This window comes from Streptomyces sp. NPDC046335, assembly GCF_055587985.1.
In genome coordinates this window covers 287,010-344,680 of the sequence record NZ_JBVJFF010000011.1, presented here as the reverse complement: position 1 = coordinate 344,680, position 57,671 = coordinate 287,010, and the positions used below count along the sequence as shown (strand labels likewise).

The 57,671-nt window shown below is 71.9% G+C and carries 43 protein-coding genes (2 of these 43 cut by a window edge); 23 read left to right on the top strand and 20 right to left on the bottom strand.

The genetic code is table 11. The features are described 5' to 3' along the window. Nucleotides 1-246, top strand: the 3' portion of a protein-coding gene (locus ACZ6JY_RS27575) for a dihydrofolate reductase family protein (protein ID WP_469199919.1). Its footprint begins 348 nt before the window's first position; 246 of the gene's 594 nt are visible here — the last part of the coding sequence; its start codon lies off the left edge, out of view; it ends in the stop codon at nt 244-246. Nucleotides 247-281: 35 nt separating this feature from the next. Here the strand turns inward: ACZ6JY_RS27575 and ACZ6JY_RS27570 are convergent, their stop codons facing one another. Next, on the bottom strand, nt 282-1,079 hold the full coding sequence (locus ACZ6JY_RS27570; protein ID WP_469199917.1) for an alpha/beta fold hydrolase: 798 nt from the start codon (nt 1,077-1,079) through the stop codon (nt 282-284). Nucleotides 1,080-1,197: 118 nt separating this feature from the next. On the opposite strand from ACZ6JY_RS27570, the gene ACZ6JY_RS27565 reads away from it, so the two are divergent. From ACZ6JY_RS27565 to ACZ6JY_RS27550, 4 genes are all read left to right on the top strand, one after another. Then, a complete protein-coding gene (locus ACZ6JY_RS27565; protein WP_469199915.1) occupies nt 1,198-2,151 on the top strand; it encodes a MerR family transcriptional regulator in 954 nt (317 codons plus the stop codon). A 45-nt stretch (nt 2,152-2,196) separates the two neighbouring features. Beyond that, nucleotides 2,197-2,589 carry a MerR family transcriptional regulator gene (locus ACZ6JY_RS27560; RefSeq protein WP_447040093.1) on the top strand — a complete coding sequence of 131 codons (393 nt, stop codon included), beginning with the start codon at nt 2,197-2,199 and terminating at the stop codon, nt 2,587-2,589. Nucleotides 2,590-2,652: 63 nt separating this feature from the next. Then, nucleotides 2,653-2,985 carry a thioredoxin family protein gene (locus ACZ6JY_RS27555; protein WP_469199913.1) on the top strand — a complete coding sequence of 111 codons (333 nt, stop codon included), beginning with the start codon at nt 2,653-2,655 and terminating at the stop codon, nt 2,983-2,985. Nucleotides 2,986-3,177: 192 nt separating this feature from the next. Continuing rightward, entirely contained in the window at nt 3,178-5,415 is a 2,238-nt protein-coding gene (locus tag ACZ6JY_RS27550; protein WP_469199911.1) for a HelD family protein, read from the top strand. Between the two features lie 15 nt (nt 5,416-5,430). Here ACZ6JY_RS27550 and glgB read toward each other — a convergent pair whose 3' ends face one another. The 6 genes from glgB to ACZ6JY_RS27520 form a co-directional block, all read right to left on the bottom strand. Further along, nucleotides 5,431-8,052, bottom strand: a complete 2,622-nt coding sequence (gene glgB, locus ACZ6JY_RS27545; protein ID WP_469199909.1) for a 1,4-alpha-glucan branching enzyme — start codon at nt 8,050-8,052, stop codon at nt 5,431-5,433. Between the two features lie 26 nt (nt 8,053-8,078). Then, nucleotides 8,079-9,524 carry a maltokinase N-terminal cap-like domain-containing protein gene (locus ACZ6JY_RS27540; protein WP_469199907.1) on the bottom strand — a complete coding sequence of 482 codons (1,446 nt, stop codon included), beginning with the start codon at nt 9,522-9,524 and terminating at the stop codon, nt 8,079-8,081. A 115-nt stretch (nt 9,525-9,639) separates the two neighbouring features. Then, nucleotides 9,640-11,358 carry a maltose alpha-D-glucosyltransferase gene (treS, locus tag ACZ6JY_RS27535; RefSeq protein WP_469199905.1) on the bottom strand — a complete coding sequence of 573 codons (1,719 nt, stop codon included), beginning with the start codon at nt 11,356-11,358 and terminating at the stop codon, nt 9,640-9,642. Next, the gene (locus tag ACZ6JY_RS27530) at nt 11,355-13,376 is read right to left on the bottom strand and encodes an alpha-1,4-glucan--maltose-1-phosphate maltosyltransferase (RefSeq protein ID WP_469199902.1); all 2,022 of its coding nucleotides are present in this window, start codon (nt 13,374-13,376) and stop codon (nt 11,355-11,357) included. The genes treS and ACZ6JY_RS27530 overlap by 4 nt, the downstream gene beginning before the upstream one ends. A 418-nt stretch (nt 13,377-13,794) precedes the next feature. Further along, nucleotides 13,795-16,110: a protein kinase domain-containing protein gene (locus tag ACZ6JY_RS27525; protein ID WP_469199900.1), complete on the bottom strand. Its 2,316-nt coding sequence runs from the start codon at nt 16,108-16,110 to the stop codon at nt 13,795-13,797. Nucleotides 16,111-16,188: 78 nt separating this feature from the next. Beyond that, entirely contained in the window at nt 16,189-18,705 is a 2,517-nt protein-coding gene (locus ACZ6JY_RS27520; protein ID WP_469199898.1) for a protein kinase domain-containing protein, read from the bottom strand. Nucleotides 18,706-18,956: 251 nt separating this feature from the next. Between ACZ6JY_RS27520 and glgP the strand changes: the two genes are divergently transcribed. Further along, nucleotides 18,957-21,605, top strand: a complete 2,649-nt coding sequence (gene glgP / locus ACZ6JY_RS27515; RefSeq protein ID WP_469199896.1) for an alpha-glucan family phosphorylase — start codon at nt 18,957-18,959, stop codon at nt 21,603-21,605. Between the two features lie 54 nt (nt 21,606-21,659). Here the strand turns inward: glgP and ACZ6JY_RS27510 are convergent, their stop codons facing one another. The 3 genes from ACZ6JY_RS27510 to ACZ6JY_RS27500 form a co-directional block, all read right to left on the bottom strand. Then, nucleotides 21,660-23,291 (bottom strand): M4 family metallopeptidase, encoded by a 1,632-nt coding sequence (locus ACZ6JY_RS27510; protein ID WP_469199895.1) that lies wholly within the window; start codon nt 23,289-23,291, stop codon nt 21,660-21,662. Nucleotides 23,292-23,615: 324 nt separating this feature from the next. Next, nucleotides 23,616-25,694, bottom strand: a complete 2,079-nt coding sequence (locus ACZ6JY_RS27505; RefSeq protein WP_469199893.1) for a M4 family metallopeptidase — start codon at nt 25,692-25,694, stop codon at nt 23,616-23,618. Between the two features lie 475 nt (nt 25,695-26,169). Further along, nucleotides 26,170-26,907, bottom strand: coding sequence for a helix-turn-helix domain-containing protein (locus ACZ6JY_RS27500; RefSeq protein ID WP_469199891.1), 738 nt, complete (start codon nt 26,905-26,907; stop codon nt 26,170-26,172). Between the two features lie 261 nt (nt 26,908-27,168). Here ACZ6JY_RS27500 and ACZ6JY_RS27495 point away from each other — a divergent pair, with 261 nt between their 5' ends. The 3 genes from ACZ6JY_RS27495 (at nt 27,169) to ACZ6JY_RS27485 (ending at nt 29,666) form a co-directional block, all read left to right on the top strand. After that, the gene (locus ACZ6JY_RS27495) at nt 27,169-27,840 is read left to right on the top strand and encodes a DUF4097 family beta strand repeat-containing protein (protein ID WP_469199889.1); all 672 of its coding nucleotides are present in this window, start codon (nt 27,169-27,171) and stop codon (nt 27,838-27,840) included. A 63-nt stretch (nt 27,841-27,903) separates the two neighbouring features. After that, nucleotides 27,904-28,893 carry an ATP-binding cassette domain-containing protein gene (locus ACZ6JY_RS27490; RefSeq protein WP_469199887.1) on the top strand — a complete coding sequence of 330 codons (990 nt, stop codon included), beginning with the start codon at nt 27,904-27,906 and terminating at the stop codon, nt 28,891-28,893. Next, nucleotides 28,890-29,666 carry an ABC transporter permease gene (locus ACZ6JY_RS27485; protein WP_469199885.1) on the top strand — a complete coding sequence of 259 codons (777 nt, stop codon included), beginning with the start codon at nt 28,890-28,892 and terminating at the stop codon, nt 29,664-29,666. The genes ACZ6JY_RS27490 and ACZ6JY_RS27485 overlap by 4 nt, the downstream gene beginning before the upstream one ends. Nucleotides 29,667-29,779: 113 nt before the next feature. Here the strand turns inward: ACZ6JY_RS27485 and ACZ6JY_RS27480 are convergent, their stop codons facing one another. Both ACZ6JY_RS27480 and ACZ6JY_RS27475 read right to left on the bottom strand, forming a co-directional pair. Continuing rightward, nucleotides 29,780-31,657, bottom strand: a complete 1,878-nt coding sequence (locus tag ACZ6JY_RS27480) for an ABC transporter ATP-binding protein (protein ID WP_469199883.1) — start codon at nt 31,655-31,657, stop codon at nt 29,780-29,782. Next, nucleotides 31,654-33,459 (bottom strand): ABC transporter ATP-binding protein, encoded by a 1,806-nt coding sequence (locus ACZ6JY_RS27475; protein ID WP_469199881.1) that lies wholly within the window; start codon nt 33,457-33,459, stop codon nt 31,654-31,656. Before ACZ6JY_RS27475 ends, ACZ6JY_RS27480 begins: the two co-directional genes overlap by 4 nt. A gap of 220 nt (nt 33,460-33,679) precedes the next feature. Here ACZ6JY_RS27475 and ACZ6JY_RS27470 point away from each other — a divergent pair, with 220 nt between their 5' ends. Genes ACZ6JY_RS27470 through ACZ6JY_RS27455 form a run of 4 tightly spaced genes read left to right on the top strand, consistent with a single transcriptional unit; the run spans nt 33,680 to nt 37,305 of the window. Further along, nucleotides 33,680-34,582, top strand: a complete 903-nt coding sequence (locus tag ACZ6JY_RS27470; RefSeq protein ID WP_469199879.1) for an ABC transporter ATP-binding protein — start codon at nt 33,680-33,682, stop codon at nt 34,580-34,582. After that, complete coding sequence (locus tag ACZ6JY_RS27465) at nt 34,579-35,373, top strand: ABC transporter permease (RefSeq protein ID WP_469199877.1); 795 nt, start codon at nt 34,579-34,581, stop codon at nt 35,371-35,373. Before ACZ6JY_RS27470 ends, ACZ6JY_RS27465 begins: the two co-directional genes overlap by 4 nt. Nucleotides 35,374-35,414: 41 nt before the next feature. Beyond that, nucleotides 35,415-36,683 carry a sensor histidine kinase gene (locus ACZ6JY_RS27460; RefSeq protein ID WP_469199875.1) on the top strand — a complete coding sequence of 423 codons (1,269 nt, stop codon included), beginning with the start codon at nt 35,415-35,417 and terminating at the stop codon, nt 36,681-36,683. Further along, entirely contained in the window at nt 36,673-37,305 is a 633-nt protein-coding gene (locus ACZ6JY_RS27455; RefSeq protein WP_469199873.1) for a response regulator, read from the top strand. The genes ACZ6JY_RS27460 and ACZ6JY_RS27455 overlap by 11 nt, the downstream gene beginning before the upstream one ends. A 3-nt stretch (nt 37,306-37,308) precedes the next feature. On the opposite strand, the gene ACZ6JY_RS27450 is transcribed toward ACZ6JY_RS27455, so the two are convergent. The 3 genes from ACZ6JY_RS27450 to glgX all read right to left on the bottom strand — a co-directional run bounded on the left by ACZ6JY_RS27450 (nt 37,309) and on the right by glgX (nt 42,134). After that, the gene (locus tag ACZ6JY_RS27450) at nt 37,309-38,679 is read right to left on the bottom strand and encodes a carbohydrate-binding protein (RefSeq protein ID WP_469200126.1); all 1,371 of its coding nucleotides are present in this window, start codon (nt 38,677-38,679) and stop codon (nt 37,309-37,311) included. A gap of 136 nt (nt 38,680-38,815) precedes the next feature. Further along, nucleotides 38,816-39,769, bottom strand: coding sequence for a LysR family transcriptional regulator (locus tag ACZ6JY_RS27445; RefSeq protein WP_469199871.1), 954 nt, complete (start codon nt 39,767-39,769; stop codon nt 38,816-38,818). Between the two features lie 76 nt (nt 39,770-39,845). Beyond that, nucleotides 39,846-42,134, bottom strand: a complete 2,289-nt coding sequence (gene glgX / locus ACZ6JY_RS27440) for a glycogen debranching protein GlgX (protein WP_469199869.1) — start codon at nt 42,132-42,134, stop codon at nt 39,846-39,848. Nucleotides 42,135-42,326: 192 nt separating this feature from the next. Between glgX and ACZ6JY_RS27435 the strand changes: the two genes are divergently transcribed. From ACZ6JY_RS27435 to ACZ6JY_RS27405, 7 genes are all read left to right on the top strand, one after another. Then, a complete protein-coding gene (locus tag ACZ6JY_RS27435; protein WP_469199867.1) occupies nt 42,327-43,499 on the top strand; it encodes a L,D-transpeptidase in 1,173 nt (390 codons plus the stop codon). A gap of 219 nt (nt 43,500-43,718) precedes the next feature. Then, a complete protein-coding gene (locus ACZ6JY_RS27430; RefSeq protein ID WP_469199865.1) occupies nt 43,719-44,957 on the top strand; it encodes a L,D-transpeptidase in 1,239 nt (412 codons plus the stop codon). A gap of 87 nt (nt 44,958-45,044) precedes the next feature. Further along, nucleotides 45,045-45,812: an enoyl-CoA hydratase/isomerase family protein gene (locus tag ACZ6JY_RS27425; protein ID WP_469199863.1), complete on the top strand. Its 768-nt coding sequence runs from the start codon at nt 45,045-45,047 to the stop codon at nt 45,810-45,812. A 285-nt stretch (nt 45,813-46,097) separates the two neighbouring features. Further along, entirely contained in the window at nt 46,098-46,601 is a 504-nt protein-coding gene (locus ACZ6JY_RS27420) for an ATP-binding protein (RefSeq protein ID WP_469199861.1), read from the top strand. Between the two features lie 479 nt (nt 46,602-47,080). Further along, a complete protein-coding gene (locus tag ACZ6JY_RS27415; RefSeq protein WP_469200124.1) occupies nt 47,081-47,887 on the top strand; it encodes a polysaccharide deacetylase family protein in 807 nt (268 codons plus the stop codon). Further along, nucleotides 47,887-49,173 (top strand): YncE family protein, encoded by a 1,287-nt coding sequence (locus tag ACZ6JY_RS27410; protein ID WP_469199859.1) that lies wholly within the window; start codon nt 47,887-47,889, stop codon nt 49,171-49,173. Before ACZ6JY_RS27415 ends, ACZ6JY_RS27410 begins: the two co-directional genes overlap by 1 nt. Before the next feature lie 142 nt (nt 49,174-49,315). Continuing rightward, nucleotides 49,316-49,867: a glycoside hydrolase family 25 protein gene (locus ACZ6JY_RS27405; RefSeq protein ID WP_469199857.1), complete on the top strand. Its 552-nt coding sequence runs from the start codon at nt 49,316-49,318 to the stop codon at nt 49,865-49,867. Between the two features lie 18 nt (nt 49,868-49,885). Here ACZ6JY_RS27405 and ACZ6JY_RS27400 read toward each other — a convergent pair whose 3' ends face one another. Genes ACZ6JY_RS27400 through ACZ6JY_RS27390 form a run of 3 tightly spaced genes read right to left on the bottom strand, consistent with a single transcriptional unit; the run spans nt 49,886 to nt 52,100 of the window. Then, complete coding sequence (locus tag ACZ6JY_RS27400) at nt 49,886-50,545, bottom strand: NADPH-dependent F420 reductase (protein WP_469199855.1); 660 nt, start codon at nt 50,543-50,545, stop codon at nt 49,886-49,888. Between the two features lie 50 nt (nt 50,546-50,595). Further along, nucleotides 50,596-51,054 carry an ABA4-like family protein gene (locus ACZ6JY_RS27395; protein WP_469199853.1) on the bottom strand — a complete coding sequence of 153 codons (459 nt, stop codon included), beginning with the start codon at nt 51,052-51,054 and terminating at the stop codon, nt 50,596-50,598. Beyond that, entirely contained in the window at nt 51,051-52,100 is a 1,050-nt protein-coding gene (locus tag ACZ6JY_RS27390) for a hypothetical protein (protein ID WP_469199851.1), read from the bottom strand. The genes ACZ6JY_RS27395 and ACZ6JY_RS27390 overlap by 4 nt, the downstream gene beginning before the upstream one ends. Before the next feature lie 158 nt (nt 52,101-52,258). On the opposite strand from ACZ6JY_RS27390, the gene ACZ6JY_RS27385 reads away from it, so the two are divergent. Continuing rightward, nucleotides 52,259-52,915, top strand: coding sequence for a MerR family transcriptional regulator (locus tag ACZ6JY_RS27385; protein ID WP_469199849.1), 657 nt, complete (start codon nt 52,259-52,261; stop codon nt 52,913-52,915). Between the two features lie 23 nt (nt 52,916-52,938). Here ACZ6JY_RS27385 and ACZ6JY_RS27380 read toward each other — a convergent pair whose 3' ends face one another. After that, nucleotides 52,939-53,907, bottom strand: a complete 969-nt coding sequence (locus tag ACZ6JY_RS27380) for a GlxA family transcriptional regulator (RefSeq protein ID WP_469200122.1) — start codon at nt 53,905-53,907, stop codon at nt 52,939-52,941. Between the two features lie 159 nt (nt 53,908-54,066). Here ACZ6JY_RS27380 and ACZ6JY_RS27375 point away from each other — a divergent pair, with 159 nt between their 5' ends. After that, nucleotides 54,067-54,951, top strand: a complete 885-nt coding sequence (locus ACZ6JY_RS27375) for an NAD(P)-dependent oxidoreductase (RefSeq protein ID WP_469199847.1) — start codon at nt 54,067-54,069, stop codon at nt 54,949-54,951. A gap of 55 nt (nt 54,952-55,006) precedes the next feature. Here the strand turns inward: ACZ6JY_RS27375 and ACZ6JY_RS27370 are convergent, their stop codons facing one another. Continuing rightward, a complete protein-coding gene (locus ACZ6JY_RS27370) occupies nt 55,007-55,699 on the bottom strand; it encodes a FadR/GntR family transcriptional regulator (protein WP_469199845.1) in 693 nt (230 codons plus the stop codon). A 363-nt stretch (nt 55,700-56,062) separates the two neighbouring features. On the opposite strand from ACZ6JY_RS27370, the gene leuA reads away from it, so the two are divergent. Beyond that, on the top strand, nt 56,063-57,671 hold the 5' portion of the coding sequence (gene leuA, locus ACZ6JY_RS27365) for a 2-isopropylmalate synthase (protein ID WP_469200120.1). Its footprint extends 107 nt past the window's final position; the window shows 1,609 of its 1,716 coding nt (coding positions 1-1,609); its start codon is at nt 56,063-56,065; its stop codon lies beyond the right edge, outside the window.

Below are 57,671 nucleotides of genomic sequence, written 5' to 3'. Positions count from 1 at the left end.
GAGAAGGTGCGGGAGCTCAAGCGCGAGGACGGCAAGGACATCTGGCTCTGCGGCGGCGGCGAACTGGCCGGGGTGCTGCGGGACGAGATCGACCGTCTCGTCGTCAAGATCGCACCGCTGACGCTGGGTTCGGGCACGCCCCTGTTCGCGCAGAAGACGCCCTTCGAGCCGGTGCACTACGAGCGTACGGACGCCGTGCTCCTCGACAGCGGCACGATGTTCGTCACCTACGACAAGCAGAGCTGACGCCGGGCAGCACTGACGGCGGGCAGAGCTGACGCTCAGGCAGTGCTGAGGCGGCGGCCCTCTCCCGCCGCCGCGCTCAGCAGTACGCCGGACAGTTCATCGGGCACCGACAGCATCGGCCAGTGCCCGGTGGCCAGTTCGAAGAAGGTCGCCCTCGGGTCCGTGAGGTGCTGGACCATCGGCAGGCCCGACGCCACCATCGCTTCGAGCGCGGCGATGTCCGCCGTACCGCCGGTGGTGCAGAAGACGCCCGTCGTCGGCAACGCGGCGACCCGCTCCGAGATGCGCAGCTTCTGCGTGGACGGGCCGAGCGGCATCGGCGAGGACAGGCGTGCCAGCCGGTCGAGTGCTTCGGGGGAGACGCCCGCGAGGTTCCCGTGCTCCAGCCACTCCGCCCGGGTCGGCGCGGGGAGGCGCCAGCCGTCCTCGGCCCGGTCCGGCATCCCGAGCGTCCGCTCGCGGGCCGGCGAGGGCGGCATCAGCTCGCGCACCTGGTCGAGCATGGAGTAACCGTCCTGCGGCAGCGGCGAGTCCAGGTGGACGAGCCGGGCGACGCGGTCGGGCCGCCGGTCGGCGGCGCCCGCGGACGGATAGATGCCGTAGCAGTAGCCGACGAGGACGACCTCGTCCGCCTCGACGTGGTCGATCGCCTGGACGACGTCCTCGATGTGCGTCTCCAGGTCGACCCGGGGCCCCGCCAGATGGCGTCGGTCGCCCAGGCCCGTCAGCGTCACCGCGTGCGCCTCGGCCCCCGCCCCGCGCAGCCGCGCGGCCACGTCCCGCCAGAGCCAGCCCCCCGTGTAACCGCCCGACACCAGCACGAACGCCGTCATGGTTCCTCCTCGTACGTCCCGGGCCCCTCGTCGGGCGCCCTGAGTCCGCGCGGTCCGGCCGGTCGGCCCGCCGCGCTCGCCCGTACGCTAGGAACTCCCCCTGAGGGAGGTTCAAGGCATGGGGCCAGAGGTGGACACGGACGCGGGGCCGGACGGGCTCTGGAGCATCGGGCAGCTCGCCGAGAAGGCGGGCGTCACCGTGAAGACCGTACGTTTCTACTCCGACCGCGGACTGCTGCCCGAGGCCGCCCGCAGTGGCGGCGGCCACCGCCGCTACGGACCCGGCGCGCTCGACCGGCTGCGGCTCATCCGGTCCCTGCGCGCGCTGGACCTGCCGGTGCCGGACGTGGGGCGGGTCCTCGACGGGGAGGACGCGCTGGAGGACATCGTCGAGGGGCAGTTGCGCGAAGTCGGCTCGCGCCTCACCGCGCTGCGCTGGCGCGAGGCCGCGCTCCGGCTGCTGCACGACAGCGCCCCGGAGGAGCGCGCCGAGCGGCTGCGCCTGGTCGGGGCCCTGGGCACGCCGCCGAGCACGGCCGCGCTCGCCCGGTTCTGGCGGCGCTGGCTGCCCGTGCGGATGCCGGCCCGCGTGGTCTCCGCCGTCGTCGAACAGGCGGTCCCGCAACTTCCGGACGACCCGAGCCCGGCGCAGGTGCTGGCCTTCGCCCGGCTCCACGAGTTCGTCGCGGGCCCCTGCCCCGGCCTGGGGCTCCCCGAGCCCGGCCGCGACCAGCCCGAGGCGCACCTGCCGGGCAAGGGATACCGGCCCGCCATGCTCTACGAAGCCCTGCCCGAGGCCTTCGATCTTGCGGCGGCGCAGCTCAGGGCGGGGCGGGCGCCGCACGGGGGCGAGGCGCTCGACTGCTTCGTCGCCGCCCACGCCGCAGCCCTCAACGCCCGCGACAGCGCCGGTTTCCGCCGCGGGCTGCGACGCACGCTCGCCGCCGAGCCCCGCCTCGACCGCTACTGGCAGCTCACCGCCGAGGTCACGCGCCCGCAGGCCGGGCCGCCCGAGCCGACACCGGGCGCGGCCGACGACTGGCTGCGGGCGGCCCTCGAAGCCGCGGCGTAGCGGACTCCTGGCCTTGACGCCCACGTCAAGGAATACCGTCGGGGCATGCGAATCGGCGAGCTCGCGGCGCGCGCGGGGACGACCACGCGGACGCTGCGCTACTACGAGTCCCGCGGGCTGCTGCCCGCCCGGCGCACCGGCAACGGCTACCGCACGTACGACGAGGACGACGTGCGGCTCCTGGAACAGATCAGGACCCTCCAGGACTTCGGGTTCGACCTGGAGGAGACGCGGCCCTTCGTGGAGTGTCTGCGCTCCGGTCACCCGGAGGGCGACTCGTGTCCCGCGTCGCTCGCCGTGTACCGCCGCAAGCTCACCGAACTGGACGCGCTGATCGGCGAGTTGTCGGCGGTACGCGCCCAGGTCGGCGCGCAGCTCGCGCGCGCCGAGGCGGAGGCCCCCGGCGGCCCCGAGCCGCGGTGCGAACTGACCGGGTGACCTGACCGGATGACCTGACCGGACGACCACGGAAGCGACGAACGGCATGAGGAGTGTGGCTCAGTGAAGGCAGCAGGCGTGGCCGAGGTGACGGACGCGGACTTCGAGGGAGAGGTGCTGCGGGAGAAGGGACGGCCGGTGCTCGTGGAGTTCACGGCGGACTGGTGCGGGCCCTGCCGGCAGTTGGCGCCGGTCCTGAGCGAGCTGGCCAGGGACGAGGCCGAGCGCCTGAAGATCGTGCAGTTGGACGTGGACCGCAGCCCGGAGACGGCGATCGCGTACCGGGTGCTCTCGGCGCCGACCATGATCGTGTTCAGGGACGGGGAGCCCGTGAAGCAGATGGTGGGCGCGCGGGCGAAGCGCAAGCTGCTCGCGGACCTGGCCGACGTGCTCTGACAGCGGCCCACGTGCTCTGACGCGGCCGACGCACCCGGAGAATCGGAGAACACGAGAAATCGCCCCGGACGAATTGACGTCCGGGGCGATTCTCTGCGTATAGTGGATTCTTTCGCGAAGCTCTGTCCATTTGCGGCATGACGGCTTCAGCGGGAATATCTATAAGAGCACTGTAACGGGCAAGGGGCTGAATTGTCAAGCGAGGAATTGCGGGAAGAGCAGCAATTCGTCTCCGGGCTGTACGCGCGCCTGGACGCGCTGCGCGAGGAGGCCGAGGCCGCGGTGCAGACGTCGTTGGCGCAGGTCGGGACCGGTCTCCAGGCGCGCCTTGAGCGTGATGTCTCGGTGGCGGAGCAGTCCGGGCTGCTCGCCGCCTTCAACGCCGGGGAGAACGGGCTCTGCTTCGGCAGACTCGAATTCCGCGACGGCCGCGACCATCACATCGGACGCATCGGAATCCGCGCTTCGGACACCGAGCGCACCCCGCTGGTGATCGACTGGCGCGCCGATGTCGCGCGCCCCTTCTATCTCGCGACGGGGCATACGCCGATGGGCCTGCGCAGACGCAGGCACATCACCACCGAGGGCCGTGAGGTCACCGCCCTGCACGACGAGATCCTGGATCTCGGCGACGACCGGCGCACCGGCCACGAGGGCGCCGACGCGGACGAGGTGCTGCTCGCCGCGCTCGACTCGGCGCGCACCGGCCGCATGCACGACATCGTGCAGACCATCCAGGCCGAGCAGGACCGGATCATCCGCGCCCCGCACAGCGGTGTCATGGTCGTCGAGGGCGGCCCCGGCACCGGCAAGACCGTCGTGGCGCTGCACCGCGCCGCGTTCCTGCTCTACGCGCACCGCGAGCTGCTCGCCAAGCGGGCGGTCCTGATCGTCGGGCCGAACCCCGCCTTCCTCGGCTACATCAGCGAGGTCCTGCCCGCCCTCGGCGAGACCGGAGTGCTCCTCTCCACGGTCGGCGAGCTGTTCCCCGGCATCACGGCGACCGGCACCGAGAGCGCCGCGGCGGCCGAGGTGAAGGGCCGCGCGGAGATGGCGGACGTCCTCGCCGCGGCGGTCCGCGACCGGCAGCGCACCCCCGAGCCGGGCGAGGCGATGGTCATCGAGCACGACGACGGCGACCTCATCCTGGACTGGACGATCGCCGACGCGGCGCGCGAGGCGGCCCGCGAGGCCGACGTCCCGCACAACCTGGGCCGCCCCTACTTCGCCTTCCGTGTCATCGACGCGCTGACCGCACAGCTCGCCGACCGCATCGGCGCCGACCCCTACGGCGGCCCCAACTTCCTCGGCCCCGACGACATCGCCCAGCTCGGCAAGGGCGTCGCGGAGAGCGCCGAGGTCCGCGCGGCGATCGAGGAGCTGTGGCCGACGCTGACCCCGCAGGGCTTCGTCACCGACTTCCTCGAGGAGCCGACGGGCCTTGGCGAGGCGGACGCGGCGGCCATCCGGCGCCCGCGCGGCTCGGCCTGGACCCCGGCCGACGTCCCGCTGCTCGACGAGGCCGCCGAGCTGCTCGGGTACGACGACAGTGCCGAGCGGGCGCTCGCCGAGGCCGAGCGGGCGGAGCAGATCGCCTACGCGCAGGGCGTCCTCGACGTGTCGCGGGCCTCCCGGACGTACGAGTTCGAGGACAAGGACGAGGACGACGCCGAGATCCTGCTCGCGCACAACATCATCGACGCCGAGCGGATGGCCGAGCGGCAGGAGGAGGCCGACCACCGCAGCGCCGCCGAGCGGGCGGCGGCCGACCGCACCTGGGCGTTCGGCCACATCATCGTCGACGAGGCGCAGGAGCTCTCCGCCATGGCGTGGCGACTGCTCATGCGGCGCAGCCCGACCCGGTCGATGACGCTGGTCGGCGACCCGGCGCAGACCGCGGAGGCGGGCGGCTGCGGCTCCTGGGAGAAGATCCTCGCGCCGTACGTCGAGGACCGCTGGGAGTACACCCGGCTCGGCGTCAACTACCGCACGCCCGTGGAGATCATGGACGTGGCGGCGGAGGTGCCGCGCGCGGAACAGCCCGGCTTCCGGCCGCCGAGCTCGGTGCGGTCCACGGGTGTGCGCCCCTGGGCCCGCCGCGCGGACGACCTCGCCGCGGCCGTGGCCGACGCGGTGGCCGCCGAGGCCGGGGACGAGGGCCGCCTCGCGGTGATCGCCCCCCGCGAGCTCCACGCGGAGCTCGCCGCACAGCTCCCCGGAGTGACGGCCGGGGAGGCCTTGGACCTGACGCGGCCGGTCGTACTGATCGATCCGCGTCAGGCGAAGGGCCTGGAGTTCGACACGGTCCTGGTCGTCGAGCCCGCGCGCTACGGCACCAGCGACCTGTACGTGGCCCTGACCCGGGCCACGCAGCGCCTCGGCGTGCTGTACGCCGAGGAGCTGCCGGCCGCGCTCAAGCGGCTCGCGTAGCCCGGGCCCGGTGGCTCAGACCGGCCTGAGCCACACCGTGGCCAGGGGCGGCAGGGTCAGCCGCAGGGACGCGGGACGGCCGTGCGACGCCACCGGCTCCGGCTTCAGCGGGTCGGGGTTGGTGACGTCGCCGCCGCCGTAGCGGGCCTCGTCGGTGTTCAGGATCTCCTGCCAGGCCCCGAACCCGTCGGGCACCCCGAGGCGGTAGGCGTGCCGCACCACCGGGGAGAAGTGGGAGACGGCGAGCAGCGGGCGGTCGTCCTTGTCGTAGCGGAGGAAGGCGAAGACGTTGTCCTCGGCGGCGTCACCGTCCACCCAGGCGAAGCCGCCGGGGTCGGTGTCGCGCTGCCACAGGGCACCCTCACGCCGGTAGACCGTATTCAGGTCGCGTACGAGATCCCGTACGCCCCGGTGGTCGGGCTCGGCACCGTACGCCGGGTCGAGCAGCCACCAGTCGGGGCCGTGCCCCTCCGACCACTCGGCGCCCTGGGCGAACTCCTGGCCCATGAAGAGGAGCTGCTTGCCGGGGTGGGCCCACATGTAGCCGAGGTAGGCGCGGTGGTTGGCGCGCCGCTGCCACCAGTCGCCCGGCATCTTGGAGACCAGCGACCGCTTGCCGTGCACGACTTCGTCGTGGGAGATCGGCAGGACGTAGTTCTCGCTGTAGGCGTACACCATCGAGAACGTCATCTCGTTGTGGTGGTACTTGCGGTGCACCGGCTCCTTCGTCACATAGTCGAGGGAGTCGTGCATCCACCCCATGTTCCACTTCAGGCCGAAGCCGAGGCCACCGAAGCCACCCGGGCCCTGGTGGTGGGTGGCCCGTGTCACGCCGTCCCAGGCGGTGGACTCCTCGGCGATCGTGACGACGCCGGGGGAACGGCGGTAGACGGTGGCGTTCATCTCCTGGAGGAAGGCGACGGCGTCGAGGTTCTCCCGGCCGCCGTGCTCGTTCGGCGTCCACTCGCCGTGCTCGCGGGAGTAGTCGAGGTACAGCATCGAGGCGACCGCGTCGACGCGCAGGCCGTCGATGTGGAACTCCTCGCACCAGTAACTGGCGTTCGCCACCAGGAAGTTGCGGACCTCGGTGCGGCCGTAGTCGAACTCCAGGGTGCCCCAGTCCGGATGCGCCGCACGGGCCGGGTCCGCGTGCTCGTACAGCGGCCGCCCGTCGAACTCGGCGAGCGCCCAGTCGTCGCGCGGGAAGTGCGCGGGCACCCAGTCCATCAGGACGCCGATCCCGGCGCGGTGCAGCGCGTCCACGAGGAACTTGAAGTCGTCGGGGGTGCCCAGGCGGGACGTCGGCGCGTAGAAGCCGGTGACCTGGTAGCCCCAGGAGCCGCCGAAGGGGTGCTCGGCGACGGGCATCAGCTCGACGTGCGTGAACCCCAGGTCGGACACGTAGGCGGGAAGCTGCTCGGCGAGCTGCCGGTAGGTGAGGCCGGGCCGCCAGGAGCCGAGGTGCACCTCATAGACGGAGAACGGCGCCTCGTGCACCGGCCGGTCCGCGCGGCGCGCGAGCCAGTCCTGGTCGTGCCACTCGTGGTGCGACTCGTGCACGACCGAGGAGTTCGCGGGCGGCGTCTCCGTGCGGCGGGCCAGCGGGTCGGCGCGCAGCGTCTTCGAGCCGTCCGGCCGGGTGATCTCGAACTTGTACAGCTCGCCCTCGCCGACGGACGGCGCGAACAGCTCCCAGATACCGCTCCCGCCGAGCGAACGCATCGGGAAACCCGTGCCGTCCCAGAAGTTGAAGCCGCCCACGACCCGCACCCCGCGGGCGTTCGGTGCCCACACGGTGAAGCGGGTGCCGGTCACGCCCTGGTGGACCATCGGGCGCGCCCCGAGCGCCTCCCACAGCCGCTCGTGCCGCCCCTCGCCGACCAGATGCAGGTCGAACTCGCCGAGCGAGGGCAGGAAGCGGTACGCGTCGTGGGTGACGAACTCCGCGTCGTCGTACGTGATGTGGAGCCGGTAGCCGTCGGGCGCGGCCGGCAGCGGAACGACCGCGGAGAAGAAACCCTCCCCGTCGTCGCGCAGCTCGGCCCTGAGGTCGTCGGCGACCACCGAGACGGCCTTGGCGTAGGGCCGCAGCGCCCGGAAGGCGATGCCGCCGGTGACGGGGTGCGCGCCGAGCACGCCGTGCGGATCGTGGTGGGTGCCGTCGAGCAGGCGTACGCGGTCGTCCCCGGGGACGGGTGACGCGGCGAGGGGCGCGGGTCCCGCAGGGGGAACGGACTCGGCCCTGGCCGCGGGCACGGTACGCGGCCGGGCCGCGGGCACACCCTCCTTGCGGGCGGCGGGCACCGGCTTCAGGAGCCGCTCGGCCGCGGCCTTCTTCACGGGCTTGGCGGCCTTCGGGGGCTTCGGCGGCTTGGCGCTCCGCACGGCCTTGGCGGGCACCGCCTTCTTGGCGGCGGCCTTGACGGCTTTGGTGGTCTTGGCGGCCGCGGAGGGCTTCGCGGCCTTCGCGGGCCGGGCCGGCTTCGCGGTCTCGTCGGCCACCGTCTCCTCGGCCGCCTCGGGGCGCGCACCGCCCGGCGTCGGTGCGCCCTCGTGGGCCTGCGGTTCTTCGGTGTGCTCGGGGCCTGACGGCCGCTCGGCGGCTTCGTCGGACGGTTTGCGGGGGCGGCGGGTCACTGGAGGAGCCTCCTGTGGAGGAGTGGTCAAAGGGCGTCGTCGGCGGAGCCGGTCCCGGCGAGGCGGCGGGCCGCGGCCAGCGGGACCTGGAGCCAGCCGGGGCGGTGGCGGGCCTCGTAGAGGACTTCGTAGACCGCCTTGTCGGTCTCGTGGGCCCTAAGGAGTACGGGGTCGGTGCGGGGGTCGCGGCCCGAGACGTCGGCGTAGCCCGCGCAGAACGCGGCCCGGCACTCCGTGGCCCACGCGGGGGCCCACGGCTCGGTGGAGCATGCCGCGTAGTCGAAGGAGCGCAGCATCCCGGCGACGTCACGGACCGTCGGCTGCGGAAGCCGGCGCTCGGCGAGCGGGCGCGCGGGCTCGCCCTCGAAGTCGATGAGCGACCAGCCGCCATCGGGGGAGCGCAGGCACTGTCCCAGGTGCAGATCGCCGTGGACGCGCTGGGCGGTCCACGACTGGCCCTCGCTGCCCAGGTCGGCCAGCGCCTCGAAGGCGGTGAGCAGCCCCGGCGCGTACGGCCGCAGCGCGGGGACCGCCCGCGCGGCCGCGCCGAGCCGCTCCGCCATGGCGTCGGCCAGTTGCTCCACCTGGGCCCTGCCCAGCGTGACGGTGGGCAGGGCGGCGGCGAGCGCCGCGTGCACATCGGCCGTGGCGCGGCCGAGCGCCCGTGCCTCGCCGGTGAAGGACTCACCCTTGGCGAGCATGCGCAGGGCCAGCTCCCAGCCGTCCTCGGCGGCGGCCAGATAGGGCTGGAGCACGCCGAGCCCGCATTCCCCCTCCGCCGTGCCGGGGCCGGTGCCGAGGTCCGCGAAGAACCACGCGGCGGGCGCGGGCACCCGTGCGCAGCCCTGCCGGGCCAGGCTCAGCGGGAGCTCCAGATCGGGGTTGGTGCCGGGCACGACCCGGCGGTACAGCTTCAGGATGAACGTATCTCCATATATGACGGAGGAGTTGGACTGCTCGGCCTTGAGCGGGCGCGGGGTGAGGCCGCTGGGTATCTCCACCCCCATGTCGCGCTGGAAGCGCAGCGGGCCGTGCCGTCCCGGCATGCGCAGCCGCTCCAGGAGCAGCGCCGCGAGCCGGGGGTCGTGCAGCGCCTCGTACACCGTCTGACCGGCGAGCGGGCCCTCGGTGACGTGGCCGATGAAGGTGGGGGCCAGGTGCGGCGGCAGGGCGCGGCGCACGCCGATGAGCAGCTGGTAGCAGTCGGCCGGCCCTTGGGCCGACGTGCCGTCGGGGCCGGGGTCCCGCACGGAGCCGGGGGGCTGCTGGTGGACCCGCAGGAGCAGGTGCAGCAGTCCAGCGGGAGAGCTGCGCGGCAGGAGTTCCGTCACCGTCACCGGCTCGAAGCCGCTGATGGGGCGGCCCTTCCCGGCGAACCACCGCTGCCGTGGCAGCCACTCGCGCAGGAGCGGGTCGAGAGAGGCGAGCAGCGCGCTGGCGTGTGCGGTGGGGCGGGTGGCGGCTTCCGACATGGCGTCGCGTCCTTCCGCGTGGCGGACAGGGCAGTGTGCGGGGGTGCCGGTCTGCGTTGGGTGCCCAGGGCGGGGCGGTGGAAACCGCCCCGCGCGGGCTTCGCGCTGCCGGAGCCTACGCCGGTTCCTGGCGCAGCCGGAACCAGTAGAAACCGTGCCCCGCGAGGGTCAGGAGGTACGGCAGTTCACCGATGGCCGGGAAGCGCACTCCGCCGATCAGCTCGACGGGATGGCGTCCGTTGAAGGCTTGGAGATCCAGTTCGGTGGGCTGTGCGAACCGCGAGAAGTTGTGAACGCACAGCACGAGGTCGTCGCCCTCCTCCTCCGTCGGCGGCGCTTCCCTGAGGAAGGCGAGGACGGCGGGGTTGGAGGAGGGCAGTTCGGTGTAGCTGCCCAGGCCGAAGGCGGGGTTCTGTTTGCGGATCTCGATCATCCTGCGGGTCCAGTGCAGGAGTGAGGAGGGTGAGGACATGGAGGCCTCGACGTTGGTGACCTGGTAGCCGTAGACGGGGTCCATGATCGTGGGGAGGTAGAGGCGTCCGGGGTCGCAGGAGGAGAAGCCGGCGTTGCGGTCGGGGGTCCACTGCATGGGGGTGCGCACGGCGTCGCGGTCGCCGAGCCAGATGTTGTCGCCCATGCCGATCTCGTCGCCGTAGTAGAGGATCGGTGAGCCGGGCAGGGACAGCAGCAGGGCGGTGAAGAGTTCGATCTGGTTGCGGTCGTTGTCCAGGAGGGTGGCCAGGCGGCGGCGGATGCCGATGTTGGCGCGCATGCGCGGGTCCTTGGCGTACTCCGCGTACATGTAGTCGCGCTCTTCGTCGGTGACCATCTCCAGGGTCAGCTCGTCGTGGTTGCGCAGGAAGATGCCCCACTGGCAGCCCGCCGGGATCGCCGGGGTCTTCGCCAGGATCTCGGACACGGGGTAGCGCGACTCGCGGCGCACGGCCATGAAGATGCGCGGCATGACGGGGAAGTGGAACGCCATGTGGCACTCGTCGCCGCCGTTCTGGAAATCCCCGAAGTAGTCCACCACGTCCTCCGGCCACTGGTTGGCCTCGGCGAGCAGGACCGTGTCCGGGTAGTGCGCGTCGATCTCCGCGCGCACCCGCTTGAGCAGGGCATGTGAGCGGGGCAGGTTCTCGCAGTTGGTGCCCTCCTCGGCGAAGAGGTAGGGCACGGCGTCGAGGCGGAAGCCGTCGATGCCCAGGTCGAGCCAGAAGCGCAGGGCGGAGATGATCTCTTCCTGGACGGCCGGGTTCTCGTAGTTCAGGTCGGGCTGGTGGGAGAAGAAGCGGTGCCAGAAGTACTGCTTGCGGACCGGGTCGAAGGTCCAGTTGGAGGCTTCGGTGTCGACGAAGATGATGCGGGCGTCGCCGTACCGCTTGTCGTCGTCGGCCCAGACGTAGTAGTCGCCGTAGGGTCCTTCGGGGTCGGTGCGTGAGGCCTGGAACCACGGGTGCTGGTCGCTGGTGTGGTTCATGACGAAGTCGATGATCACACGCATGCCGCGCTGGTGGGCGCTGTCGACGAACTCCACGAAGTCGGCCAGGTCCCCGAACTCGGGAAGCACCGCCGTGTAGTCCGATACGTCGTAACCACCGTCGCGCAAGGGGGACTTGAAGAACGGCGGCAGCCAGAGGCAGTCGACGCCCAGCCACTGGAGATAGTCCAGCTTGGCGGTGATGCCCTTCAGGTCCCCGATGCCGTCGCCGTTGCTGTCCTGGAAGGAACGGACCAGGACCTCGTAGAAGACCGCGCGTTTGAACCAGTCGGGATCGCGGTCCTTGCTCGGCGTGTCCTCGAAGGTGTCCTGGACGGGCTCATTGAAGATCATGATGTGGGTGACCCTCCGATCAACGGTGAGGACGGTCGCAGGACGCGCAAGATGTGCGCGGGCGCACGGCCCGGCTCAAGGCGCACATAGTTGGTCCTGCCCCAGTGGTAGGTCTCGCCGGTCAGCTCGTCGCGCACCGGCACGGTCTCGTGCCGGTCGAGGCCGAGCTCCGGCATGTCCAACGAGACCGTTGCCTCCTGGGTGTGGTGGGGGTCGAGGTTGGCGACCACCAGAACCGTGTTCGAACCGTGCGTGTCGGCGGCGGACTTCGAGTAGGCGATCACCGCTTCCTTGTCCGTGGAGTGGAAGTGCAGGTCGCGCAGTTGCCGCAGGGCGGGGTTGGCGCGGCGTATCCGGTTCAGCCGGGTGATCAGGGGGGCGATGGTCTCGCCCCTGCGGGCGGCGCCCGCCCAGTCTCTCGGGCGCAGCTGGTACTTCTCGGAGTTCTCATACTCCTCGCTGCCGGGCCGTACGGCCCTGTTCTCGCACAGCTCGAATCCGCTGTAGACGCCCCACGTCGGCGAGAGCGTCGCGGCGAGCACGGCGCGCGTCTCGAAGGCGGGGCGGCCGCCGTCCTGGAGGTAGGCGTGCAGGATGTCGGGGGTGTTCACGAAGAGGTTCGGCCGCAGGAAGTGCGCGGTGTCGCGCGACAACTCGGTGAGGTACTCCGTGAGTTCCTCCTTGGAATTGCGCCAGGTGAAGTAGGTGTACGACTGCTGGAACCCGACGGCCGCGAGGGTGTGCATCATCGCGGGGCGGGTGAAGGCCTCGGCGAGGAAGATGACGTCCGGGTCGGTGCCGTTGATCCGGGCGATCACCTCCTCCCAGAACACCACGGGCTTGGTGTGCGGATTGTCGACGCGGAAGATCCGCACGCCGTGCCCCATCCAGAACCGCAGCAGCCGTACGGTCTCCGCGACGAGCCCCGGCATGTCCTGGCCGAAGGCGATCGGGTAGATGTCCTGGTACTTCTTCGGCGGGTTCTCCGCGTACGCGATGCTGCCGTCCGCCCGGTGGTGGAACCACTCCGGGTGCTTGTCCACCCACGGGTGGTCGGGTGAGCACTGGAGTGCGAAGTCCAGGGCGACCTCCAGGCCGAGTCCGGCCGCCCCGGCCACGAAGGCGTCGAAGTCGTCGATCGTGCCCAGGTCGGGGTGGACGGCGTCGTGGCCGCCCTCGGAGGAACCGATCGCCCACGGCACGCCGACGTCGTACGGGCCGGGGGAGAGGGAGTTGTTGGGGCCCTTGCGGTGCGTACTGCCGATCGGGTGGATCGGCGGCAGGTACACCACGTCGAAGCCCATCCCGGCGATGGCAGGCAACCGCTCGGCGGCCGTGCGGAACGTGCCCGGCACCGGCGGCGCCCCCTCGCTGACCACCGCACCCTCCGAGCGCGGGAAGAACTCGTACCAGGAGCCGAAGAGGGCCCGGCTCCGCTCCACGAGGAGCGGGAACTCCGGTGATGACGTGGTGAGTTCGCGCAGGGGGTGACGGGTGAGGACCGCGTTCACCCGGGGGGTGAGGGCGGCGGCGAGGCGGGCCGCCGCCGGGCGGCCGGTGTCGCGCAGGGCCTCGGCGGCCGCGAGGACCGCGGGCCGGTCGGCGGCCGGGACGCCGTCGGCGGCGCGTTCGTGGAGGCGGGCGCCCTCCTCGAGGACCAGGTCGGTGTCGATGCCGGCCGGTATCTTGATCCGCGCGTGGTGCCGCCAGGTCGTCATCGGGTCGCCCCACGCCTCCACGGCGTACGCCCAGCGGCCCTCTCTGTCGGGAGTGACGTCCGCGCCCCACCGGTCGGTGCCGGGGGCCAGTTCACGCATCGGCGTCCATGGCCCCACGCGCCCCTCAGGATCACGCAGGACGACATTGGCCGCGACGGCCTCATGGCCTTCGCGGAAGACCGTCGCGCTCACCTGGAACGTTTCTCCCGGAACCGCTTTCGCCGGTTTTCGGCCGCAGTGGACGGCCGGCCGGACGTCCAATACGGGGATGGTGGGCTGCGGGGTTGAGCCTAAAGGCATGTCTGACCGCTCCTGTCCGCGTGCACGGATACGGGGGTGGGGAGAGGTACCGCGGTGCTACCGGCCGGTGTGCGCCGGAGGATGTGCCGGAGTGCGTACCGGAGGAGCCTTCCCACACCCGTCGGGTGAACAATCCGGCGCTTTGTTAACTACTAGTGCGTAACGGCCCATGCAAGACCGGCCTCGCCGTGAATGGCGCGGCTGGTCCGAAAATGCACGGTTTGATGGGGCGAGAAGTGCACCTTTTGGTACGGGCCATTTGCATATGCTCCGGGGGGTGCGACGGCGGGCGCAGGCGCTTCGGACCGTCCACGCGCCCCCGGAGCGGTGCCGGACCGCCGGACTCGGCCGAACTGATCCACTCGCCCCGGCCGCGGGTGTCCCGCCTCAGGTATGGCGGAATCTCACCCACGTCGCGTCAGGGCGCGTACCCCGACAGGATCCTGCCGTCCCGCGTGGCCGAGAACAGGACCCCGCCCACGTACAGGGGGGCGCCCAGCGGCGACGCGGCGTCGTACTCGTCCTTGCCCGCGGGCCGCGGGATGTCCTTCCTGCGGTAGGAGTTGATGTCGTCGGCCGTGCTCCTGCCCCACATCTCGTACGTCCCGACGGCCATCACCCGCTTGCCCGCGAGCCCCACGGCCGCCGCGCCCTGGGGGGCTCCGTAGCGCCACAGCCGCTTGCCGGTGCGCCAGTCGTAGGCGGTCATGTGGTGGGTGACGGGGTCGTCCGTGTCGGGGTTGGCGGTGGTGACGACCAGGACGCCCGCGTCGCCGACCACGGGCGGCAGCGCCGGTTCGGCGGCGGGCGCCAGGGTGCGGCGCGGCTTGAGGGTGACGGGGTCGAGCTCCCGTATGCCGGTGGTGCCGTAGTCCCAGCAGAGGACGGAGGAGCGGTACGTCTGGAGGCCCTGGCAGGACTGGCCGGGGGCCCGCCCGGCGACCGTGCCGCTCTTCGTGGACAGGGCCACCACTCCGTGGCCCTCCAGCGACGCGTACAGCCGGCCGCCCTTGACCGGCATCGCGCCCGTGACTTTGCCCGGAAGCTTCGGTGACCGCCACAGCTCGCGGCCGTCGGAGGCGCGGCGGGCGCGCACCCGGGCGTCGCCCGCACCCGTGGCCTCGTCCGTGAAGCCGAACTCCGCGGTGTGGAGGACGCCGTCGGCGTAGGTCATGCCCATCACCGCCGTGTCCGGCGGCAGCGGCTTGCGCCAGCGTTCGGCGCCCGACGCGAGGTCGACCGCGATGGTGCCGCGCTCGCTCGGCACATAGACGCGGGTGCCGTCGCTCTCGGGCGGCAGCTCCTGGATGCCCTGGAGACCGGCCGGGCCCACCCGGAAGCCGGGGGACGTCCAGCGCCGCTCGCCGGTCGCCGCGTCCAGGGCCGTCGCCGCGCCCTTGCCGTCGCGGCAGACCAGGAGCGACTTCGCGAGGACACAGCCGTAGCCCCTGTCGTCCAGGTTCTGGGGGCGCCGCACGGTCCATGGCTTCCAGCCTGCGGGGCGGTCGGACGTACGGTTCGCGGCGCCGAACTCGCCCGTATGGCCGGCGCCCCCGTACTGCGTGACGATCCCGGTGGCGCCCTTCTTCGGTCCCGCCTTGCCGGGGCTCTTCGGCGCCCCGCCGGTGGGTCCGGACCCGGCTTCGCCGCCGCCGGGTCCGCCGCCGTCCCCGCCCGGCAGCAGTATCGCCGTGACCATGACCCCGGCCGCCGCCACCGCCGCCGCGATGACCCACGGCCAGCGGTGGCGGGCGACCGGCGGGACGGCCGGCGGGGCGAGGGGGGCCGCGGGGGTGCCCGTGGCGGTGGGTGCGGCGGCGAAGGCGTCGGCGGCCACAGCCTGTTCGCAGCGCGCCACCGCCTCGCGGTGCTCGGCGAAGAGCGACAGGACCGGGGACGGCCACGGAACGCCGGAAGCCTCGGTTCCGCCGGGCAGCAGCAGGTCGGCGAGGTGCGCCGCGCTCGGGCGGTCGCCGGGCGCCGGGCTCAGGCACGCGGCGACCACCTCGCGCAGCTCCTCGGGCACGGCCGACAGGTCCGCGTCGCCCCGCGAGATGCGGAAGATGACCGAGGCCAGTTCCTGGTCGTCGAACGGGCCGCGCCCCGAGACCGCGTAACCGAGCACCGCGCCGAGCGCGAAGACGTCGGAGGCGGGCACCACCGCGTGGCTGCCCTCGATCTGCTCCGGCGCCATGAAGCCCGGGGTGCCCACGATCATGCCCGCCGCCGTCAGGGCCGTCGCGTCGAAGGCCTGCGCGATGCCGAAGTCGATCAGCTTCGGCCCTTCGGGGGTGAGCAGGACGTTGCCCGGCTTGAAGTCACGGTGCAGCACCTGGGCCGCGTGCACCGCCGCGAGCGCGCGGGCGAGCCCGGCACCGAGGGCGCGCACCGCCGCCACCGGCAGGGGACCGCACCGGCGCACCGTCTCGGCCAGGGAGGGCCCGGCGACGTACTCCGTCGCGAGCCACGGCACCGCGGCGTCCGCGTCACCGTCCAGGAGCGCCGCGGTGCCCGCCCCGGAGACCGCGCGCGCCGCCGCGATCTCCCGGCGGAAACGGATCCGGAAGTCGCGGTCGATGTCGAGGTCGGGACGCACGGTCTTCACCGCGACCAGGGGCGCGCCGGGCCGGGGCTCGCGGGCCAGATAGACCTCGCCCATGCCGCCCGCGCCGATGGCGGCGAGCAGCCGGTACGGACCGACGTGGCGCGGCGGTCCGGACAGGGGGTCGAGCAAGGCTCCTCCTGGAGTCGGGGATGCGGTGGCGCGGCGACGGGGTGGTGCGGCGACGCGGAAGCGGCGGGAGGCGACGGCTCAGGACGGGATCTTCAGGGAGACCACCGTGCCCTGGTCGTAGACGACCGTCGCGACGCCGCCGAGCGGCAGCAGCCACGGGTGCTTCGGGGTGTCGGCGATCACGAGGCCGCCGTCCACGGACTTCTTCGGCTCGCGGTCGCCGGGCGCGCCGGGCACCGGGGTTTTGCGGGCCTTGCCCGACGCGGTCAGCGGGACGGAGAGGAGGGCGGAGTTGTCGGCGTACAGCGCGCGGCCGTCGACGAGCAGCGGTCCCGAGGGGGCCGGGTGCCTGATGCTGTACTCGGCGATCGAGATGCGCTCCTCGCGCAGCACCCTGCCGTTCCTCGGGTCGGCCACCACGAGCCGCTTGCCCGTCATGTCGTACGCGAGCGCGGCCCGCTTCCCGACGGCGCTCACGACGGGGTCGCTGCCCCCGAAGCCGTCGTCACCGACGGGCGGGGACTTGAAGCCGAACGCCTTCCCGGGGGCCAGCGTGCGTGGGTCGAGCCGGACCACCCGGGTCTGCGGGTCGTCCGTGGGGTCGGACAGGTCGCTGGTGTCGCCGAGCGGCTGGGCGCAGAGGATCTTGCCGCCGACCGCCTTCAGGGACAGGCACTGGGCCTTGGCATAGGCGCCGCCCACCCGGCCGCCGCGCCGCGCGTCGATCGCGACGACGCCGTCCTTCGACTGGGCGTAGACGAGGCCGTCGTAGGCCAGTTCCGCCTTGTAGTGCTGCTTCTCCACCATGGCGAGGGTGTCGCCGCTGAGCTGCTCCTTCCACACCTGCCTGCCGCCGCGCGTGTACGCCCGCAGCCGCGCGCCGTCCGGTGTCCGGCCGGTGGCCGAGTCCGAGGCGCCCTCCTCGCTGACGACGAGCCGGTCCGCGGTGAGCAGCACGGAGGTGATGTAGTGCCCGGGCGACGGCTTCGCCGTCCAGCGCACCTCGCCGGACGCGGAGTCCCGCACCTGCGCGCCGCCCCGGTGCCCGACGACGGTCGTACCGCCGCGGACCTGCGGCTCGACCGTGTCCCCCGGGGCGAAGAAGGCGCCGGTCGGCCCGACGTACGCGTCTCCGTCCGCGGCGCGGTCGGCGCCGGTGCGGCCGTCGGAGGTCCACAGGCGGTGGCCGTCGGAGGCGCTGAGCGCTTCGTAGGTGCCGTTGGTGAGGAGGCAGACGACGGCCTTCATGTCGGCGGCGCAGTTCATCGGCGCGTGGCGGAATCTGCCGCGCCACGGTTTCCAGCCCTTGGGGCGCTGCTCCTCGTACTGCGGGACGAAGCCGCTCCTGTTCTGCGTGCCCGTCGCGTCGACGCCCGCCGTGGCGGCGAGCCGGGCCGCGGAGACGCCGGGCGGCCTCTCGCCGCCGGAGCCGCCGGAGCCGCCTCCCCCCTCGTCTCCCTCGCCCCCGTCGGCTCCCCGCAGCGCGAGCAGCGCCCCGACGCCGCCTCCCGCCACGGCCACCGCGAGGATCACCGCGAGGGCGCGGGCCCGGGAGCGGGGCGGGGCCGGTGCGGCGGGCGGGGCCGAGCTCATGGTGGGCAGGCCGTGCACCGCGGGGGCGACGGGCTCCTGCGGGGTCTGCGTGGGCGTCCGCGTCGGGGTGGGCGTGGCCGGCCGCGGGGGCTCGGGGAGCGGCAGCAGGGGCCGGCCCGTGGCGCACAACCGCAGGGCGTCGTGGCCGACTTCCTCGATGGCGGCGACCACGGCCGCGGGCCAGGGGGATGCCGCCCGGCCCTCCAGGGCGGTGAGCCGGGCGGCGACCTCCCGCGGGGCCGGGCGGTCGCCGGGCTCCGGCACCAGACAGGCGGCGAGGATCTCCCGCAGCTCCGCGGGCACGTCGTCCAGGCGGGCCTCGGCGCGCGACACCCGGTACAGGACGGCGGCCACCGGGCCGTCCCCGAACGGGTCACTGCCGGAGGCGGCGTAGGCGAGGACCGAGGCCAGGCAGAACACGTCGGAGGCGGCCACCACGTGCCGTCCGCCCGCCACGTGCTCGGGGGACATGAAGCCGGGGGTGCCCACGAGCAGGCCCGTCGAGGTCATCGTGGTCGCGCCGAGCGCCCGCGCCACGCCGAAGTCGATGAGCTTGGGCCCCTCGGCGCCGAGCAGTACGTTCGCCGGCTTCAGGTCACGGTGCAGGGCGCCCGCCCCGTGCACCGCGGCCAGCGCGTGGGCGAGCCCGGCGCCGAGCGCGGCGACGGCCCCCGCGGGCAGCGGACCGTGCCCCCGCACGGCTTCCGCGAGGTTGGGCCCCGCGACGTACTCGGTGGCGAGCCACGGCTCCGCGGCATCGGCGTCACCGTCGACGAGACGCGCGACGTACGGGCTGCGCACCGAGGCCGCCACGGATATCTCGCGCCGGAACCGGGCACGGAAGGCGGGGTCGCCCGCGATGTCGCGGCGGATCACCTTCACGGCGACGAGGGCGTCCGGTTCGTAGTGCCCGGGGGACGCGGAGTCCGGCGTGGCGAGGAAGACCTCGCCCATGCCTCCGGCCCCGAGCCGCCCCACCGTCTCGTAGGGACCCACCCGCATGGGCGAAGCCTCACGCAACTGGCCGATCATCCGCACGCCCCCAGGGTGGTGCCGCCGTCAATTCCCGTGCCTCGCAGAGAGCTTGCAGATTACAACGGGAAAAGGAAGCCGTCCGGAGCCGCGTCACCGTCCCGGACACGCCGCGCGCCCTGTGCGTGCGCCGTGGTGGGGGACCGCCGACCGCCGCTACCTTCGACTCGCGGAGGCAAATATGTGTGGCATCCAGGCGAATCCCCGCGAAGGTGGAGACCGTGAAGGCAATCCGACGATTCACCGTACGTCCCGTCCTTCCCGAACCCCTCGGCCGGCTGGCCGAGCTGGCCCGCAATCTGCGCTGGTCATGGCATCCGCGCACCCGTGAGCTCTTCGAGTCCGTCGACCCGGACCGGTGGACCGCGTCAGGCTGCGACCCCGTGCGGCTGCTCGGCGGCGTCCCGTCCGCGCGCCTCGCCGAGCTGGCCAGGGACGCGGACTTCCTGCGGCGGCTCGACGAGGCCGCCGACGACCTCCATGAGTACGTCACCGGGGACCGCTGGTACCAGGAGCGGGGCCGCGACCCGCACGACCCGGAGCGGTCGGGCACCGAACTGCCGCGCGCGGTTGCGTACTTCTCACCGGAGTTCGGCATCACGGCCGCCCTGCCGCAGTACTCCGGCGGCCTCGGCATCCTCGCCGGGGACCACCTCAAGGCGGCGAGCGACCTCGGGGTGCCGCTCATCGGGGTCGGGCTGCTCTACCGGCACGGCTACTTCCGCCAGTCGCTGTCCCGCGACGCCTGGCAGCAGGAGCACTACCCCGTGCTCGACCCGAACGAGCTGCCCGTCTCCCTGCTCCGCGAGGCCGACGGCACCCCCGCCAAGGTGGCGCTCGCCCTGCCCGGCGGGCGCGCGATGCTCGCCCACGTCTGGCACGCGCAGGTCGGCCGCGTGCCGCTCCTCCTGCTCGACTCCGACGTCGAGGAGAACGACCCCGGCGAGCGCGACGTCACCGACCGGCTCTACGGCGGCGGCAGCGAGCACCGGCTGCTCCAGGAGATGCTGCTCGGCATCGGGGGAGTGCGCGCCGTACGGAGCTTCTGCCGGCTGACCGGGCACCCGGAGCCCGAGGTCTTCCACACCAACGAGGGGCACGCCGGGTTCCTCGGGCTCGAACGCATCCACGAGATGATCGCGGCGGACGTGGACTTCGACGCGGCGCTCGAAGCGGTGCGTGCGGGGACCGTCTTCACCACCCACACCCCCGTGCCCGCCGGGATCGACCGCTTCGACCGCGAGCTGGTCGCCCGCCACTTCGGGCCCGGCGCCGAGCTGCCCGGCATCGACATCGGCGCCGTGCTGCGGCTCGGTATGGAGACCTACCCGGGCGGCGAGCCCAACCTCTTCAACATGGCCGTGATGGGGCTGCGCCTTGGCAGCAGGGCCAACGGGGTGAGTACCCTGCACGGCTCGGTCAGCCGGGGCATGTTCGCCGGGCTCTGGCCGGGCTTCGACGCCGATGAGATCCCGATCGCCTCCGTCACCAACGGCGTGCACGCCCCGACCTGGGTCGCCCCCGAGGTCTTCCGGCTCGGCGCCCGGCAGATCGGCGAGCGGCGCACCGAGGACGCCCTCTCGGTGGGCGGCTCCGACCGCTGGGACGCGGTCGCCGACATCGCGGACTCCGACATCTGGGAGCTGCGCCGCACCCTGCGCGCCCAGCTCGTGGACGAGGTCAGGCGCCGCCTCTACGACTCCTGGCGCCAGCGCGGGGCGGCCAGCGCCGAACTCGGCTGGATCGACGAGGTGCTCCACCCCGACGTCCTCACCATCGGCTTCGCGCGCCGCGTCCCCTCGTACAAGAGGCTCACGCTCATGCTGCGCGACCGGGACCGGCTGATGAAGCTGCTGCGCCACTCCGAGCGGCCCGTGCAGATCGTCGTCGCGGGCAAGGCGCACCCCGCGGACGACGGCGGCAAGCGGCTCATCCAGGAGCTGGTGCGGTTCACCGACGATCCGCGGGTGCGCCACCGCATCGTCTTCCTGCCCGACTACGGCATGGCGATGGCGCAGAAGCTCTACCCCGGCTGCGACGTGTGGCTGAACAACCCGCTGCGCCCGCTGGAGGCCTGCGGGACCTCCGGCATGAAGGCGGCACTCAACGGCTGCCTGAACCTCTCCGTCCTCGACGGCTGGTGGGACGAGTGGTTCGAGCCCGACTTCGGCTGGGCCATCCCCACCGCGGACGGCGCCGCCACCGACGACGACCGCCGCGACGACCTGGAGGCCGCCGCGCTCTACGACCTCCTGGAGCGGCGCATCGCCCCCCGCTTCTACGAGCAGGGCCCCGGCGGTCTGCCCGACCGCTGGATCGAGATGGTCCGCAGGACCCTGACGCGGCTCGGGCCCAAGGTCCTCGCGGGGCGGATGGTCCGTGAGTACGTGGAGAACCTGTACGTTCCCGCCGCGCGGGCGCACCGCGCGCTCGACGTCACGTCGGCGGCGGAGCTGGCCGCCTGGAAGGGCCGGGTCCGTGCCGCCTGGCCGCGGGTGGCCGTCGACCACGTGGAGGCCTCGGCCACCGGCGCCACGGCCGAGCTGGGGGCCACGCTGTCGCTGCGGGTGCGCGTGCACCTCGGGGAGCTGACGCCGGACGACGTGGAGGTGCAGGCCATCGCGGGGCGCGTCGACCCCGAGGACCACATCGCCGACGCCTCCCCGGTGCCGCTGAAGCCCACGGGCGGGCCCGACGTCGAGGGCCGCCGGGTCTACGAGGGCCCTCTCGCGCTGGACCGGACGGGGCCCTTCGGGTACACCGTGCGGATTCTGCCCTCGCACCGGCTGCTGGCCAACGGGGCCGAGCTGGGGCTCGTGGCCCTGCCGTCCGCGGGGACGGGGGAGGACGCCGGGGTGCTGATGCGGTGACGGACGAAGGGGCGGTGTCCCGGGGTTCCGGGACACCGCCCCACCGTGCCGGTGCTACTTGACGTTGACCCCGGCCCAGGCCGCGTCCACGCCCTTGTACTCGGCGGAGTCCGCGCCGTACAGGTCCTTCGCGGCGCTCAGGGTGCCCTCCCGGGCCGCCTTGTAGTCCGTCGTCGACGTGAAGTACGCCGTCAGGGCCTTGAACCAGATCTTCTCGGCCTTGTCGCGTCCGATGCCCTCGACCTTGGAGCCGTCGGCGGTCGGGGAGTCGTATGTGACGCCGTTGATCTCCTTCGCGCCGCTGCCCTCGGACAGCAGGTAGAAGAAGTGGTTGGCGATGCCCGAGGAGTAGTGGACGTCGGCGTTGCCCGCGTCCTCGCTCCAGTTGTCCAGGGACTGGCCGTCCTTGGAGGGCTTGTCCATGTAGCGCAGCGGGGTGCCGTCGCCGTTGATGTCGATTTCCTCGCCGATGAGGTAGTCGCCGACGTCCTCGGGGCTCTTGGCGTTGAACTCGACGGAGGCGGCGAAGATGTCGGAGGTGGCCTCGTTCAGGCCGCCGGACTCACCGCTGTACTCCATGTTGCCCGTCGCCGCGGTGACGCCGTGCGTCATCTCGTGGGCCGCGACGTCCAGCGAGGTCAGGGGCGCCTTGTTGCCCTCACCGTCGCCGTACGTCATGCAGAAACAGCTGTCGTCCCAGAAGGCGTTGACGTAGTTGTTGCCGTAGTGGACCCGTGAGGTCGCGCCCTTGCCGTCGCCCTTGATGCCGCTGCGGCCGTGCACGGACTTGTAGTAGTCCCAGGTGAGCTGCGCGCCGTAGGCGGCGTCGACGGCGGCGGTCTGCACGTCGTCCGGCTTTCCGGTGCCCCACGTGTCGTCGTCGTCCGTGAGGAGCTTGCCCTCGCCGCCCTGGGCGTGGTTCAGGTCCAGGGTGCTGTGGCCGCCGCGCTCGTCGTCGGTCAGCTCGAAGCCGCTCGCGCCCTTCTTGGTGCCGATCTCGACCTTGCCGCTGTACTGGCTGTTGCCGGTGCCGTTCTCGATGGCCTGGTACTGGTACAGCTTCTTGCCGGTCGCCGCGTCGGTGATGACGTGGAGGCGGCTGGGCGTGCCGTCCTTCTGCATGCCGGTGACCACGGTCTCGTGGGCAAGGACCGGCTTGCCGTCGGCGGCCCAGATGACCTTGCGCGGGGCCTCGGCGTCGGCCTTGGCGGTCTTCGCCCTGGCGGCCGTCGACTCGGCGGACTTCGCGACCGACGCCTTGCTGAGCCTGGCGTCGGTGGTGGCGACCTTCACGGTGGCCTCGGTCGCCTTGGTGACGCTCTTCACCTTGCCGCTCTTCGCGGTGTGCACGACGAGGTCGCCGCCGAGGACGGGCAGGCCGTCGTAGGTGCGCTCGTAGCGGGTGTGGGTGGTGCCGTCGCCGTCCTTGACGACGTCACGGACGACCAGCTTCTCCTTGGCGCCGAGGCCGATCTTGTCGGCGGTGGCCGCCTTGCCGGAGTTCGCGTCCTGGAGGAGGCCGGCGCGCGTCGATGCCGAGAGGCTGACGGGAGCACCGGAGGACGCGGCGTCCTCGGCGGGCTGCGCGGACGCGCCGGTGGTCAGCCCGGCGGCGAGCATCGCTCCCGCGGCGACAGCGGTGGCGATGGCCAGGGTCGAACGCTTACGGGATATGTGGGGGGTCACGCAGGCTCCTTCTGTGGGGGGCCCGAGCGGCGTTGGGGACCGACCCGGGCATGAAAGACGCGGTGCGATGGTGGTGCGTGTGATGCCTGGGAAGAGTGCCATTCGGGTCAGGTGCATGTCAGTACCGGACGGGATGTTGGCCGGAAATCGTCCGTTGAGCGATGGTCAACATACGCATTGCGAACGGCGTGTGAACGGAACGGGCCGGGAACGCGCGCGCCGCCCCGGGGAGTTGTTCACCCGGGGCGGCGGCGTGTTCTACGCGATGGTGCGGTTCAGGCGGTGGTGCCTTGTGCGGTGGTGCGGTTCAGGCAGTGGTGCGGCTTACGGGAAGGTGAGCTTGAAGCTGTTGATGTAACCCGTGTCCTGCCGCGCCTTGTCCTGGACCTTCAGCTTCCAGGAGCCGTTGGCCACCTCGGACGAGGCGTTGACCGTGTAGGTCTCCTTGACGTTGTCGGCGGAGTCCGAGCTGCTGGTGGACTTCAGCCGGTAGTTCGTGCCGTCGGGGGCCACCAGGTCGACCTGGAGGTCACCGCGCCAGGTGTGCACGATGTCGACGCCGACCTTCAGGGCGCTCGGCGCGTTGCCGGTGACGCCCGTGACGTTGACCGACGAGGTCACCGCGGCACCGGCGTCCGGAATGTTGACGTCCGCGGTGTTCTCGAAGGTCTTGCCGCCGGGCTCCTCGCCGCCGGGGCGGGAGCCGACGTTCACGCCGGCCCAGGCGTGGGCGACCGCCTTGTACTCGGCGCTGGTGGTGCCGTACAGCTCACCGGCCACGGCGAGCGTCCCGGTGCGGGCCGCCGCGTAGTTGGTCGTGGTGGTGAACTTCGTGGTCAGCGCCTTGAACCAGATCAGCGACGCCTTGTCCCTGCCTATGCCGGTCACCGGCAGGCCGTCGGAGGTCGGCGAGTCGTACTGGACGCCGTTGATCTCCTTCTGGCCGCTGCCCTCGCTCAGCAGGTAGTAGAAGTGGTTGGCGACACCCGACGAGTAGTGCACGTCGATGTTGCCGATCCCGGAGTACCAGGAGTCCTTGGACCCGCCGTCCTTGCTCGGCTTGTCCATGTAGCGCAGCGGGGTGCCGTCGCCGTTGATGTCGATCTTCTCGCCGACGAGGTAGTCGCCCTTGTCCTGGGCGTTGTTGGCGTTGAACTCGACCGCGGCGGCGAAGATGTCGGAGGTGGCCTCGTTCAGGCCGCCGGACTCGCCGCTGTAGGTCATGTTGCCGGTCGCGGCCGTCACGCCGTGCGTCATCTCGTGGGCGGCCACGTCGATGGAGGTGAGCGGCTTGGCGTTGCCCGAGCCGTCGCCGTACGTCATGCAGAAGCAGGCGTCGGACCAGAAGGCGTTGACGTAGTTGTTGCCGTAGTGGACCCGGGAGTACGCGCCGACGCCGTCCCCGCGGATGCCGGAGCGGCCGTGCACGTTCTTGTAGTAGTCCCAGGTCAGGCCCGCGCCGTAGGCCGCGTCGGCGCCGGCGGTCTCCAGGTTGGAGGGCTGGCCGTTGCCCCACACGTCGTCGGAACCGCTGAAGAGGGTGCCGGTGCCGGACGTGCCGCGGTTCAGGTTGTACGTCTTGTGGTTGCCGCGGCCGGTGTCGGTGAGGGTGTAGTTCGACCCCGACTGGGCCGAGCCCAGGGTGACCGTCCCGCTGTACTGCGTGTTGCCGGTGCCGTTCTCGATGCCCTGCCACTGGAAGAGCTTCTTGCCGGTGGCGGCGTCCGTGATGACGTGCAGCTCGTTCGGCGTGCCGTCGTGCTGGAGCCCGCCGACCACGGTCTCGTACGCGAGGACGGGCTGGCCCTTGGCCATCCAGACGACCTTGCGCGGCGCGCGGTCCGCGTCCGTCTTCTTGGAGCCCTCGGCCTTCGCGGCGCCCAGCGCCTGTTTCTCCGCGGCCGACGCCTTGACGTCGGCGCTCATGTCGACGCCCTTGAGCTGCGTCTTCACGGCCTTGGTAACGGCCTCGGTCTTGCCGGACTTCGACGTGTCCACGACCAGGTCGCCGCCGAGGACGGGCAGGCCGCCGTAGGTGCGCTCGTAGCGGGTGTGGACCGTGCCGTCGACGTCCTTGGTGACGTCGCGGACGACCAGCTTCTCCTTGGCCCCGAGCTTCAGGTCCTCGGCGGTCTCCGCCTTGGTGGCGTTGGCGTCACGGATGAGCTCCGCGCGCTGGGCGGGGGAGAGCTTGGCGGCCAGGGCGCCGGGGTCGACCTTGCCGAGCTTCTGGGCCGCCGCGGGGGCGGCCTTGGCCGCCGGGTCGTCGGCGGACGCGGGACCCGCCTGGACGGCCACGGCCAGGAGTGCGGCGACTGCGGAGAGAGCGCCGACGGCGGTCGCACGGGTGCGGACCGAACGGCTGCTGTGGGAGGTGGGTCTGTGGGAGGTGTTTCTCAACACGGACTCCTTCTGCGCGGCCGCGGGGATGCGCGGCCAGAGCTACCGGAGGGCTGGGTCGCCGTCCGGGCAGAGCAAGGCGGAACGCAGAACTGGGCGGTGCGTCAAGGGTGTTGCCGCGAGGCGCTACCAGGGTGTCGCTAGGGGTGGCGCATGTGTGGTGCGTGTGTGGTGCGTGAAGAGAAACCGTCGCCTTGTTGAAAGTCGTGCGGCGGTCGAGGGGAAGAGTGGCACCAGAGCCACGCGTCTGTCAGGGGCGCATCAAGAGTTGGCCGGAATCAGTCCGTTGGCCGGTAGGGCACGTTCGGTATGCGGAGCGGGGCGGCAGGCCTGCGCGGCGACCGGAGTTGAGCGGACGTTCGAGAGGTCGCGCGTGCTTTCGGTCGCCGGGCGCGCGTGTGCGGGCGTGGCCGGTTTTCGCCGTTGGGGCCGAAGAGGTGTGGTTCAGGCGGTGCCGTCGCGCCCGGCGGCGCGTGGTTCAGGCGGTGGTGTCCGTGTCCGGCCGCGACTTCGTGTGGAGGATGTCGCGGGCCTGCTCCGTGGCGCGGAGCATGCTCTCGGAGACGAAATCGAGGAAACGGGCGACGTTCTCCAGGCGGGTGGCGGCCGGAGTGCCGGAACCGAGGACGGAGACGCCCTGCCGGGCGGTCTCGACGACCTGGTTCAGGGACCGGACGCTGACCATCATCGACTGGTACCAGACGTCGTCGTCCACGGCGTAGCGCTCGCGGCGGCCCTCGTCCCGCTCCCGGCGGACGAGTCCCTGCTCGTCGAGGAACGTGATCGCCTTGGAGATGGACGCCGGGCTGACCTGGAGATGCTGGACGAGCTCGGACGCGGTGAGGCTGCCCGAGTCGGTGAGGGTGAGGCAGACCATCACCCTTGCCGTCATCTTGGGCATGCCCGAAGCCATCATGACGGTGATGAAGACCTCTTCGAAGTCGCGTACGGCTTGGGAGTCGCGCCCGTGGGGCCGCGGTGCGGCATCCGTCCGCCCGTCCGGTGTCGCCTGCCTGCGCCGGTGGGCGCGGTGTTCGGTGGCGCGGTGGGCGAGGTCCGCGCGGTAGGAGGTGGGGCCGCCGTTGCGCATCACCTCCCGCGTGACCGTCGAGGTCGGGCGGTCCAGGCCCCTCGCGATCTCCGCGTAGGCGAGGCCGTCGGCCAGGCCCACCGCGATCTGCTGACGTTCCTGCTGGGTGAGCCTGCCGCCTGGCATCGCGATCTCTCCTTGGTGCGGTCCGTAGGGCCCTCAGCATAGCGTTCACGGTCAACCCATTGCAATGAGTGATGCGTTCGCCGTTGCGTTAATCAGTAGACCGTTGCAATGAAATAGTGGCGTTGACCTGCCAGTTAAGGCTTGTCGTGCAACGCGAGTGTTGCCGGATAGGTAAATGCAACGTAGCGTTTGCGTTGTTGGAAACGAAGAGCGGCACGAAGAACGACACGAAGAGCGAAACAAGAACCCAAGGAGCACGCCATGCAGAAGTTCGCCACCCCCGCCCCCGTCTCCGCCGTCCTGGACATCTCCGCGGGACGCATCCAGTTCATCGCCGCCGACCGTACGGACACCACGGTCGAGATCCGGCCCGCGGACGCCTCGAAGAGCCGTGACGTGAAGGCGGCCGAGCAGAGCGAGGTCACCTACACCGACGGTGTCCTGCGGATCCAGGGCCCGGAGGCGACGAACCGGTTCCTCGGCGCCCGGGGGTCCGTCGAGGTCACCGTCCAGCTGCCGGCCGGCTCCCACGTCGAGGCGAAGGCCGCCGCCGCGGAGTTCCGCGGTGTGGGACGGCTCGGTGACGTGTCCTTCGACGGCGGCTCGGGGCCGGTCAAGCTCGACGAGGCCGCGAGCGCCCGCCTCACCGGTCACGACGCCCACATCACGGTCGGCCGGCTCAACGGGCCCGGCAGCATCAGCACCCAGCAGGGCGACGTGACCGTCTCCGAGGCCGTGCGCGGGGCCCTCACCCTCAGCTCCCAGCAGGGGAACATCACCGTCGGCGCCGCCCGCGGGGTCTCCGCGGCCCTGGACGCCGGCACCGCCTACGGCCGCATCGACAACGCGCTGAAGAACACCGACGGCGCCGACGCCGCCCTGGCCATCAAGGCCACGACCTCGCAGGGCGACATCACCGCCCACAGCCTCTGACCCCGGCGGATCTCCGCATCCCGCAGCCCCCGCACCCCCCAGCCCTCTGAAGGAGCTCTTCCCATGACCGACCTGGCCATCGCGGCGTACGGCCTGCGCAAGTCCTACGGGGACAAGACCGTCCTCGACGGTGTCGACGTGACCGTCCCCGAGGGAACGGTCTTCTCCCTGCTCGGCCCGAACGGCGCGGGCAAGACCACCGCCGTCAAGATCCTCTCCACCCTGGTCTCCGCCGACGCGGGCTCCGGGACCATCCACGTCGGTGGCCACGACCTCACCGCCGACCCGCAGTCCGTACGCGCCACGATCGGCGTCACCGGACAGTTCTCCGCCGTCGACGGTCTGATCACCGGCGAGGAGAACATGCTCCTCATGGCCGACCTGCACCACCTGTCCAAGCGTGAGGGGCGGCGGGTCGCCGCCGAACTCCTTGAGCGCTTCGACCTCGTCGAGGCCGCCAAGAAGCCGGCGTCCACCTACTCCGGCGGCATGAAGCGCCGCCTGGACATCGCCATGACGCTGGTCGGCGCCCCGCGCATCATCTTCCTCGACGAGCCGACCACCGGCCTCGACCCCCGCTCCCGGCACAACATGTGGGGCATCATCCGTGAGCTGGTCACCGACGGGGTGACCGTCTTCCTCACCACGCAGTACCTGGAAGAGGCCGACGAACTGGCCGACCGCATCGCCGTACTGAACGACGGCAAGATCGCCGCCGAAGGCACCGCCGAACAGCTCAAGCGGCTCATCCCGGGCGGGCACATCCGGCTCCGCTTCACCGACCCGGTCACGTACCGGTCCGCCGCCGACGCCCTGCGCGAGGTCACCCGGGACGACGAGGCGCTGTCGCTGTCCATCCCCAGCGACGGAAGCCAGCGCGAACTGCGCTCCGTCCTCGACTGGCTCGACTCCGCCGGCGTCGAGGCCGACGAGCTGACCGTGCACACCCCCGACCTCGACGACGTCTTCTTCGCCCTCACCGGCGACACCACCGTCCCCGCCCGGTCCGCCGGGTCCGCCGTCCCCGCCCAGTCCAAGGAGACCGTCCGATGAGCTCTCTCCCCCTCGCCGTCCGTGACTCCTCCACGATGCTGCGCCGCAACCTCCTGCACGCCCGGCGCTACCCCTCCCTCACGCTGAACCTGCTGCTGACCCCGATCATGCTGCTGTTGCTCTTCGTCTACATCTTCGGGGACGCGATGAGCGGGGGCGCGGGCCGCGACGCGTACATCTCCTACATCGTTCCCGGCATCCTGCTGATGACCATCGGTTCCACCACGGTCGGCACCGCCGTGTCCGTCTCGGGTGACATGAGCGAGGGCATCATCGCCCGCTTCCGCACCATGGCCATCCACCGCGCGTCGGTGCTCATCGGGCACGTCGTCGGCAGCGTGCTCCAGGCCGTCGCCAGCGTCGTCCTGGTCGGGGCCGTCGGCCTCGCCATCGGCTTCCGCTCCGTGGACGCCACCGCCCTGGAGTGGCTCGCGGCCTTCGGGCTGCTCGTCCTCTTCGCCTCGGCGCTCACCTGGATCGCCGTCGGCATGGGTCTGATCAGCCCCAACGCCGAGGCCGCCAGCAACAACGCCATGCCGCTGATCCTGCTGCCCCTCTTCTCCAGCGCCTTCGTGCCGCTGAACTCCATGCCGGGCTGGTTCCAGCCCATCGCCGAGTACCAGCCCTTCACGCCCGCCATCGAGACCCTGCGCGGTCTCCTCCTCGGCAGCGAGATCGGCCACAACGGCTGGCTCGCCGTCGCCTGGTGCGTCGGACTCGCGGTGCTCGGCTACTTCTGGTCGGCCGCCAAGTTCGACGCCGACCAGAAGTGACGGAGTGACCGCCGAAGGCGGAGGCCCGGCCAGAACCGCCACCACGGCGGTCCCGGCCGGGCCTCTCGCCGTACGGGCCCGGCCGGGCCGCCGGCCGTACGGACCGTCCGGCCTCAGCTCACCACGCTGTCCCGCCAGGCCCGGTGCAGGCTCGCGAAGGAGCCGTCGTCCGCGATGAGTTCGCCCGGGGTGCCGTCCTCCACGATCCGCCCGTGCTCCATCACGAGCACCCGGTCGGCGATCTCCACCGTGGAGAGCCGGTGGGCGATCACCACGGCGGTGCGGCCCCGCAGCACGGTGTGCATCGCGCGCTGCACGGCCCGCTCACCCGGGATGTCGAGGGAGCTGGTCGCCTCGTCGAGGATCAGCACCGCCGGGTCGGCGAGCAGGGCCCGCGCGAAGGCCACCAACTGGCGCTGACCGGCGGAGATACGGCCACCCCGCTTGCGTACGTCCGTGTCGTACCCCTCGGGCAGCGACGCGATGAAGTCATGGGCGCCGATGGCCTTCGCGGCACGCTCGACGTCCTCTCGGGTGGCGTCGGGGCGGCCGATCGCGATGTTCTCGGCGACGGTGCCGGAGAACAGGAACGCCTCCTGCGTCACCATGACCACCCCGCGCCGCAGCTCGGTGCCCGCCAGGTCCCGCAGGTCGACGCCGTCCAGGAGGACGCTGCCCTCGGTCGGGTCGTAGAAGCGGGCGAGCAGCTTCGCCAGCGTGGACTTGCCCGCGCCGGTGGAGCCGACCACGGCGACGGTCTGCCCGGCAGGCAGGGTCAGGCCGAAGCGGGGCAGGACCTCGCCGCCGGTGCGGTAGGCGAACCGCACGCCGTCGAAGCGGACCTCGCGGCCGGGGTGCGCGGACTCCAGGGCGGGCAGCGCACGCGCGGCACGGGCGTCGGGCTCGGGCACGGCGGGGACCTGGGCGAGCAGCCCCGCGATCTTCTCCAGGGAGGCCGCCGCGGACTGGTAGGAGTTGAGGAACATGCCGAGCCGGTCGATCGGGTCGTACAGGCGCCGCAGGTAGAGCACGGCGGCGGCGAGCACGCCGAGGGCGAGGCCGCCGTCCGCGACGCGCTGCGCGCCCCACAGGACGATCCCGGCGACGGCGACGTTGGCGACGAGCCGTGAGCCGACGACGTAGCGCGCCATCTCCAGCATGGCGTCGCCGTTGGTGCGCTCGTGCCGGCGGTTGAGTTCGGCGAACCTCTCGTCGTTGGCGCGCTCCCTGCGGAAGGCCCGCACCGGACGGATGCCGTTCATCGTCTCGGCGAACTTCACGATGACGGCGGCGATCGCGGTGGAGCGGCTGCGGAACAGCGCCCCCGCGCGCCGCTGGTAGAGGCGTACGAGGAGGTAGAGCGGCACGAACGACGCCACCGCCACCGCGCCGAGGCCCAGGTCGAGCCAGAGCAGCATCGCCGAGATGTAGACGAAGGAGAGCAGGACGGTGATGAGCTCCTGGAGGCCCTCGTCGAGCAGTTCGCGCAGGGACTCCACATCGGTGGTGGAGCGCGAGATCAGCCGCCCCGACGTGTACCGCTCGTGGAAGTCGACGCTCAGCGCCTGCGCGTGCCGGAAGATGCGCCCGCGCAGGTCGAGCAGGACGTCCTGGCTGACGCGGGCGGAGGCGATGATGAACGCGTACTGGAGGGCGCCCGACGCGCCGGCGCAGAGCAGATAGCCGACGGCGACGGCGATCAGCGGGCCGTGGTCGTCCGCGCGCACCGCGGGCACACCGGTGTCGATGGCGTACGCGACGAGCAGCGGACCGGCCTGCACGACGGCCTGCTGGAGGAGGAGCAGCACGGCGGCGAGGACGACGCGGCCGCGCAGCGGCGAGAGCAGCGAGCGCAGGAGGGCGCGCGTGGCGCCCGGGGGCGTCGGCAGGTCGTCCTTGTCGAAGGGGTCGTCATGGGCGGCCGGGTCTTCGGGGAGCTCGGGCTCCCCGGGGTCGAGCGGCTTCTCCCGTACGGGGGTCGACGAGGTCATCGGGCAGCCTCCTCGGCGGCGTGGGGGGTGTCGGCGCCGGACATCAGCCAGGCGTACTCCGCGTTCTCCCGCAGCAGTTCCTGGTGGGTGCCGACGGCGGCGACGCGCCCGCCGGAGAGCAGGGCGACGCGGTCGGCGAGCTGCACGGTGGAGGGGCGGTGGGCGACGATCAGCGCGGTCGTGTCCGCGAGGACCCGCCGCAGCGCGGCCTCCACCAGCGCCTCCGTGTGGACGTCGAGCGCGGAGAGCGGGTCGTCGAGGACCAGGAAGCGGGGGCGGCCCACCACCGCGCGGGCCAGGGCGAGGCGCTGGCGCTGCCCGCCGGACAGGCTCAGGCCCTGCTCGCCGACCTGTGTGCCGGTGCCCTGCGGCAGGGCGTGCGCGAAGTCGGCCTGCGCGACGTCCAGGGCGCGGGCGAGCTCTTCGTCGCCCGCGCTCCCCTCGGCGCCCATCAGGACGTTCTCGCCGACCGACGCGGAGAACAGCGTGGGCTCCTCGAAGGCGACGGACACCAGGGAGCGCAGCCGCTCGCGGTCCATCGCGGCGATGTCCTCGCCGTCCAGGGTGATGCGCCCGCCGGTCACCTCGTGCAGGCGCGGCACCAGGGCGGTGAGCGTGGTCTTGCCGCTGCCGGTGGCGCCGACCAGGGCCATGGTCTCGCCGGGGCGGATGTGCAGGTCGACGCGGCCGAGGACCGGGGGCGCGTCGGGCGGTGCGTCGGGGTACCTGAACTCCACGCCGTCGAAGCGCAGTCCGCCCTCTCCCGTGCCCCGGCTCGTGACGGTGGCGGTGGCAGCGACCGTGTCGTCCTCGGGCTCCGCGTCCATCACCTCGAAGTACCGCTCCGTGGCCGTCGCGGACTCCTGGGTCATCGCGAGCAGGAAGCCGATGGACTCCACCGGCCAGCGCAGCGCGAGGGCCGTCGACAGGAAGGCGACCAGCGTGCCCGCGGACAGGCCGCCGTCGGCCACCCGCACCGTGCCGAGCACCAGCGCGGCGCCGATGGCGGCCTCCGGCAGCGACATGATCACCGCGTAGACGGCCGCGAGGATGCGGGCCTTGGCCAGTTCCGTGCCGCGCAGGGTGTGCGAAAGCTCCCGGAACGCCCGCGCCTGGCTGCGGTGGCGGCCGAAGCCCTTGATGATGCGGATGCCGAGCACGCTCTCCTCGACGACCGTCGTCAGATCGCCGACCTGGTCCTGGGCCCGCCGCGCCACGGTGGCGTACCGCCCCTCGTAGTACGCGCAGGCGATCACCATCGGCACCACCGGTGCGAGCAGTACCAGGCCCAGCGTGAAGTCCTGGCCGAGCAGAATGGTTACGCCGACCAGGATCGTCACGCTGTTGACCAGCAGGAACGTCATCGGGAAGGCGAGGAACATCCGCAGCAGCATCAGGTCCGTGGTGCCGCGCGAGAGGAGCTGCCCGGACGCCCACCGGTCGTGGAAGGCCACCGGGAGCCGCTGGAGATGCCGGAAGAGGTCGGCCCGCATCGACGCCTCCACGCTCGCGAGCGGCCGGGCCACGAGCCACCGCCGCAGCCCGAAGAGCAGCGCCTCCACCACGCCGAGCAGAAGCAGCAGCAGCGCCCCGAGCCACACCCCCGCCCCGTCCCGGTCGGCCACGGGACCGTCCACCATCCACTTCAGTACGAGGGGGAAGAGGAGCCCCGTACAGGAAGCGATGATCGCGACAACGGCGGCGGTGGCCAGACGCGTTCGGACCGGCCGCACATACGGCCAGAGCCGCAGCAGCGTCCGGATGGTGGACCGATCCTTGGTGGGGGCATCTGATTTCGGCATCAGGACCGAGCCTACGGATGGCGACTGTCACAGCCCACCGAGTTTTGGCCCGTGCGGGGTACTTCGCTGGACCTAGGACCGGCGTCTTCCATGGCCGCGCCCCGGCATCCTCCACGGTCCGCGCCCCCGAAGTCGTACCCGGTCATCAACCGATCGGCTGATGCCGTTTCGAGCGTGACGGGCGATGTCCCCGCTCCCCTCCACGGGCGATTCTCATGGCATGCCCCTCATCGAAGTGCACGGACTCAAGAAGGCCTACGGCGGACGCGTCGTCGTCGACGGTGTCTCCTTCGGCGTCGAGGAGGGGGAGATCTTCGGCATCCTCGGCCCGAACGGCGCGGGCAAGACCACCACCGTCGAGTGCGTCGAGGGGCTGCGCGCACCCGACTCCGGCTCCGTCCGCGTGGCGGGGCTCGATCCCGTCGCCGATCACGCACGCCTCACCCGCGTCCTCGGCGCGCAGCTCCAGGAGAGCGAGCTCCAGCCGAAGCTGACCGTGCGCGAGGCCCTGGAACTGTATGCCGCGTTCTACCCGGACCCCGCCGACTGGCGGCCCCTCGCCGAGCGGCTGCGGCTCACCGACAAGCTCGACAGCCGCTTCGGCAAGCTCTCCGGCGGCCAGAAGCAGCGCCTGTTCATCGCCCTCTCCCTGATCGGCAACCCCAGGGTCGTCGTCCTGGACGAGCTGACCACGGGGCTCGACCCGCGCGCGCGGCGCGACACCTGGGAGCTCATCGAGGACGTGCGCGACAGCGGCGTCACCGTCCTGCTCGTCACCCACTTCATGGAGGAGGCCCAGCGCCTCTGCGACCGCATCGCGGTCATCGACAAGGGCAGGGTCGCCGCCCTCGACTCCCCGGCGGGCCTGATCAGCAGGGCCGCGAACTCCACCGTCATGTCCTTCACGCCCTCCACGCCGCTCGACGAGCGCGCCCTCGCCGCGCTCCCCGCCGTCACCTCCGTCGAGCACCGCGACGGCCGCTACACCCTGCACGGCACCGACGAGACCGTCGACGCCGCGATCACGCTGCTCGCCCGGCAGAACGTCACCGCCCACCAACTCCGGGTCTCCGACGCCACGTTGGACGACGCCTTCCTCGACCTGACGGGAGCATCGGCATGACCGCCGTCGCCGCACCGCACGCCACAGGGAAGAGCCGGGGCTCCGGGAAGAGCCAGGCCTCCGCCGCCGTTCTCAGGGCCGAGTTCCGGCTCTTCCGCCGCGAGCCGGGCTCCCTCTTCTGGATCATGGTCTTCCCCACGGTCCTGCTGGCCGTCCTCGGCTCCATCCCCTCCTTCCGCGAGCCCGACGACTCGCTCGGCGGCATCCGGATGGTCGACGCGTACGTGCCCGTCAGCGTGCTGCTCGCCCTGATCATGGCGGGGTTGCAGGCCATGCCGCCGCTCATCACCGGCTACCGCGAACGCGGCATCCTGCGCCGCATGTCCACGACGCCGGTACGCCCCTCCGCCGTGCTCGGCGCGCAGATGGGCATCCACGGGGCCGCCGCGCTCGTCTCGGCGCTGCTCTCGCTGGCCGTGGGCCGCCTCGCCTTCGACGTGACGCTGCCGCGCCAGACCTTCGGATACGTCCTCGCGCTGGTCCTCGCCGTCCTGTGCGGGCTCGCCCTCGGCGCCCTCGTCTCGGCGCTCGCGCGCACCACCAAGGCCGCGACCGCCATCGGCTCCGCCGTCTTCTTCCCGACGATGTTCAGCGCGGGCGTCTGGCTGCCGGTCCAGGCGATGCCCGACGCGCTCGCCCGCGTCGTGGAGATCACCCCGCTCGGCGCCGCGTCCCAGGCCCTCGCCGACGCCGCCGCCGGCGACTGGCCCGGCTGGGTCCACCTGGGGGTGCTCGCGCTGTGGACGGCGGCCCTCTCGGCCGGGGCCGCGCGCTGGTTCCGGTGGGAGTGACGGGCACGCATGCGAGGTGGCTCGTCGACGACACTGGGGCGGTGAGCACGGAGACGGCCGACCCCGCGAAGCTGATCGAACAGCGGTGGGACCTCTTCCATCGCTGGGGCCCCTACGTCCTCCTGGGCGCCGGCCTCCTCATGGCCGTCGCCACGAGCGGCGCCATCGGCATGGACAGCGGCGACTGGTACGTGGCCGGACCCCTGGTCGCCGCCGGCGCCGTGCTCCAGCTCGGATGGGGCGCGCAGGCCCAGGACCGGCGGGAACCCTCGCCCGCGTCCCTCGTCCACTACGTCCTGCGCTGGGCGATCGCCTTCGTCCTGACCTGGCTCAACCCGTTCTTCGCGTTCTACGCCATCGTGGGCTACTTCGGCACCGAGCGGCTGCTGGCCCCCCACCTGGTGAAGCCGGGGCTCTTCGCCACCGCCGTCATCATGGCGGGCTCCCAGAGCGGCGGACTGCCCCCGGACGGCAGCCTCGGCTGGGTCGTCTTCGGCGGGCTGCTCGCGGTGAACGTGGCGCTGCTCAACGTCTTCGCCCACCTCGCGGCGCAGGAGGACGAGCGGTCCCGCGTCCAGGCCGCGACCATCACCGAACTGGAACGCACCAACGCCGCCCTCCAGCAGGCCATGGACGAGAACGCCGCCCTGCACACCCAACTCCTCGTCCAGGCGCGGGAGGCGGGCGTCGCCGACGAGCGGCGCAGGCTCGCCGCAGAGATCCACGACACCATCGCCCAGGGCCTGACCGGCATCATCGCCCAGCTCCAGGTCGTCGTGGGCACGGCGGACGAGGAGGTGGCCCGCGAACACCTGGGCCGCGCCGCCGACCTCGCCCGGCACAGCCTGGGCGAGGCCCGCCGCTCCGTGCACAACCTCTCGCCCGCGCCCCTGGCCCACGACCACCTCCCCGAGGCGCTGAAGAAGACGGTCGCCGAGTGGAAGGAACGGACCGGCGTCCGCGCCGAGTTCACGGTCACCGGCACCGTCGAACACCTCCACGACGAGATCGAGGCGACCCTCCTGCGCATCGTCCAGGAGGCCCTGTCCAACACGGCCCGGCACGCGCGAGCGATCCGGCTCGGCGTCACCTTGTCCTTCATGGACGACGAGGTCACCCTGGACGTACGCGACGACGGCCGCGGCTTCGACCCGCTCGCCACGGCCCGGCGCACCGGCTCCGGCGGCTTCGGCCTCGACGGCATGCGCGCCCGCGCCGAGCGCATCGCGGGCTCCCTCACCGTGGAGTCGGAGCCGGGCGGCGGTACGGCGGTGTCGGCTCGCGTACCGTTGGTGCGCCATGAGCACTGAAGTGATCACTCTCATCGTCGTCGACGACCACCCGGTGGTCCGCGACGGTCTGCGCGGCATGTTCCACTCCGCGCCGGGTTTCGAGGTCCTCGGCGAGGCGTCGAACGGCGTGGAGGCGGTGGCGCTCGCCGCCGAACTCGACCCGGACGTCGTCCTGATGGACCTGCGCATGCCGGGCGGCGGCGGTGTCGACGCGATCACCGAGCTCACCCGGCGAGGGGCCCGCGCCCGCGTCCTGGTCCTCACCACGTACGACACGGACTCCGACACGCTGCCCGCGATCGAGGCGGGCGCGACGGGCTATCTGCTGAAGGACGCCCCGCGCGAGGAGCTGTTCACCGCGGTCCGCGCGGCGGCCGAGGGGCGTACGGTCCTGTCGCCCGCCGTGGCGTCCCGGCTGGTCTCACGCGTGCGTGCCCCCGGCAACGAACCGCTGAGCACCCGGGAGAGGGAAGTGCTCGCGCTCGTCGCCAGGGGCACGTCGAACCGTGGGATCGCCGCGGAACTCTTCATCAGCGAGGCCACGGTCAAGACCCACCTCACCCACATCTACGCCAAGCTGTCGGTGAAGGACCGCGCGGCGGCGGTGGCCACGGCGTACAGCCGCGGGATTCTGGGCTGACCCCTACGCCTGCTGCCACAGCGCGGGAGTGTTCGGCGGCTCCCACCCGGACTGGGCCTGGTGTCCCTGGAGACAGCGGTACGTCGACCCGCCGTAGGTGACGGAGTCACCGGGCGCGTAGACCTTGCCCGCGGCCCAGGTGCCGCCCGGCTCCGGCTCCCCGGGGCCGGGGTCCTCGCCGCCGCCCGTGGTCTTCAGCGTCAGACCGAACTGCGAGAGCAGCGGCAGGATCGGCTGATGGAAGGTCTCGCCGCCGCGGCGGCAGTCGCCGGAGCCGCCCGAGGTGACGCCCTGCGCCTGGCTCCCGGAGATGTAGGAGCCGCCGGAGTCACCGGGCTCCGCGCAGACCGTGGTCCGCGTGACCCCGCTGATGGTCCCCTCCGGATACGTGACGCTGGTGTTGTGCTGCGAGATCGTGCCGCAGTGCCACCCCGTAGTGGAGCCCGAGCGGCAGATCGACGCACCCACCGGGGACTGTGTGGAGCCCCCGACACCGATCCGCTGGCCGCTCTGGCCCTTCACGTACGGGGTGGCGGTCCACTGGGAGTTGGTGGCGACCCAGGCCATGTCCCTGCCGGGGAAGATCGAGGCCTGGAACGTGCCCTGGGCCACCTGGTTGTAGCCGCTGGTCGCGGTGCCCGCGCGCCCGCAGTGGCCCGCCGTGGCGAAGCCCTGCTGGGTGCCCTTGGTGATGGAGAAGCCGATGGAGCAGCGGCCGCCCATGTAGTACGCCTCGCCGCCCACCAGGTCGTACAGCGGCTTCGGCCGCGCCTCGGTCCTCTCGACGCGTACGAGGTCCGACGCGACGCCCGCGGTCGACGCGAGGGACTTGGCCGCGGAGGCCTTGACGGCCCGTATCACCACGGCGTTGGAGCGCACGTCGACGTACCAGACCGGGGCGTCGCGCGTGGCCGTCCGCTTCGCCGCGCGGTCAAGGCGGGCCTTGGCGGCGTCGAGCGCGGCGAGGGAGTGCGGCACCACCCGGGCGCGGGCGCCCCTGGCCTCGATCAGGGAGACGTCGGCGGAGTCCGTGGTGGCCACGGTGAGCGTGCCCGATGTGGCGCCCCGCACCCAGGCGCCCGCGAAGTCACGGCCGAGCGCGTTGCGCAGCGCTCCCGCGTCGGCGCCGGCCTCGGCCTCGTTGACCAGCCTGGCCTTAGCCTGCGCCGACGTGAGGCCGAGGTCGCGCCGCATGGCCGCGAGGACCTGGGGAGAGGTCTCGCCGACAGCGGCGGTCACGGCCGGGGAAGGGGCCGCGGCGGGGTCGCTCTGGGCGGACGCGCTGCCGGGAGCCCCGGCCACGACGAGCGCGCCGGCCGCGGCGAAAGCGGCACAGGCCGCCACGGCACGTCTGGAATGGGTGGTGGGGAGCATACGAGGCATACGAGGTCTCCTCGGTGTACGCGGAGCGAGCGGGGAATCGCCCACAACGTAGAAGCCTCAACAGCCCGCCAGTAGCTGTCAGCCGACCCCCGTCCCCGGCGTTATGGAACGGCGGGGGCGGGTGCCCTCACGGCTGCCGCGGGGAGGGCGCCGCCAGCCATGCCGTGTAGCTCTCGCTGCGGGCGGCGGCCTCCGCGTGGGCGGCGCGGGCCTGCGCGAAGACCGTGGCGGCCGTGTCGTGGGCGGGGGCCGCCGGATGCCAGCCGAGCATGTGGCGCCAGTACAGCGGGGTCCCGGCGAGGGGCCGGGTCACCAGGCCAGGAGTCGGCGGGAACGTCGCCCTGCACAGCCCCACCGCCCGTCCCACCTGCACCAGATGAACGCAGGACGAGACGTCCGTCTCGTACACGCGCGAGGGCGTGAACCCGGCGCGGGCGCACGCGGCGGAGAAGCAGTCCGCGAAGCAGCCGTCGCCCGGCACGTCCGTCCACGCCTCGTCGGCGAGCAGGCCGAGGTCGATCTCCTGGTGGCCCGCGAGCGGATGGCCGGTCGCCAGCATGACGAAGACCGGGTCGCGGCCCACCTCCCGCCAGACCAGCAGCTCGCCCTCCGGCGGCGCGCTCGCCCCGCACGTGCCGACCAGCGCGAAGTCCAGGGTGCCCGCGGCCGTGCGGGCCGCGATGTCCCGCTCCGACCAGGAGGTGTGCGTGGTCACCCGCGCCCCCGGATACGCGGTGGCGAGCCGGTCGATCAGGGCGCCGAGCAGCGGCCCGTGCGTGCCGCCGAGCCGGAACCCGGTGCCGTCCTGCCACGCCTGGGCGAACCGCCGCGCCTCGTCCCGCAGTCCGCTCACCGCGGGCAGCACGACGCGGGCCCGCGCCAGCACGAACTCGCCGAGCGCGGTGGCCCGTACTCCGTGCCGCCCCCGCTCGAACAGCTCACCCCCCACAACGCGCTCGATCCGCTTGAGCTGCGCGCTCAGCGCGGGCTGCGCGAGCCCGAGCGCGGTGGCGGCCTTGGTGAGGCTGCCCGCGTCGGCGATCGCCCGGATCGTCTTCAGGTGCCGCAACTCCAGGTCCATGGCCTGAGCTTGGACCGCGGCAGGAGGGTCGGCAATACTCCGGTCTGGACCAATCCGGTGGGGCCGTGGCCGAACGTCACCCGTGTCCGACCCGCAACAGCAGCACCGTCCGTCCCCCCAGCGCCACCGTGGAGCCGGCCCGCAGCACGGTGTCCGGCACCGTCGCCTGGTCCTCCGCCGAGGTGTCGACGACGACCTCGTAGAAGTCGGCCCACGGCGGCCCGGGCAGTACGAGGTCCACCGTGTCCGCCCCGGCGTGCAGTACCGCGAGGAAGCTGTCGTCGGCGACCGGCGCGCCACGGGCGTCCCGGCCCGGTATGTCACGCCCCGACAGATACATGCCGAGCGTGGCCGCCGGGGCGAACCAGTCGGCCTCCGTCATCTCCGTGCCCCGCGCGGTGAACCACGCAAGGTCCCGCAGCCCGTCCGCCGAGTGCGCGCGCCCGGAGAAGAAGGCGCGGCGGCGCAGCACGGGGTGCCGGTGCCGCAGCTCGATGAGGCGCGCCGTCAGCGCGTGCAGCTCGCGCCGCCCCGGGTCGTCGAGGAGCCCCCAGTCGACCCAGCTGATCTCGTTGTCCTGGCAGTACGCGTTGTTGGAGCCGCCCTGCGTGCGCCCCATCTCGTCCCCGGCGACGAGCATCGGCACCCCCGTGGAGAGCAGCAGCGTCGTCATGAGGTTCCGCAGCTGCCGCCGCCGCAGGGCCGCGATCTCCGCGTCGTCCGTCTCGCCCTCGACGCCGCAGTTCCAGGCCCGGTTGTCGTCGGAGCCGTCCCTGTTCCCCTCGCCGTTGGCCTCGTTGTGCTTGTGCTCGTACGTCACGAGGTCCCGCAGCGTGAACCCGTCGTGCGCGGTCACGAAGTTCACCGAGGCGTACGGCCTGCGCCCGCCCCATGCGTACAGGTCGCTGGAGCCCGAGAGCCGGTACCCCAGATCCCGTACGTCCGGCAGCGCGCCCCGCCAGAAGTCCCGCACCGCACCGCGGTAGCGGTCGTTCCACTCCGTCCACAGCGGCGGGAAGGCGCCCACCTGATAGCCCCCGGACCCCACGTCCCACGGCTCGGCGATCAGCTTCACGCGGCGCAGGACCGGGTCCTGGGCGATCACCGCGAGGAACGGCGAGAGCATGTCGACGTCGTGGAAGGAGCGCGCGAGCGCCGCCGCGAGGTCGAAGCGGAAGCCGTCCACTCCCATCTCCGTCACCCAGTACCGCAGCGAGTCCGTGATGAGCCGCAGGACGTGCGGCTGGACGACCTGGAGGGTGTTGCCGCAGCCCGTGTAGTCCGCGTACCGCCGCGCGTCCGGCTGGAGCCGGTAGTAGCCGCGGTTGTCGATGCCCTTGAGCGACAGCATGGGGCCCAGCTCGCCGGCCTCCGCCGTGTGGTTGTAGACCACGTCGAGGATCACCTCGATCCCGGCCTCGTGCAGCGCCCGCACCATCCGCCTGAACTCCCCGACCTGCTGCCCCCGCGTCCCCGACGCCGCGTACGCGGCATGCGGCGCGAAGTAGCCGATGGAGTTGTACCCCCAGTAATTCCTCAGCCCCCGCCGCAGCAGATGGTCCTCGTGCGCGAACTGGTGCACCGGCAGCAGCTCGACCGCCGTCACCCCGAGGCGTACGAGGTGGTCGAGCGCCGCCGGGTGCGCGAGCCCCGCGTACGTGCCGCGCAGCTCCTCGGGCACCCCGGGGTGCAGCTTGGTGAAGCCGCGCACGTGCAGTTCGTAGATGACCGAGTCCGCCCACGGAGTCTTCGGGCGCCGGTCGTCGGCCCACTCGTCGTCCGGCGCGTCGTCGTGCACGACCACGCCCTTGGGGACGTACGGCGCCGAGTCCCTGTCGTCGCGCACGGTGTCCGCCACGTGCTGCTGGGGCCAGTCGCGGGCGTGGCCGTACACCTCCGCGGGGAGCGTGAAGTCGCCGTCCACCGCGCGCGCGTAGGGATCGAGGAGCAGCTTGGCCGGGTTCCAGCGGGCGCCCGTCCACGGGTCCCAGCGGCCGTGCACGCGGTAGCCGTACCGCTGGCCGGGGCGCACGCCGGGGACGAAGCCGTGCCAGATCTCGTGGGTCAGCTCGGTCAGCGGGCAGCGCGTCTCGACGACGTGGCCGTCCTCCGTGTCGAACAGGCACAGCTCCACCGACTCGGCGCCGCCGGCCCACAGCGCGAAGTTGGTCCCCGCGACCCCGTCGGGGCCGGTGCGAAAGCGGGCGCCGAGCGGTGTCGGCGTCCCCGGCCACACCTGCCGGGCGGGCGCCGCACGCGCGCCGGTGCGCCTGCTGCCGTTCACGGCGGTGGCGGGACGCCCGGGAGCGGTACGCCCCTGCGCCGGCGCCTGCCGCACTGACCTCTGCTCGGATGCGCTCGACACCTGTCAGCCTCCCGCGGCTCCTCGGCCGACGCGCGAAGCAGGGCGTGCGGCGTCCCGGCCGCGGCTCCCCATACGTCGTCCCTCCCCACTGTTCTGCCCAGTGCGTGCGTCGCACTCACGTTTCCCCGGGCAAGGACGGTCGTTGGGACCCACGTGAGACAGAGTGCGAGGCGCGCACGGCGCGCAGGGGCCGTGCTGGCCGCGGTACTGACATGGGCCGGCCTGCTGGCCGGGGCGACGGCCTGCTCCGGCGGCGACCTCGGGCAGGTGCTCGGGAAACCGGGCTCGCCCGCCGAAGTGATCCGCGTGTCGCCCGAGGACGGCAGCAAGGACGTCAAGCCGGATGAACGGCTCCGGGTGAGGGTGCCCAGCGGCCGTCTGGAGTCGGTGAAGGTGGTCCGGACGCAGGACGCACAGGAGTTCGAGGTGCAGGGCCGCATCGCCGACGACGGCCTCACCTGGGAGCCGCGGGACAAGGGCCCGCTCGCGCTCGCGGCCTCGTACAAGGTCGACGCCGTCGCGCTCGACGGGCACGGCCGCCGCGCGGCCCGGCACACGACCTTCCGCACCCACGTCCCCGAGGAGCGCTTCATCGGGTACGTGGCGCCGGAGAACCGCTCCACGGTCGGCACCGGCATGATCGTCTCCCTGGAGTTCAACCGGGTGGTCGAGAACCGCGCGGCCGTCCAGCGCGCCATCGAGGTCACCTCGCGCCCGGCGGTCGACATCCGCCCGCACTGGTTCGGCGACACCCGCGTGGACTTCCGCCCCGAGCGGTACTGGAAGCCCGGCACGAAGGTCACCGTCTCCCTGCGCCTGCGCGACGTCGAGGCCGCCCCCGGCGTCTACGGCCTCCAGGACAAGAGCTTCGTGTTCACGGTCGGCCGCAGCCAGCACTCCCTGGTCGACGCCGCCGAGCACACCATGCGGGTGACCCGCGACGGCGAGGTCGTCTCCACCGTGCCGATCACCGCGGGCGCCCCGAAGACCACCACGTACAACGGGAAGATGGTGGTGACGGAGATGCTGGAGGTGACCCGCATGAACAGCCGCACCGTCGGCTTCGGCGGGGAGTACGACATCCCCGACGTGCCGCACGCCATCCGCCTGACCACCTCCGGCACCTTCCTGCACGGCAACTACTGGGCCCCGGACGCTCCCGGCAAGGCCAACGTCAGCCACGGTTGCGTCGGCCTGCGCGACGTGAAGGGCGGCAGTTCGCGGACGCCGGCCGGCTGGTTCTTCGACCGGACCCTCATCGGGGACGTCGTCGAAGTGATCAACAGCAATGACCGGCAAGTGGCTCCCGACAACGGCCTCGGCGGCTGGAACATGGCGTGGAAGGACTGGGTGAAGGGCAGCTGACCTCCCGGCGGACCGCCAGGTGACCGCCGGGTGACCGGCGGGCCACCACCCGGTGGTCAGGCCTCGCCCCCACCGCATGGGCAGTTGGAACGGAACGGTGACATTGGCGGGCAGTCATCGCCCGGACCCGTGTGGTTATCTAGCGCTTGCGCGTGTCTGAAACGCGCAGGTGCACTGGGGTGCGGGCCTGGATCCAGGCCGTGCGAGGGGAGACTCATCTTGAACGGGCGACCGATTTCGGGGACGTCGGTTGACGCGCGACGACGCGTACGGCGGCGGGGCGCCAGAGGCATGACCGCGGTGCTCTCGGGAGCGGCACTGCTGATGGTGGCGGCATGTGGGGGCGGCGGCTCGGACTCGGGCGGCGACGGCGAGGACAAGGCCGACAAGAACGCCCCCTCGGCGGCCGTGGTGACGATAGCCCCCGAGAACGGGGCGAAGTCGGTGGCGACCAGCGGCGCCCTGAAGATATCCGCGGACAAGGGCAAGCTCTCCGAGGTCAAGGTCGAGGACAGCAAGGGCAACCCCGTCCCCGGCAAGATCACCTCGGGCGGCAGGGGCTGGACGCCCGCCCACCACCTCGCGGCGGCCACCAAGTACAAGGTCCACGCGGTGGCGAAGGACTCCGAAGGCCGGGCGTCCGCCAAGGACACCGCCTTCACGACACTGACCCCGAAGAACACCTTCGTCGGCCAGTTCACGCCGGAGGACGGCTCCGAGGTCGGCGTCGGGATGCCGTTCTCGGTGAACTTCACGCGCGGCATCACCGACCCGGAGGCCGTCGAGAAGGCCATCGAGATCAAGACCGAGCCGTCCGTGCCCGTCGAGGGCCACTGGTTCGGCAACGACCGCCTCGACTTCCGCCCCGAGGAGTACTGGAAGGCCGGCACCAAGGTCACCGTCAAGCTCAACCTCGACGGCGTCGAGGGCCGCCCGGGCGTCTACGGCAAGCAGGCCAAGACCCTGAACTTCACCATCGGCCGCAGCCAGGTCTCCACCGTCGACGCCAAGACGCACCAGATGAAGGTCGTCCGCGACGGCAAGCAGATCAAGAAGATCCCGATCACCGCGGGCGCGCCCGGCACCACCACGTACAACGGTGAGATGGTCATCAGCGAGAAGCTCAAGGTGACCCGGATGAACGGCGAGACCGTCGGGTTCGGCGGCGAGTACGACATCAAGGACGTCCCGCACGCGATGCGCCTGTCCACCTCCGGCACGTTCATCCACGGCAACTACTGGTCGGGCGGCGCCTTCGGCAACACCAACGCCAGCCACGGCTGCATAGGCCTGAGCGACGTGCGCGGCGGCTACAGCAAGAAGACCCCCGGGGGCTGGTTCTTCAACAACTCGATGATCGGCGACGTCGTCGTGGTGAAGAACTCCGCGGACAAGAAGATCCAGCCCGAGAACGGCTACAACGGCTGGAACATGTCGTGGGAGAAGTGGAAGGCGTAGCCTCCGCCACGTCCTGACCGCGGGCCCGGCGCACTGTGACCAAGTGCACCGGGCCCATCGGTGTTGACCCCCGCTAACGTGCGGTGCATGACTGCAACCCTCGAAGTCGCCGAAGGCGTCGGCACCATCCGGCTCGACCGCCCGCCCATGAACGCCCTGGACATCGCCACCCAGGACCGCATCAAGGAACTCGCCGCCGAGGCCACGCGCCGCGACGACGTACGTGCCGTGGTGATCCACGGCGGCGAGAAGGTGTTCGCCGCCGGCGCGGACATCAAGGAGATGCAGGACATGGACCACGCGGGCATGATCGCCCGCTCCGGCGCCCTGCAGGAGTCCTTCACCGCCGTGGCCCGCATCCCCAAGCCCGTCGTCGCCGCCGTCAACGGCTACGCCCTGGGCGGCGGCTGCGAGCTCGCGCTCTGCGCGGACTTCCGCATCGCCGCGGACAACGCCAAGCTCGGCCAGCCGGAGATCCTGCTCGGCCTCATCCCCGGCGCCGGCGGCACCCAGCGCCTGGCACGCCTGGTCGGCCCGTCCAAGGCCAAGGACCTCATCTTCACCGGCCGCCAGGTGAAGGCGCCTGAGGCGCTCGCCATCGGCCTGGTGGACCGCGTGGTGCCCGCCGCCGAGGTGTACGAGCAGGCGCACGCGTGGGCCGCGCGGCTCGCGCAGGGCCCCGCCATCGCGCTGCGCGCCGCCAAGGAGTCCATCGACGCGGGCCTGGAGACGGATCTCGACACCGGCCTGGCGCTCGAACGCACGTGGTTCGCGGGTCTGTTCGCCACCGAGGACCGGGAACGGGGCATGCGGAGCTTCGTGGAGGAGGGCCCGGGCAAGGCGAAGTTCCTCTGAACTTCCGTACGGCTTCCGCGTGTTGAGCACCGTGCGATGAGATATCGGCCAACCGATCCCCCGAAGGGGCGGTTGTGCACGGCCTGACGGAAACTCGGCCATCCCTCCTCCAGTGCGGTCCGCGATCAGCCGTAGGCGGCACGTCGTCGCAGCTCAGGGCCCCTTTGCGGGGCCCTGAGCTGCCGCTGGCATATGCCTTCCCCGCCTCCCGGAATGAGCGATTCCGGGGGTTCTATTCCGTCGGAACGGCCCCGGAGAGCGCGCTGGGCGGCCATGATGGACGACATGGCGGGGCTGGAGGGATACGAACGACCGCGGCGGCACACCAGTGCGACCACGGCGCGCTGGTCGCCGGCGGTGGAGGACGAACACGCGCTGAAGGCGCTGGAGTTGTTCGGTAACCCGACGGACGCGGAGGTGCCGCTTCCGTCACGCCCGGAGTCCGCCGCCATCGCGCGCCGCCTCGCCCAGGTCGTCGTCCTGCGCCACTGGGGCCTCACCCCCAAGCTCACCGAGGACGTCGTCCTCCTCGTCTCCGAACTCGTCGGCAACGCCGTGCGGCACACCGGGGCCCGCGTCTTCGGGCTGCGGATGGAGCGGCGGCGCGGCTGGATCCGCGTCGAGGTCCGCGACCCCTCCCGTGGCCTGCCCTGCCTGATGCCGGTCCATGAGATGGACCTGAGCGGCCGCGGGCTCTTCCTGGTGGACAAGCTCTCCGACCGGTGGGGCGTCGATCTGCTGCCGCGCGGCAAGACGACCTGGTTCGAGATGCGGGTCTCCGACCGCTGAGTCCATACGCGAAAGCCCCCTGCGGCCGTGGTCCGGCTCTTCGGGGGCTTTCGTGAAGCGCCGCGGACGAAGGGGGTGTGTTCCACGGCGGCTGACGACGACCTGGCCCGGGTCAATGGGGGTCGTGTCCCCGACTATGACAGACGGGACCCGGCGAACCAAAAGCTCATAACCGGGCATAGCCGTGCATACCCTAACAGTTTAGAGGTGAATCCTTGGTGAGATGGGACACCTGCCTGGTAAACGCGGGTTGAGCGGGAGCTGTCACAGGCGATAAGCAAGGCTTGGGCAGGGGTGCTGGAGGGACGCTGGGGGCGTATCACGTGCGGTGCGGCATGCCCTAACCGGGTCAATCGGCATGATTTGCCATATTGCCGGATTAAATGGCCGACGTGACGGATCATGTGACGCAGGGCGAGGACCCGGGCGGCGGGGCGGGTTCTTCGGATGGTCGAGCCGGCCGCGGGCGGCGGGAGGTTCTGCGGGTCGGCGGCGGCGGCCTGGGTGCCGCCTGTGCGGGGGCGGTGCTCGGCGGTGGGCTTGCCGCCGGGTGCGCGCGCGACGGCAAGGGCCGTGACGAGGGCGTTGGTGAGCGCGGTGACGCGGCGCGTGGCGCGGGTGGGCGTGACCGGCCGCCCGCGTCCAAGGCCCCCGGGCCGGGCCCCGCGCCCCGCCGGTTCCCGGGCCTGCCCGCGCAGATCGCCCACGGGCCGCGCGGCCGGCGCCAGGTCGCGCTGACCTTCCACGGCCAGGGCGACCCCGCCACGGCGAAGGCGCTGCTCGGCGAGGCGGAGAAGGCGGGGGCCAAGGTCACCGTGCTCGCGGTCGGCGGCTGGCTCGACGAGCACCCCACGCTGGCCCGCCGCATCCTCGACGGCGGCCACGACCTGGGCAACCACACCCTCCGGCACCTCGACATCAACGGCATGCCCGAAGCCGAGGCCTACGCCGAGATCACCGGCTGCGCGGACCGCCTGCGGCGCCTCACCGGCTCCATCGGCACCTGGTTCCGCCCCTCACGCGCCGAGAAGGCCTCTCCGCTCGTCGAACGCCTCGCCCGCCGCGCCGGCTACCCGCACGTCCTCTCGTACGACGTCGACTCCCTCGACTTCACCTCGCCCGGCGCCCCGGCCGTCACGCGGAACATCGCCGCCGGAGTCCGCGCGGGCTCCGTGGTGAGCCTGCACTTCGGGTACGCGGACACGGTCGCCGCGCTCCCCGCCGTCCTGCAAGAACTGGAACGCCGCGGCCTGCGCGCGGTGACGACCACGGAGCTGCTGACCTGATGTCCCGTAGAAGACTGCCCCATCAACGACTGGCCCGTACGGAACTGCCCCGTACCGGACTGCCGCTGCCCCGTACCGGACTGCCTCGTACCGGACGGCCCCGTACGCGACTCGGCCTGACCAGGCGCGCCGCGGCCGCGTTCGCCGCCGGTGCCGTGCTCGCCGCCCTCGCCGGCTGCGGCGGCTCCGGGGGCCGGGCGGACGAGGCCCTCGGCACCGAGGGCGCCCGCAAGCCCGCCAAGCCGAAGGCGTCCCCCGGCCTGCCCGGCATGCCGCCGGTACTCGACCCCAAGGACGTCTACGCCGCCGACCGGCCGAACGCCCTCCAGCCCGTGGCGAAGAAGTTCCTGTCCCGGGTCTACGTACCCAACACCAACTCCAACACCGTGTCGGTCATCGACCCGAAGAAGTTCAAGGTCATCGAGACCATCAAGGTCGGCAACCAGCCCCAGCACGTCGTCCCCTCCTGGGACATGAAGACCCTCTGGGTCAACAACGACCTCGGGGACAGCCTCACCGCCATCGACCCCGTCACCGGAAAGACCGGCCGGACGGTCGAGGTCTCCGACCCGTACAACCTCTACTTCACGCCGAACGGTAAACACGCCGTCGTCATGGCCTCCATGGACCGCGAACTCGTCTTCCGCGATCCCAGGACCATGGACCGCGTCAAGACCGTCCCCGTGACCTGCGCGGGCGTCAACCACGCCGACTTCTCGATGGACGGCCGCTACTTCATCGTGTCCTGCGAGTTCTCCGGGGAACTCCTCAAGGTCGACACGGAGAAGATGAAGGTCGTCGGCCAGCAGAAGATCCCCCTCAAGGGCGCCATGCCGCAGGACGTGAAGCTGTCACCGGACGGCAAGACCTTCTACATCGCCGACATGATGGCGCACGGCATGTGGGTCCTCGACGGCAAGAAGTTCTCGACGCCGAAGCTGCTGCGCACCGGCAAGGGCTGCCACGGCCTGTACGTCAGCCGCGACTCCAAGGAGATGTACATCTCCAACCGCGGCGAGGGCACCATCTCCGTCTTCGACTTCCCGAAGAACAAGCTCACCAAGAAGTGGAAGCTCCCGCAGGGCGGCAGCCCCGACATGGGCGGCGTCTCGGCCGACGGCAAGACGCTGTGGCTTTCGGGACGGTACGACTCCGAGGTGTACGCCATCGACACCCGCACCGGCGCCCAGGTGGCCCGCATCCCCGTCGGCAGCGGCCCGCACGGCCTCGCCGTCTACCCCCAGCCGGGCCGCTACTCGCTCGGACACACGGGGGTCTTCCGCTGAGGTGACGCGTGAGCCATGGACAGTTGACGGTTGAGCTATATCAACACCGGGCACCAAAGGGGCAGTTCAGGAAATTCTGGCAGCTGGAACGCTGCCGTTCCCCCCCACCGCTCCGCCCCCCCCCAGCTCCCCGGAGGCCGCCATGCTGCGTGGCATCGATGTCAGCTCTCACCAGTCGTCCTTCGACACGGACGGCCTCTCCTTCGTGATCATAAAGGCGACGGAAGGCCGTTCGTACGTCAACCCGCGAATGACCTCCCAGGTGAAGCGGGCCCGCGAGGCCGGCTGCGTGGTCGGCTTCTACCACTTCCTCTGGCCGGGGAACATCACGGCCCAGGCCGAGTACTTCGTGCGCAAGGCGCCGGAGAAGTCCGGCGACCTGCTCGCGGTGGACTGGGAGTACACCGGGGACCGCTCGGTGGCGTCCAACAAGGAGAAGGACCGCTTCATCAAGGAGGTGAAGCGGCTGCGCCCCTCGCACCGGGTCCTGCTGTACACGAACCGCGATTTCTGGCTCAACCGCGACGTGACGTCCTACGCGGGCGACGGACTGTGGATCGCCGACTACGTGCGCGCGGGCAAGCCGCGCATCCAGGCGAAGTGGGTGATCCACCAGTACACGTCCTCGCCCCTGGACAAGAACGTCGCGGACTTCGAGAGCGAGGACGCGCTGCGGGAGTGGGCGAAGCCCTGATTCCCTCCGCTCACGGTGTCAGGCGCGCCACTCGGCCGTGCGCTCCGGTGACGCCGCCGCCAGGGCCTCGCGGATCTTGTCGACGCCGCTCGCGTTGCCGTAGACGGGGGTGCCGGGCTGCTGGCGCCACGACTCGTCCTGGCCGCCGTTGTCGACGGTGTCGAAGCCGAGCTCGTCGATCAGGTCCCGTACGACCTTCTTGGCCGCCTCGTCGTCACCGGAGACCGGCAGGGCCACGCGGTCCGCGGCTCCCCGGGGCCGCGGCTTGTCGAGGATGTCCTGCGCGTACGTGCCGTTGAACGCCTTGATGACGGGGTGGCCGATCTGCCGCTCCGTCCAGCGGCTCTCGGTGAGGCCGTCCTCGATCTCGGCGATCCTGCCGTCGCGCTGCTGCGGGTAGTAGTTGCCGGTGTCGATGACCGCGAAGCCCTCGGCCGCGCCGTCGAGGAAGCCCGCGGGCAGGTCGGGCACGGCCTTGAGCGGCACCGTCACGACGACGACCTGCGCGCCCTTCGCGGCCTCCTCGACGGGGACGGGCGTGGCGCCGGTCTCCTCGGCGAGGGCGGTCAGGGTGTGCGGACCACGGGAGTTCGCGACGGACACGTCGTGCCCGATGGCGGTGAGCCGCCGAGTGAGGTTGCCGCCGATGTTGCCCGCGCCGATGATGCCGATCTTCATGACTGCCCTTCCCGAGATCCACGCTGCTTGTAACGGAGGTAACCTCCGCTTCAACTCCGGTATTCCGCTCGGACCGTACTCAATTCCCCGCGCCGTCGGGTGAGGCTCGCCCGCAGCGGCAAGAAGAGCAGCAGGCCGATGGGGGAGAGGGGGATCGTGAGAACTAGGAGCGGGCCCATGCCCAGCGGGTGGATGCCCAGCCGCCGTCCCTCCCGGTACATCCACTGACCGAGCAGCAGATCCCATGCGATGACCTGCGCCCAGATGGCGCCCGCCCCGTTGGCGCGCGCCGTCAGCTCCCGGAACGCGTCGATGTCGGGGCCGCTCACCGCCGCCCACAGCTCGGGGAGGACGGGCAGCGCCATCACGAGGTAGACGACGAGGACGGGGACGACGGTCAGCGGCGAAGCGGCCACCCGGGCGGTCGGGCCCCATCCGGGGGCGAGGATCAGCAGGAGCCAGACGGGGGCGACGAGGTAGAAGGACAGCTCGAAGAGGGTGCCGGTCATGCCACGACCTCGGCTTCCGGGTTCTTGTGGGTCGGGGTCGGGGTCGGGGTCGGGGTCGGTGGCTGCGGCGTAGGTGTCAGTGCCGTAGGTGTCGGTGGCGTACGGGGGATGTGTGGTGGGCGGGCAGTGCGGGGAGTGCGCAAGGCGGCGCAGACGCCCGTGGCCGCGGCGAGGGTGATCAGGGCGGAGACCCTGAGCGTCACGCCGTCCGGGTGGAGCAGCGGCTGGCCGCGCAGGGCCTGCCAGGTGAGCAGGGCGAAGACGGCCGCGTACGTGGCCGAGCCGGCCAGTACCAGGCGGAGCCGTGTCCGCGGGTCGGCGAGGCGGGCGAAGCGTGGCGCGAGCGCCATCAGCGCCATGACCAGGAGCGGCAGCAGTTGCAGGGCGTGCATGCCGAAGAAGTGCGGTATCCGCAGGTCGCCGCCGGTCGTCGACCAGCCGGTCAGCGGCATCGAGGGGCCGCCGTCCGCGACGCCCACGCTGTGCGCGCCGACCACCGGTGACTCGCCGCGTCGCTGGCCGGGGGCCGGCTGCGTCATCAGGAAGCCGATGGCCGCCCCCGCCAGGGCGATGACGATCCCGCAGCGCATCGCCCAGGCCGAGGCCCGGTCGGCGAGCCGGGCGCGCAGCAGCAGGACGGCGATGGCGACGGTGCCGAGCCAGAGGATGACCACGGTGACGGCCATCGCGTCGAACAGCGCCTCGTCGAACGGCGTCTGGTGGTTGAAGTGGCTGCGCTTCCCGCGGATCACCTGACCGGTGATGATCAGCATCTCGACGAGGCTCGCGGCGGCGACCACCGTGCCGACCCACCATGCGGTACGCCGTCTCGCGCGCCGCTCGCGGTCGAGTATCGACAGCATCCAGGCGAGCGAGAGCCCGTACGCGATGAATGAGACCGCGAACTTGAAGGGCTTGGCCCAGATCGGCGCGCCCACCAGGACCCGGTCGTCGACCAGGAGTCCCACAGCGGAGACGGCGGCGATGGCGGCCATGGCCGCGGAGAAGAGGACGAGCGGGCGGTGCCATGAGCGCCATAAGGACATGGGTTCCCCCAGAAGACGGACAGGTGTGGACAGCCGTGGCGGGCCGTGGATAACGGATAGCGACGCTATCCGCTATCCGATAGCGCAACTATCTATGATGGACCTGGGGTTGGCAAGGGAGTCCGCCGCAGAGGGGCGAAGAGGAGCGAGAACGAGCTGTGCGCATAGGCGAGTTGAGCCGCAGGACCGGCGTTCCGGTGCCGACCATCAAGTACTACGTCCGCGAGGGACTGCTCCCCGCGGGCGAACTGTCCCGCCCCAATCAGGCGCACTACGACGAGGCGCACGAGCGCAGGCTTCGGCTGATCCGCGCGCTCCTTGAGGTGGGCGGGCTGAAGGTGGCCGCGATCGCGGAGGTGCTGGGGGCCGTCGACGACCCGGAACGCCCGCTGCACAAGGTGCTTGGCGAGGCGGCGGACCGGCTCGGCACGCAGGGCGTGGCCGCCGCCGACGACGACGCGGAGGCCGAGGCCGCCGGTGCCGTCGTCGAGCAGTTCATCGCGCGGCGCGGCTGGCGCACGCACGAGTCCAACTCCGCTGCCGAAGACCTGTCGCGGGCCCTGGCCGCGATGGACCGCGTCGGGCACGGGGCGTTCGTGGAACTGCTCGACGAGTACGCCGACGCCGCCGAACTCGTCGCCCGCGCGGACCTCACGTACGTCGGCGGCCGGGGCGCGGTCGAGGACCTCGTGGAGAGCGTCGTCATCGGCACGGTGCTGGGCGAGGCGGTGTTCAGCGCGTTGCGTCGGATGGCGCACGTCAACGCGTCCGCGCGGTTCTTCGGCGAGGGGGCGGAGGGGACGGGGCCCGAGTAGGACCGGACCGGTGCCGTGGTCCGCTACGCCCGGGGGAAGGCCCGTCGGTAGTCGCTCGGCGTTACCCCGATCTGTTTGAGGAAGTGGTGGCGGAGGTTGTTCGCCGTGCCGAGGCCGCTCAGTTCCCCGATTCTGGCGACCGGCAGTTCCGTCGATTCCAGCAGGCTCTGGGCCAGTCGCAGACGCTGGTTGAGGAGCCATTGCAGCGGAGTCGCCCCGGTGGCCGCCTGGAGTCGCCGGTAGAGCGTGCGCGGGCTCATCGCGGCCCGCCGCGCCAGGTCCTCGACGGTCAGCGGTTGGTCGAGGTGCGCCCGGGCCCAGTCCAGTACGGGCCCCAGGCCCCTGTCGTCGGTGGCGGGCATCGGCAGGTCGATGAACTGCGCCTGGCCACCGGGGCGGTGAGCGGGCACGACCATGCGGCGGGCCAGCTGGTTGGCGACATGCGGGCCAAGGTCGCGGCGTACCAGATGGAGGCAGAGGTCGAGTCCGGCGGTCAGGCCGGCGCTGGTGAGCACGTCACCGTCGTCCACGTACAGCACCGAGTCGTCGACTTGAACCTTCGGGTAGCGCGCGGCCAGTTGGGCGGTGTGCATCCAGTGGGCGGTGGCGCGGCGGCCGTCGAGCAGCCCCGCCTCGGCGAGCGCGAAGGCGCCGGTGCACAGGGAGACCATGCGGGCGCCCGCTTCGTGGGCGTGGCGCAGGGCCGTGACCAGCTCTTGCGGCAGCGGTTCGCCGTCGTCGACGCAGGGGTCGGGTACCGAGGGCACGATGACCGTGTCCGCGCCGACGAGATCGTCGAGCCCGTGGCGGGTCCGCAGCGACAGTCCCGTTCCGTCCGCGGCACCGTCCCGAAGGGGCTCCCGCGTACTGCACAGCCGCATGTCGTACCAGGGGTCGGCCAGGTCGGGCTGCGGCTTCCCGAAGACGGTGCAGGGGATGCTCAACTCGTACAGGTCCCACGAGGGGAACTCGATCTCCTCGGTCACGACCACGGCGACAGAACCAGCACTCATGCCGCACAGCGTATGGCAGGAGTGTGGCAGGAATTTGGTGATCGCCGTCATCGGTGTCACTGGTTCCCGGCCACCGCACGCTGCGATCGTGTCCGTACGTGATCAACCGACACGTGCGCACACAAAGGGAGTTGAGGCATGGGTTTCGATCGTTCGGCCGTGACCGTCATCGGATTGGGCTCGATGGGCTCGGCGCTGGCCACCGTATTGCTGGAGCGGGGTCACCCGACCACCGTGTGGAACCGTTCGGCGCACAAGGCGCAGCCGCTGGTCGACCGAGGAGCCCGGCGGGCCGCGACACCCGAGGAGGCGATCGCGGCGAGCCCGCTGGTCATCGTGTGCGTACTGGACCACGAAGCGCTGCACGTCACCCTCGACCCCGCCGCGGGCTCCCTGGCGGGCAAGGCTCTGGTCAACCTCACCTCCAGTTCCCCGGAGCAGGCTCACGAGGCCGACGCATGGGCCCGCTCGCACGCCGCCGACTACCTCGACGGCGCGATCATGACCACTCCGCCGGGGGTCGGCAGCCCCGAGATGATGTTCCTCTACAGCGGTTCACCGACCGTCTTCGAAGCCCATCGTCCGACGCTGGCGTCCTTGGGCGACCCTCTGCACCTTGGCGCCGACCCGGGCCTGGCCTCCCTCTACGACGCCGCCCTGCTCGGCGTGATGTGGTCCACCATGACGGGCTGGCTGCACGGCACCGCACTGGTCGGCGCGGAGAAGACGGAGGCCACGGCCTTCACCTCCGTCGCGATCCGCTGGCTGAGCACCGTGGCCGGTTTCCTGACCACCTACGCGCCTCAGGTGGACGCCGGCCACTACCCGGGCGACGACGCCACCATCGACGTACAGATCGCGGCCATCGACCATCTCCTCCACGCCGCGGCGGCCCGCGGCATCGACAACGCCCTGCCCGAACTCCTCAAGGCCACCATGGAACGTGCCCGGGCCGCGGGCCACGGCTCCGACAGCTACGCGAGCGTGATCGAAGTCCTGAGGAATCCGACGGCCGGCGAATGACCGCCGGTTCAGGCCCGCGAGTTCAGGCCCGCGGGCCCGACGCAGCCTCGGCCCCTCAGCCCCGGTTCTTCAACAGGGCCAGGGTCGACTGGAGTTCGGCCTGCGCCACGCGCGCCGCGCCCTCGGCGTCCTTCGCCTCGACGGCCCGTACCAGTTCGGCGTGCGCGGCGTCGCCGTGGTTCGCCTCTTCACCGCGTACGTCGATCAGTTCGAGCAGGTCGATCAGGCCCTGCCGCAGGGCCGGCATGAACTCGGCGAACAGGTCGGTGAGCACGGGGTTCCGTGCCGCCGCCACGACCGCGGCGTGCAGCGCGATGTCGGCGTCCACGAACGCCGCGTCGTCCTCGGCGGCCGCCGCCCTGCGCCCGTCGAGCGCGGCCCGCATCACCGCGATGTCCTCGTCGGTGCGCCGCAGCGCCGCGAGGCGGGCCGCCTGTACCTCGACGAGCATCCGCACCTCGTAGATGTCCGTGACGGCGGCCCGCCGCAGCCGGGCCGGCCAGTCCGCCACCGGTTCCGTGGCGACGACGAAGACGCCCGCGCCTTGCCGCGCCCGCACGAGCCCGGCTCCGGCGAGCGCGCGCAGAGCCTCGCGGAGGGTGGACCGCCCCACTCCGAGCTCCTTGGCGAGCGTCGTCTCCCCGGGCAGCTTGGTGCCGACGGGCCACTGGCCCCCGGTGATCTGGTCGCGCAGCCGCGCGGCGGCCTGCTCGACGAGGGGGCTGGGGCGTACGGAGTCGAGCGGCATCGGGGGCCTTTCGGGGCGGGGGAGTGGTGGTGGCGCTGAGCACTTGTCAGAGGGGTACTCGTCAGAGGGGTACTTGTCTGAGGAGTACTTGTCTGAGGACCTGAGGTGTGGTTACTGTACCGCCATGATCTTCCGCGGTCTCCTCCTTCTCGGCTGCCGCGGCGGGGCCTGACCCGACCGGCACCCCGCCGCGGGTTGCCGTGCTGCCGGTCTCCCGACCGGAGCCGCAGCCGAGGAGCAGACCCTCCCGTGACCACGCCACCCGCCGTGACCCCACGCCCCACAACACCCCCAGCAACACCCCCCACAACGCCCGCCGCCACACCCCCCACGTACAACTGGAACCCCCAGCGCCCCGGCCCCATGCCGTACCGCCGCTACCGCCCCTACCAGGACCGCGTCGACGTGCGGTCGGGTGGTGAGGGGAGGAGTTGGCCGGGGGCCCGGATCGAGCGGGCCCCGCTCTGGGTGCCCGTTGATCTGCGCGACGGGAACCAGGCGCTCGCCGAGCCGATGGACACCGAGCGCAAGCGGCGGTTCTTCGATCTGCTGGTCTCGATGGGGTTCAAGGAGATCGAGGTCGGTTATCCGTCGGCCAGCAGGACGGACTTCGAGTTCGTGCGGCATCTGGCCCGGCTGAGTGCCGATGGCGGGCTGCCCGATGACGTCACCGTCGTCGTGTTCACCCCCGCCAGGCGCGAGCTCATCGACCGTACCTTCGAGTCGATCGAGGGCCTGCCCCGCACCGTCGTCCACCTCTACGTCCCCACCTCGCCGACCTGGCGCGACATCGTGCTCGGCCGGTCGCGGGAGGAGGTGTACGGCGTCGTCGAGGAGGCCGCCGCGCACATGGCGAGGCTGGCGGACGCGCGGCCGGGGGCGGACATCCGGTTCCAGTTCGCGCCGGAGACGTTCAACCTGACCGAGCCCGACTACGTCCTCGACGTCTGCAACGGCCTCACCGAGCTGTGGGACGCGAGCCCCGACCGGCCCGTCACGCACAACCTGCCGGCGACGGTGGAGATCGCGACGCCGAACGTGTACGCGGACCAGATCGAGTACATGCACCGGCACCTCGCCCGCCGCGGTTCCGTCATCCTCTCCGTGCACCCCCACAACGACCGCGGCACCGGCGTCGCCTGCGCCGAGCTGGCCGTCCTCGCCGGCGCCCAGCGCGTCGAGGGCTGCCTCTTCGGCAACGGCGAGCGGACGGGCAACGTAGACCTGGTGACGCTCGCCCTGAACCTGTACGCACAAGGCGTCGATCCCATGGTCGACTTCTCCGACATCGACGCCGTCCGCGAGGTCGTCGAGCACTGCAACCGCCTGCCCGTGCACCCCCGGCACCCCTACGCGGGCGACCTCACCCACACCGCGTTCTCCGGCACCCACCAGGACGCCATCAGCAAGGGCTTCGCGCACCACGCCCGCCGGGCGGCCGAGCTGGGCGTGCCGGAGAGCGAGGCGCCGTGGGACGTGCCGTACCTGCCGATCGACCCCGCGGACATCGGCCGCACCTACGAGGCCGTGATCCGCGTCAACTCCCAGTCCGGCAAGGGCGGCATGGCGTATCTGCTGCGGGAGCGGCACGGCATCGACCTGCCCCAGGACATGCGCCCCGACTTCTCCCGCGTGGTGCAGGAGGCCACCGACGACAGCGGGCAGGAGGCGACGGCGAAGGAGTTGTACGAGCTGTTCCGCGCGGCGTACGTGGCGCCCGGGTCGGACGGCGAGGTAACCCTGTGCTCCTGGACCACGGACCGGGCCGCCGACGGCGCCCACCGCTTCGTCTGCACCCTGCGGGTCGGGGACGGGGCGGCGGGCGACTTCGAAGGCGTGGGAAACGGCCCGCTGTCCGCCTTCGCCGACGCCCTCGCCGCCGCGGGGATCACCGTCGACATCCTCGACTACGCCGAGCACGCGGTGGGCAGGGGCGGCACCAGCGAGGCCGCCGCGTACGTGCGCTGCCGGG

Bases quoted from the DNA above. Each gene is read 5' to 3' on its own strand.
- ACZ6JY_RS27490 (WP_469199887.1), top strand. From the start codon at position 27,904: ATGACCGACCTGGCCATCGCGGCGTACGGCCTGCGCAAGTCCTACGGG.
- ACZ6JY_RS27395 (WP_469199853.1), bottom strand. From the start codon at position 51,054: ATGACCGGCACCCTCTTCGAGCTGTCCTTCTACCTCGTCGCCCCCGTC.
- ACZ6JY_RS27480 (WP_469199883.1), bottom strand. From the start codon at position 31,657: ATGACCTCGTCGACCCCCGTACGGGAGAAGCCGCTCGACCCCGGGGAG.
- ACZ6JY_RS27420 (WP_469199861.1), top strand. From the start codon at position 46,098: ATGGCGGGGCTGGAGGGATACGAACGACCGCGGCGGCACACCAGTGCG.
- ACZ6JY_RS27445 (WP_469199871.1), bottom strand. From the start codon at position 39,769: ATGGACCTGGAGTTGCGGCACCTGAAGACGATCCGGGCGATCGCCGAC.
- ACZ6JY_RS27570 (WP_469199917.1), bottom strand. From the start codon at position 1,079: ATGACGGCGTTCGTGCTGGTGTCGGGCGGTTACACGGGGGGCTGGCTC.
- ACZ6JY_RS27410 (WP_469199859.1), top strand. From the start codon at position 47,887: ATGTCCCGTAGAAGACTGCCCCATCAACGACTGGCCCGTACGGAACTG.
- ACZ6JY_RS27540 (WP_469199907.1), bottom strand. From the start codon at position 9,524: ATGTCGGAAGCCGCCACCCGCCCCACCGCACACGCCAGCGCGCTGCTC.
- ACZ6JY_RS27400 (WP_469199855.1), bottom strand. From the start codon at position 50,545: ATGAAGATCGGCATCATCGGCGCGGGCAACATCGGCGGCAACCTCACT.
- ACZ6JY_RS27390 (WP_469199851.1), bottom strand. From the start codon at position 52,100: ATGTCCTTATGGCGCTCATGGCACCGCCCGCTCGTCCTCTTCTCCGCG.
- ACZ6JY_RS27560 (WP_447040093.1), top strand. From the start codon at position 2,197: ATGCGAATCGGCGAGCTCGCGGCGCGCGCGGGGACGACCACGCGGACG.
- ACZ6JY_RS27370 (WP_469199845.1), bottom strand. From the start codon at position 55,699: ATGCCGCTCGACTCCGTACGCCCCAGCCCCCTCGTCGAGCAGGCCGCC.
- ACZ6JY_RS27465 (WP_469199877.1), top strand. From the start codon at position 34,579: ATGACCGCCGTCGCCGCACCGCACGCCACAGGGAAGAGCCGGGGCTCC.
- ACZ6JY_RS27475 (WP_469199881.1), bottom strand. From the start codon at position 33,459: ATGCCGAAATCAGATGCCCCCACCAAGGATCGGTCCACCATCCGGACG.
- ACZ6JY_RS27375 (WP_469199847.1), top strand. From the start codon at position 54,067: ATGGGTTTCGATCGTTCGGCCGTGACCGTCATCGGATTGGGCTCGATG.
- ACZ6JY_RS27565 (WP_469199915.1), top strand. From the start codon at position 1,198: ATGGGGCCAGAGGTGGACACGGACGCGGGGCCGGACGGGCTCTGGAGC.
- ACZ6JY_RS27425 (WP_469199863.1), top strand. From the start codon at position 45,045: ATGACTGCAACCCTCGAAGTCGCCGAAGGCGTCGGCACCATCCGGCTC.
- ACZ6JY_RS27470 (WP_469199879.1), top strand. From the start codon at position 33,680: ATGCCCCTCATCGAAGTGCACGGACTCAAGAAGGCCTACGGCGGACGC.
- ACZ6JY_RS27495 (WP_469199889.1), top strand. From the start codon at position 27,169: ATGCAGAAGTTCGCCACCCCCGCCCCCGTCTCCGCCGTCCTGGACATC.
- ACZ6JY_RS27455 (WP_469199873.1), top strand. From the start codon at position 36,673: ATGAGCACTGAAGTGATCACTCTCATCGTCGTCGACGACCACCCGGTG.
- treS (WP_469199905.1), bottom strand. From the start codon at position 11,358: ATGATCTTCAATGAGCCCGTCCAGGACACCTTCGAGGACACGCCGAGC.
- ACZ6JY_RS27450 (WP_469200126.1), bottom strand. From the start codon at position 38,679: ATGCTCCCCACCACCCATTCCAGACGTGCCGTGGCGGCCTGTGCCGCT.
- ACZ6JY_RS27405 (WP_469199857.1), top strand. From the start codon at position 49,316: ATGCTGCGTGGCATCGATGTCAGCTCTCACCAGTCGTCCTTCGACACG.
- ACZ6JY_RS27520 (WP_469199898.1), bottom strand. From the start codon at position 18,705: ATGCGGGTGGGTCCCTACGAGACGGTGGGGCGGCTCGGGGCCGGAGGC.
- ACZ6JY_RS27530 (WP_469199902.1), bottom strand. From the start codon at position 13,376: ATGCCTTTAGGCTCAACCCCGCAGCCCACCATCCCCGTATTGGACGTC.
- ACZ6JY_RS27485 (WP_469199885.1), top strand. From the start codon at position 28,890: ATGAGCTCTCTCCCCCTCGCCGTCCGTGACTCCTCCACGATGCTGCGC.
- ACZ6JY_RS27500 (WP_469199891.1), bottom strand. From the start codon at position 26,907: ATGCCAGGCGGCAGGCTCACCCAGCAGGAACGTCAGCAGATCGCGGTG.